Origin of the sequence: Hymenobacter guriensis, assembly GCF_015773195.1 — a bacterium.
Taxonomy (GTDB): Bacteria; Bacteroidota; Bacteroidia; order Cytophagales; family Hymenobacteraceae; genus Hymenobacter; species Hymenobacter guriensis.
In genome coordinates this window covers 114,402-172,072 of the sequence record NZ_JADWYK010000005.1, presented here as the reverse complement: position 1 = coordinate 172,072, position 57,671 = coordinate 114,402, and the positions used below count along the sequence as shown (strand labels likewise).

Genomic DNA, 57,671 nt, shown 5'->3' with positions numbered 1-57,671 from the left:
AATAACCGAATGAAACTACGACTGGGCATGATTGGCGGGGGGCAGGGCGCGTTCATCGGGGCGGTGCACCGCATGGCCGCAGCGATGGATGGCCTGTATGAGCTCACCGCCGGTGCCTTCAGCAGCAACCCCGACACTTCCCGGGCTACCGGGCAGGAGCTGGGGCTGGCTCCGGACCGTGTGTACGGCTCCTACCAGGAGCTGATTGCTCAGGAAGCCCAGCGGCCAGCCAATGAGCGGGTGCAGGTCATCAGCATCGTCACGCCGAATCACCTGCACTTTGCGCCGGCCAAGCTGGCCTTGGAAAGCGGGTTCGACGTGGTGCTGGACAAGCCGATGACGTTTTCTCTGGCGGAGGCTAAGGAGTTACGGTCGGTGGTTGCAGCCACCGGCCGCCGGCTCTGCCTCACGCACACCTACACGGGCTACCCCATGCTCAAGGAGGCCCGCCAGCTGGTGGCTTCCGGGGAGTTGGGCACCATCCGCAAAGTGTACGTGGAGTACCCCCAGGGCTGGCTAAGCAACTTCGAGGAGGGCGGCAGCAACAAGCAGGCTGCCTGGCGCACCGACCCCGCCCGCAGCGGCGTAGCCGGCTCCATGGGCGACATCGGCACGCACGCCTTTAACCTGCTAGAATACGTAAGCGGCCTGCAGACGACTCAGCTCTGCGCCGACATCAATACCGTAGTGCCTGGTCGCCAGCTGGATGATGACGGCGCCGTGCTCCTCCGCTTGACCGGTGGGGCCAGCGGCGTATTGGTAGCTACCCAAGTGGCGGCGGGTGAGGAAAACAACGTGCGCCTGCGCATCTACGGGGAAAAAGGCGGCCTCGACTGGCAGCAGGCCGACGCCAACACGCTGCTGGTGAAGTGGCTGGGCCGGCCCACCGAAATCCGGCGCACGGGCGCGGGCTACCTTAGTGCCGCCGCCCGCCACAACAGCCGCATTCCGGCCGGCCACCCTGAGGGCTACCTCGAAGCCTTTGCCAACCTCTACCGCAACTTCGCCCTGACCCTACTGGCCGAACAAACCGGCCAGCCCGCCCCACCCGAAGCCCAGGATTATCCGGGTATTGAGGATGGGGTGCGGGGCATGGCCTTCATTGAAAACGTCATTGCCTCGGGCCGCTCCGCGCAGAAGTGGACGGATTTCCCGGCTATTGAGAGCTTAGAGCAAAGACCTTAGAGTTCAGACTCAGTTCTATCGAAAAAACCTACGCTCTAAGTTCTCTGCTCTAAGCTCTCAAAATGAAAACCATCAAAGGACCCGGCATTTTTCTGGCCCAGTTCATCGGCGACCAGGCCCCGTTTAACAGCCTCGCTAATATTTGTGAGTGGGCCGCCGGTCTGGGCTACAAAGGCCTGCAGCTGCCCACGCTGGACAGCCGCTTTATCGACCTGAAGCTGGCGGCCGAAAGCCAGACCTACGCCGACGAGTTGCGCGGCACGGTGCAGGCGGCCGGCCTGGAAATCACCGAGCTATCCACTCACCTGCAGGGCCAGCTGGTGGCGGTAAATCCTGTGTACGACCAGCTGTTCGACGGTTTCGCGCCCGAGACGGTGCGCGGCAACCCCGCCGCCCGGCAGCAGTGGGCCGTGCAGCAGCTCAAGTACGCCGCGCAGGCTTCGCAGCGGCTGGGGCTTACGGCCCACGCCACCTTCAGCGGGGCGCTGCTCTGGCCTTACATGTACCCCTGGCCCCAGCGCCCGGCCGGCCTCGTGGAAACGGGCTTTACGGAGCTGGCCCGCCGCTGGCGGCCTATTCTGGACGTGTTTGACGAGTGCGGCGTGGATGTGTGCTACGAAATTCATGCTGGCGAGGACCTGCACGACGGCGTGAGCTACGAACAGTTTCTGGCGAAAGTAGACCACCACCCGCGCGCCTGCCTGCTCTACGACCCCTCCCACTTCGTGCTGCAGTGCCTGGATTACCTGGAGTACATCGACATCTACCACGAGCGAATCCGGGCCTTCCACGTGAAGGATGCGGAGTTCAACCCCACCGGCCGCCAGGGCGTGTACGGAGGCTACCAGGGCTGGGCCGACCGCGCTGGCCGCTTCCGCTCCCTCGGCGACGGGCAGGTGGATTTCAACGCCATTTTCAGCAAGCTCACTCAGTACGACTATCCCGGCTGGGCCGTGCTGGAGTGGGAATGCGCCCTCAAGCACCCCGAAGACGGAGCCCGCGAAGGCGCCCCCTTCATCCAAAACCACATCATCCGCGTCACCGACAAGGTATTCGACGACTTTGCCGCCTCCGGCATCGACGCAGCCCGCAACAGCAGCCTGCTCGGCCTCTAACCTCACCGAACTATCCATGAAAAACGCGTTCCTGCTCTTAACGCTCTGCGCCGCCCTGGCCTCCTGCAGCTCCGAATCCGATAAACCCGCCGCCAAGGAATCCTACACATTGGCCGATGAAACCGTGCCGGCCCAGGACAGCACCACCGGCGCCAACATCAGCGCCGTGGCCCGCCAACCCCAGGTAGACACCAACGCCACCAAAATTGGGACGGCGCCTACGGGTGGTGCCGTGGCCGGCGGGGCCAAGCTCATCCAGTCGGCCGACTGCGCCAGCTGCCACCGCGAAGCCGAGAAGCTGCTGGGTCCGGCCTACAAAGATGTGGCCGCGAAATACCCCGCTACGGAGGCCAACGTGAGCATGCTGGCCAAGAAAATCATAACCGGCGGCAGCGGCAACTGGGGTGATGTTGCCATGACGCCCCACTCCGGCCTTTCCCAGAAAGACGCCGAGGAAATGACCCGCTACATCCTCAGCCTGAAGTAAAAAAATGTGTCATTCCGAGCAGAGCGAGGAATCTGGTTGAAGCCGTTGATACGGATTACTCCAGATTCCTCGCTTTGCTCGGAATGACAAACACTACCCCACTCCCAACCTCCAATTCCCACTTGCTCATGACTTCTACAATCCGGGTAAAACTGTCCCTCATGATGTTCCTGGAGTTCTTCATCTGGGGCGCGTGGTTTGTCACGCTGGGCACGTATTTGCTGCGCAACCTGGGGGCCTCGGGCACGCAGGTGGGCGTGGCCTTTTTGACGCAGTCCATCGGGGCTATTGTGGCGCCGTTCATCGTGGGGCTCATTGCCGACCGGTTTTTCTCGGCTCAAAAGATTCTGGGTGTGCTGCACCTGGCTGGAGCAGTGCTGCTGTGGCGCGCCTCCCAGGCCCCAGATTTCAGCAGCTTCTACCCCAATATCCTTACCTACATGATCTTGTATATGCCCACACTGGCCCTGGTGAACTCCATTGCTTTCCGGCAGATGCAGAACCCGCAGAAGGAGTTTGCCCCTATCCGGGTGCTGGGCACGCTGGGCTGGATTGTGGCCGGCCTCACCATCGGCTGGCTGAACTGGGAGCAGAGCAACAGCCTTCAGTCTACCTTCCTGATGGCCGCCGGGGCCTCAGCCCTGCTGGGCGTGTTCAGCTTTACGCTGCCGGCTACCCCGCCGGTGAAGAAAGGCCAGTCCAGTTCCGTGGGCAGCTTGCTGGGGCTCGACGCCATTGGCATGCTGAAAAACCGCTCCTACCTCACATTTTTCCTAGCCTCCATTGCCATCTGCATTCCGCTGGCCTTCTACTACGGCTTCACCAACCCCTTCCTGAACGAGGTGGGCATGAAAGCCGCCGCCGGGGTGCAAAGCCTGGGGCAGGTGTCGGAGCTGCTGTTTATGCTGGCTATCCCGCTGTTCTTCAGCAAGCTGGGCGTAAAGAAGATGTTGGCTATTGGCATGGCGGCCTGGGTGCTGCGCTACGTGTGCTTCGCCTACGGCAACGGGGAAAGCGGCTACTGGCTGCTGATTGCGGGCATCGTGCTGCACGGCATCTGCTACGATTTCTTCTTCGTGACGGGTCAGATTTACACCGACAACCTGGCCGGTGAGCAGTTTAAAAGCTCGGCTCAGGGCTTCATTACGCTGGCTACCTACGGCGTAGGCATGCTGATCGGCACGCTGCTCTCGGGCCGCATCTTCGACAGCTACCAGCTCTCGGCCGGCACGCACGACTGGCGCATGATCTGGCTGATTCCGGCCGGTATTGCTGGGGCCGTGCTGGTGCTGTTCCTGCTCCTGTTCAAGGAGCGCAACGCCGCTCCCGCTTCTACGGAAGCAGCCGGCGTTAATGCCACTGCCCGCTTGGCCAACGCCAGCTAGGTATGGCTGCCACCTGGAACCGTCGCGCGGCCCTCAAAGGTCTGCTCACTAGCACTGCCGCCGTAGGCACCCTCGGCTTGGCCGGGGCTGCCGCGCCGGCTGAGAAACTAACCACCATGCCCGCCGCTCTGAAAGGAAACATCCGCCATGCGGTGTGCCGCTGGTGCTTCGCCGATTTGCCTCTGGAGCAGCTCTGCGCCGCCGCCAAGGAAATGGGAATCCGGGCTATTGATCTGGTTGGGCCTCAGGACTGGCCCACGCTGAAAAAATATGGGCTGGACTCGTCCATGTGCAACGGGGCAGAAATCAACCTCACCGACGGCTTCAACGACTCGCAGTTTCACGCCCGCCTGCAAAAGCAGTACGCCGACATGATTCCGCAGGTAGCCAAAGCCGGCTACCGCAACCTGATCTGCTTTAGCGGCAGCCGCCGGGGCAAGACCGATGAGCAGGGCTGGGCAAACTGCGTGACCGGCCTGAAGCCGCTGCTGAAATTGGCCGAGCAGCACAACGTGGTGCTGGTGATGGAGCTGCTCAACAGCAAAATCGACCACCCGGACTATCAGTGCGACCGAACCGCCTGGGGCGTGGAGCTGGCCAAGCGGCTGGGCTCCGAGCACTTCAAGCTGCTCTACGACATCTACCACATGCAGATTGATGAAGGCGACGTTATCCGCACCCTCACGCAGTATCACCCCTACATTGCCCACTACCACACCGCCGGCGTGCCCGGCCGCCACGAGCTCAACGATGCCCAGGAGCTGAACTACCCCGCCATCATGCGCGCCATCCGCGCCACCGGTTTCAAAGGCTACGTGGCCCAGGAGTTCATTCCCCAGCAGCCCGACAAGCTGGCCTCCCTGCGCCAGGCCATCCAGCTCTGCGACGTTTAAAATTGTCCTAACGACTGCAAGGTGCCAAAAGGACTTTTGTCATTCCGAACGAAGAGAGGAATCTGGGTTGTTTGCTGAAGACCAATCCAGATTCCTCTCTTCGTTCGGAATGACAGCAAAAACGACATTTCGTGCCCATCTTAGCCGTTGAATATACTGCCAACTCCAATGAAGTTTCCTTTCCTGACTGCTGCTCTCCTTGGCTTATCCATGACGGTCCACGCCCAGCAAGCCGGCAAGCCGGAAGACACCGAAGTGTGGAAGCCCGTCCCGAAAACCGTACGCGGCAAGCTGAAAACCACCCCACCCCCAGCCGGTGCCATTGTGCTGTTCGATGGCAAAAGCCTGAGTGAGTGGGTGTCGGCGGATGACCGCACCCAGCCCGCGCAGTGGACTGTAGCTGATGGGGTGCTGACCGTGGACAAGTCGAAAGGCAACATCGAAACCCAGCGCACCTTCGGCAGCTACCGCCTGCACCTGGAGTGGCGCGTGCCGGCCGGCATTACCGGCGAAGGACAAGTGCGCGGCAACAGCGGCGTGTTTCTGGCTTCCCTGGGCAAAGGCGACCTAGGCTACGAGCTGCAGATTCTCGACCCCTACCAGAACCCGACGTACGTGAATGGCATGGCCGGCAGCATCTACAAGCAGCGCACTCCGCTGGCCAACCCCGGCCGCAAGCCCGGCGAGTGGCAGTCGTACGACGTACTCTGGTTGGCCCCCACCTTTAAGCCCGATGGCACCGTACTCACGCCGGCCCGCGTGACGGTAAAGTTCAACGGCGTAGCAGTACAGAAAAATGTGGCTCTGGCTGGCCCTACGCGCTACATCGGTCCGCCCCAGTACGAGGCCCACGGCGCTGCACCCATCAAGCTCCAATCCCACGGCGACCCGAGCGCGCCCATCTCCTTCCGTAACATCTGGGTGCAGGAGCTGAAATAGTAGCTACTGCGCGCTACTAGCCTGGGCCATACGACGGGCCAAGTCTTCGATATCGGCGCGGCGGACCAGCACCTGGAGCCACTCCGGCGGAATAGCCGCTTCGCCGTAGTACAGCCCGGCCAGGCCGCCCGTCACGGCGCCGGTCGTGTCGGTATCGTCGCCGAGGTTGACGGCAGCCAGCACGGTTTCGGCGTACGTATCGTAGCGAAGCAGGCACCAAAGTGCGGCTTCCAGGGTGTGCAGCACATAGCCGGAGCTGTTGATTGCCAGCACGTTTATATCCGGTAAGCGGCCGCTGAGGATGCGCTCAAACTGGTCGGCCTCTTTGGCCGGAATGTTCAGCGCCAGCAGTTGAGCCGGGGCCTCCTGGCACAACAATTTGTACGCGGCGGCCGGGGCCAGACCAGCCAGCAGATGCCGTGCCATTTCCAGGTACAGCCAGCAGGCCACGAAGGAGCGGACATGACCGTGCGTCACGGCGGAGGCTTCCGAAATCAGCTGGAACCTATCAGTAAGCGAAGCCGCCGGCTGGTAAAACGCCAGGGGCAGAATGCGCATCAACGCGCCGTTGCCATTGCTCCATTCGTCGGTAGGCCCCGCCAGAATCAGATTATTATCAGCTTTCAGGCGCTGGATAGCCTCCCGGGTGGTAATGCCGATATCGAATACGGAGCCGTGCGGCGTCCACAGGTTTTTGTAGTACCAGCGGCAGCAGTTTTCCGCCAGCTTGCCCACGGTGTAGCCATCGGCAATGGCTTCCGCCAGACAAAACGTGAGCGAGGCATCGTCAGACCAGGTGCCCGCGGGCTGGTTGTGCGTGCCGTAGGCGCGCATGACTACCACGGGGTCCTGGCGGCGGGCGGCCCGGCTCTGGAATTCCACGGGCACGCCCAGGGCGTCGCCCACGGCCAGGCCCAGCAGCGCCGCGCGGATTTGGTTTTCGAGGGTTGGAAGATCAGCCATTTTCAGGAAAGATAAAGCAGCTTGTAAAGATGGGCGTTTCTATTCTAGGCTAATAGAACGTCATTCCGAGCGCAGCCGAGGAATCTTGCGTGCTGACGTTGGAATGCCAAGCATACATCAGCACGCAAGACTCCTCGGCTGCGCTCGGAATGACGTTCCATGTATTATTTAGTAGTGGAAGTCTTATCTTAATCAATCTGCGTCTGCTTACTGGCGGAGCGGCCGAAGCGGGTGGGGAAATACATCAGCTCAGCTTTGGCTGGGTTGAGGGTGTAGCGGCCCCGGTAGCGCGGCTGCAGGGCAATGCGGAAGGTGTGGCGGCCCACCGGCAGCACGTCGATGAAGATGCCCACCTGGTTGCGCAGGTACTCCCGGTGGACTTCGAAGGAGTTGCCAGTAGTTTTCTCCCCGTAGGAGCAACCCGCCGGAATGGGCACTTCCAGCAGCACGTAGCGGGCCTCGGCCGGCACGTCTACCGTCACTTCCAGCTCGGTGGGCTGACCGGCTTTCAACCGGATGCGGCTTCCCTCCTGCCCGGCCAGGCGCGTGCGCACCGTGAAGGGCGTAGCCACTGTCGCCGGAACCGGGTTCCAAAACGTCTGGTAAGCCGTGGCATACACCGGCAGCCCGCCCTGCTTGCGGAGCGTGAGCGGGCCGGTGGCGGGCACCGTGGTTTCAAACGGAAACTGCCCGACTTCCTGCGTGAGGCTGCCGCTGAGCTGAGCCCGGGCCAGCAAACCGCCGCTGGCCGGCACCACCAGCTCGGGGCCGATGGTAGCTAGAATATGGGCGGCCTCGTAGGTGCTGGCCCAGTGGCCCCCAAAGCTGCGCTGCTGCAGCAGATAGGTGCGGATGCGCAGCAGCTCCTGCTCCTGCCCGCCCCGGGCCCGCAGCAAGCGGTAAGCCAGCAGCGTATTGCCCAGGCGGTCGGGCAGCAGGTGGCGGTAGAAGGTGCCTGGGCGCAGAGTATCGGCAAAAAACACCCCGCCCAGCTCGGAGCGGAGGCGGTACCGGCGCAGGGTATCGAGCTGGAAGGGCATGCCCAGCTGCTGCCGCAGGTTGTTGAGAGCCAGGTATCGGTCGAGGGGCTGGCGGCCGTGCTGCTCCCGCTCCAGGCGCTGCACCAGGGCCGGAAAATCGGGCTGGGCGCCGAGGCTGTGCAGCAGCTGGAGCAGCCGGATCCGGTCGTCGGAGGAGCGAAAAAAGGCACCGGGGGCCGATTCGCGCAGGTTTTGGCGGACGGCGGCATCGGCGAAGGCCTCGTCGAGCTGGGTGAGCAGGTAGCGGCGGAGCGGGTCTTTGTCGAGGGCAACTTTGTAGCCCTGCTTTTCGGCCTGCTGCAACGCTTCCATCACGTGCAGGGTAGCCCAGGGGCTGACGGGAGAAGTCGGCCAGGTACCCCATAACCCCTCGGGCTGGTGGCGCCCCCGCAGCAGGTGCCGGATCAGCTGCTGCACGTCGCGCCCACCCCGGAAGGATTGCTCCAGCCCTTCGCGTAGGCGCTGCTCCAGCAGCAACGCCTGCAGCTTGGAGGCCGCCTGCTCGTTGCAGAGGTAGCCGTAGCCTAGCACGTGGCGGATTTCCTCGAACACCACCGGCAGCGGGCTGCTTTCCAGGCGCACCGTCACGGGTCCCAGCTCGGGGCGCGCGGGGAAGGTGAGCGTGGTATCGGCGGCGGTGAGCACGGCAAAAGAGCCCACCCGCTCGCGGGTGCCCACGGGCAGCACCGGCAGCTGGCGCAGCTCCCCGTCCTGGTAGCCGTTGGGCTGGGCCAGACTGAAGCGCACGGCCACGGAATCGGCATCGAGGGGCGCCGTGAAGGTGAGCGTGTCGAGCACGGCCGTGGTCACGCGGTGCTGCTGGGTGCGCACCGGCCCCGCCCCCACCTGGAAGCTGGTGGTCACCTGGGCGGTATCGGGCAGGTAGTTGAGGGTTTTACCGATAACCTGGGGCCGGTCGCCCTGGAGCAGGAAGCGCGGGGCCGCCAGCTCGCCCATCAGGGCCTTGAAGGAGCGCAGGCGCTGGGTGAACGTACCGGTGCGGGCGTGGTCATCGGAAGCCAGCACGAAGGTGTCCCAGCCGGTGATGTCGTCGGGGATGATGACCTGGGTGCGGGCTTCCCCGCGGGCGTCGGTGACGAGAGTGGGGCGCCACCAGCCCACGTCGGAAAAGCGGCGGCGCAAAGCCAGGCGCGGGTCGCGCGTGCCGGACACGGGCAGACCGTCGGGGCCCAGCGCGGGGCCGTCCTTCATACCCGCCGCCGGCCGGCCGTTCAGGCCATTTTTGGTGGTGATGATAAGCACGCCGTTGGCGGCCCGGGAGCCATACATGGCCACCGCCGACTCCCCCTTTAGGACACTCATCTTGGCAATATCCTCCGGCTCCAGATCATCCAGCTTTCCAGTGTAGGGCAGCCCATCCACAATGATCAGGGCTTGATTTTCTCCCGCTACGCTACGGGTACCACGTAGCGTAATTCGGGTGCCACCACCAGGCACACTCTCAACGGTCAGGCCCGAGGCTTTACCCGATACAACAGACTGCATCTGTACACTAGCTACCGCACCCGTCAACGTCTGTCTATTTTCTACTCCATAGGCTACTACTACAGCTTCGCTGAGCAGTTTGGTGTCCACGTTCAGAGGTACCTGCATATCCTGACTATCCACCCGGCGCTCAACCGACACATACCCAATGCTGGAAAAACTCAGGATGCCCCCGTTTGGCGGTACGGCCAGGGCAAAGCTACCGTCCGCATTCGTGTTTGCGCCGTGGGTGGTTCCTTTGAGCAGCACCGTGACGCCGGGTAGGCCCTCCCCCGTCCGGCGGTCGGTTACCTGCCCGCGCACGATCTGCCAGTCGGGCTGAGGCTTCACTGGGATGGTAGTCACCACTTGCCGCCGCGCACTCGCCGAATCGAGCACACCGGGTTTCGCCGGGGCGGGCAGATTGCGCCGGATTTCCTCTCCCAGCATGCGCAACAAACGCTGGCGGGCCGGGCCGGCAGTTAGCTTATCCAGGGAATCGAGCTGCACGTAAGTGGTGCCGTTGGCTTGTACCAGCACCTCGGCGTTGGGCGCCAGCACCGTACTATCCGCCAGCAGTAAGGCCAGGCGGTAGCGGCCGGGAGCCAGGGCGTGGAGCGGGGTAGGCAGCTGCCGGTGCAGGCGTCGGAATTGAGGCTTGGCGGGCTGGGTAAGCAAGGTATAGAGCACCCGCGGGGAGTAGTATTGGCGCGTTGCACTGGCTGGCAGGCGCACTTCCAGGCGGCCCTGGCCAGCGGGGGTGCTGGTGGGCACGGGCAGTAGCGGCTCGGGCTGCGGGCCCTGGTAGAAAGACGTTGCGGGCCGGGGCCGCAGGTCGGCTTCGGTGTACGCAAAGTCGGCGAAGGGCAGCCGCGGAAACCGGATGGCCTCACGCAAGTCCGGCAGCCGGTCCTCCGAGACGGTGCGCATCTTCAGCAAATCCCGGGTGAAGGTGTAGCGGTAGCCCGGCTCATGCAGGAACTTGCGCCACAGGCCATCGGAGCGGCGCAGCAGCACCGAGTCAGGCCGGAAGGGGCCGCCCACGTGCAGCAGCTCGCTCTGGTTATACTGGTAGTGATAGGGCCGGTTGGGCTGATAGGGCCGGCCGGCGCCCAATACCTGCAGGCGGCGGCCCTGGCGCAGCAGCACCTGCTCTTGGTAGCTGGTGCGGTCGATGAGCACCAGAAAGCGCGCCAGCTCCTCCCGCTCCGCTTCCGACAAGGGGCCAGGGGTTTCTACCGTCAGCTCCCGGCAGGGGTGGTTGGGGTCGAGGCTGAGAATGAGTTTGTGCAGGGGACGCAGGTACACTTCCCGCAGGCTGATGCGCTGGGTGGGCGTGCGCACGGTGATGATATGGTAGCCGCTGTCGGCCACCAGGGCAAACGGCTCGTCGCCGTTCACGGCCGCCACGTACACCGGGTGCCCGTCCACGTACACGGCCACGGTGGGCTGCACCCGTCCCGAGTCCACCACGAACGGCGCCACCTGGGTGATGCCGCCCGGGGCCGGCTGGTACTCATGGAACGTGCCGTACGCGGGGTACAGAAACTGGTAGAAGCGCAGGGAATCGAGGCCGAGGCGCTGGCGCCAGGCCCCCCAGGGCAAGGGCCGGCGGGTAGGCTCATCGGCCTGGTTTTCGAACCGGGCACCCAGGGCAAACCGCCGGCGGGCCACCCGACCTACCACCGTCGGCTCGAAATCGGGCAGTCTGGGGGCCGAGGCTGCCTCAAACTTGCTGGTGTAGGCGTAGGCCGTGAGGTCGGCGCCGGGTACGGGGCGGCCGGCGCCGTCGCGCACGGTGTAGCGCAAGCTCACTTTCTGCCCGGGATATACCACTTCGGGCTGGTCGGCTTCGATGGAGAGCTGATGCTGGGGCAAAGCCACGTTATACTCGGCCGTGCGCAGCTCCCCACCCCAGAAGTAATGCAGCGACACGTACCAGACCTGCGGTGTGGGCGCAGCCAGGTGCAGATTCAGTGTGGAAGTGTACTCCCGCCGCACGAGGTCGTTGGCGCGGTAGAGGTAGTACCAGAACAGCAGGCGGCGCGGGTTGTCCACGGTCAGGTGCAGGGAGTCGGCAGTGCGGTCGGAGCGCAGCACCAGGTCGGCGTTGTCTTCGTCCAGGTTCAGCTGGGTCTTGCGGCCATCCGCCGTCGTCAGTTGGTAGCCTGTAGCGCGGGCATCTACGGGCCAGGCTAGGGGCAGCTGCACCGTTTCGGTCGTGGAAACCAGGCCCTTTTCCGGGTCGCGACGGGTGGTTTCGAGGCGGGCCGGGCCGGGGGCACCGCCGGGAAAGCGGGCAATTACCGAATCCTGGCGCAGCAGTAGTTGCAGCTCCCCCCGCTCCAGGGCATACTCCACCTGAGTGGTTTGGGTGCGGCGCTCCTGGTCGGCATTTCGGAACTCGGCGTGCACCTGGTAGCGGAGGTTGGCGGCGGGCAGGGCAGTCGGCGGCAGGTTGAGGCGGGTTTCGCCGGCGGCATCCAGGGGCTGGGCGCGAGTCCAGAGCGTATCGGGTACAAACACCCGCCGGCCGGGGAAGCGGCCCACAGACAGGGGCGTCACGCTCAGGCGCACGCGGGCGTCGAGCAGGTTCAGCTCGTTGGCATCCTGCCCGCGCAGGTACAGGGCCTGCGGGGAGCCGGCCCGGTGGGTCGCTTCGGCCGGGCGCAGGGTGTAGCGGGTGTTTTTGAGCTCGTAGTCTTCCAGCCGAAACGAGGTTTCCGCCAGGGTCTCGCCGTTTTCCCCCGGCTGCTGCAGCCGCAGGCGCACGTACTGGTCGGCGCGCAGCTGCAGGGTATCGAGCCGCGCCAGCTCAAACTCGTAGGTGCCGGGGCGCACGGGCTGGAGCAAAGCCAAACGGCGCGGGGTGCGGTCCTGGTCGGCCTGCAGATACAGCTCCAGGGGGCGACGATAAGGCCGACCCGCGCGGTGCAGGATGCGGGCCTTCAGGCGCAGGGTGTCGGCCGTGGGGCGGTAGCGGGGTTTGCTCAGCACCAGGTAGGCCCGCCACTTTTCGCCCCGCCGCTCCGTGCGCCGGTCCTGGCGCTCCTCGCGCACCTCGGAGTTGAAGATGGAGCGCAGCAGCCCAATGGGCCCAGTGCTCACCTCAGACGCGTAGTGCAGCTCCCGAAACAGCTTTTGCGCGGGCCGCGTCAGCAGCCCCAGCGGAACCCCGAACACCACCCGCTGGTAAGCCCCGCGCCAGCTCAGGCGGCCGCGCCCGGCGGGCCGGTACGGCAGCTGCTGTTCCAGCACGTGAAAGGTGGTGCGCCCGCCCTGCGTCACGGCCAGCAGCCCCGAACGGCTGGTGCGGCCAGCCAGGCGGTAGGTTTGGGTGGACGCGTCGAAGGGCACGAGCCGGCCCCGGGGCAAGGTCAGGCGGGCATCGGGCAGCAGCTGACCCAGGCTGTCCTGCACCACTACACTCAAATCCTGCTGGTTGGTGATGACGGTGAGCTGGCGGCCGGTGCGGGCGTGCAGCCAGTACACCAGCTCGGGGCCTTCGGTATGCGCTACCAGGTAATAGCCGGCCGGCAGGGCCGCCACCCGGGCCCGGCTCAAGCTGTCGGGCTGGCTAGTGGGAAAGGAGTCGACGGGCTGAGCGAAGTAGGCGTCCTGCACGGCGGTCAGGCCGTGCTCGTAGAGGTGGCGCGTCTGGGCGTCGGTCAGGCGGAAAACCTTGGTCAGGTAGCTCTGCTGGCGGGCCGTGGCCAGCCGCTGCTGGGCAACGCTGCCAATGGGCAATAGCAGGACCAGCCCCAGGATAAACCGGCGTAACGATGAAAGCATAACGGTGGGATAGAAGTACGAATAGCTGATGCCATCAGCCGGTACATTCCACACGCGCACTTTTTTTCGTACCTGCCACAAAGGCCTTTTTTTCGTCTAAAAAGACAGATTTTCAGTTGCTTGCCCACCTGGAAAAGAATACAAAACTCCTTTCTTGAATACCATTCCACCAGGGTAAGCACAATTTCTGGCCTGGTCCTTGGGTTATGGGAGGCAAGCATGTTTCACTCTTTCACTTCTCTCCCATGTTCCGGATCCTGCTGTTAGTTTGCGCGCTGCTGTTCGTGAGTGGTGCTTCCCAGTCGGTTGAGGCGGCCCGCCCCAGCGCTTATGCCAAGGCCAAGATGAAAGGCCGCATCTTCACCCACCGGCCCGTGTACAAGACCTACAAAGGCCGCAAGAAAGCCAAGAAGCCCGGCTTCTTCCAGCTGCGCCGCAAGGCCAAAGCCCCCGCGCACACCACGCGCCGCTCTACCCGCTACACCACGCACTAATCGGCCGCCTGCGCCCGTTGCATTTTCCGGTTCCGGCCGCTCTGCCTTCGGGTGGGGCGGCCGGTCCTGCTTTCCGGGAACTATGGCCGCGCGTACCAGGCTCGGCGCGTGCGCACCAGCAGCTGCTCGGCGGCGGCCTTGTCGGGCGCTTCGGGCAGGGCGGAGGCCGTAAAAGCTTCTTCTACCCGCGCTACCAGCGCTTCGGCTTCCGTTACCAGCTCTTCGTAGCTGAACTCGCCCCGGCGGATCTGCAGCAGAAACGCCCGGTCGGGGCGGCGGACGTGGAGTTGGCCTTCTCTGGCAATTTCCTCGGCCATGCGCAGGAGCCGGAACACGTGCAGCATGTTCTTGGCGTCGTAGTTTTTGCCGTGCTGCACGGTGTTCTGGAACCGCTCGGGGTTGCGCTTCTGCTCCCACTCCTGGTACTCGCGGTACACCCGGCAGTAGGTGCTGTAGCCGTTGCGGTTAAAGCTCAGGTACGCCACCGGCTCCTCCCCTTTTGGCACGGCCGAGAGCAGTACGTCCTGGGAGGTTTCCGGGTCGCGCACCAGCCCCCGGTAGCCATGGCGGTGGTCCGGCGTATCATCCACAAATACCGCGTATAAATCGTTGAGGTGATTTACGTTGGCCAGCCCGCATTGCGCGGCCTCGTACCCCCTGCGAGCCAGCCAGGTAGCTACCGGCTGGGCTCCCGCGCCCACCGTCACGTAGCAGAAATCCAGCACCGACTTGCGCTGGGGCGGCTCGGGGTGGTTGATTTTCTTGTTCAGGCCCCGAGCCTTCCGGATCTGGGCCACGGCGTACTCGGCGAAGCTCTGCCGGCACAGCTTCGAAAGGAAATCCTCGGCCCGAAACGCGGCAAATAGCGGATGCCGGTACACTACGCAATCTTCGGGCGTGCCCAGCAGTTCCAGCACCGTGGGGTTGCTTTTGAGCAGCAGCTCTACGAAGCGGCGCAGCTCATAAAACACCTCGTCGTTGGTGTCGTTGGCTACCTGCGGCACGTAGTCGAGGCCGTAAAACTCGGTTTCAGGCAGGATAAACACGCCTTTCAGGTCGGTATCGGAGGTGGGCAAATCGGTGCCGTAGGCGCGGCTGCCGCTGATAGCCTCGAAGAGAATCAGGCCGCGCCGGCGCAGGTCGTAAATGGTCATAATGAATCGACTTGAGTCATTTTGCTATTAACCGTCATGCTGAGCGAAGTCGAAGCATCTCTACTGCTTCGTCTGAATACCAGTGCAACGAAGCGGTAGAGATGCTTCGACTTCGCTCAGCATGACGGTCTTATTTGAGCATCTGCTTACCTGACAATGTCAGGCAACCACTCCCGGAACAGCGCAGTCAACTCCGGCGTGGGGTCGGCGTGTCGCGCTACGGGCAGCGTTTCGCGGGCAGCTACGGCGGCTACGTATTCGGCTTGCAGGAACTCTACCAGCGCGGCCGGGCGCGGCACGGTGGTTTTCTCGTCGGCGGTGGCTTTGCGGGCGAGCAGCTCATCTACGCTCCCATTCAGTTCCGGTGGCAGCAGGCTGCGCAACGTACTAAACTCCATCGGCGGCATCTCGGCGGGGCGCTGCTGAATCCAGCGTGCCGCCAACGTGGAGCGCAGGGCGTAGAACAGTCGTTTCAGGCGCACTTCCTCCCCGGTTAGGTCGTCTGTTACACCGCGCCGCATCAGGCCCAGGTAATGATGGAGGCCGGCGCGCGGGTTCCAGCAGGCAGGCAGCAGCGGCTGCAGCGCCGCCCGAAACCCGGGAGCTTCCTGGTACACCACCGGCGACTGGAGCCACTCGAAAAGGGCCGCGTTGGCCCCGCGCAGCAGTTTCAGCGTTTTGCGCAGTTCCCAGCCGGCCAGGTCCAGCTCCTCATCCACGGGAAAGTTGAGCGTGTCGGGGCCGTCGTCGAGGGTCAGGTACCAGTCGGCCGGGTGGGCGTAAATAAAGCGTACGTCGTAGTCGGAATCGGGCGAGGGAAAGCCCCAGGCCCGGCTGCCCGACTCGCAGGCGTAGAGGATGCGGATGTTGTGCCGGGCTTCGAGCTGGGTGAGGGCGGTTTGGATGCGGGCGTACACGGGCAGAATGGGTGGTGAAAGGCGTAATAGGGCTTTACACGTGCAAGGTAAAGGGCCAGCCCCCTGTTCCGGTGCGTGTTGCTCCCTCATTCTGCCCTGTATATTTGGCCGCCGCCCACTATGCCGGCAGTAACTCCTTATGCTGTGAACTACCGCTTCCTTTTCTGGCTGCTGCCTGCCCTGCTCGGTGCCTGCACCCCCGATACCCCTTCTACCCAGCAGCCCACCCAGCCTTCCAGGCCCGTTGGCGCAGCGGCGGCGCCGGCCCAGGCAGCGGCTGATTCGCTGGCTACTTTTCACTGGGACACGGAAATGTGCACCTTCACTGGGCGCTACGATATCCGCCAGTACACCGCACAGCAGCTCACCGATACCTACGACCTGCTCCGGGGCGGGCAGCTCACCACCTCGGCGTCGGTCTTCAAGCCCGCCGATATTGCGAAGCTAAGCGTGGATACCCTGGAAGCGGAGTACGCCAACGTGCTGGCGCATATCAGGAAGTTGCAGCCCGTGCCGGGCGCTACGTGGCGGGAGCTGAAGCGCCTCAAGCTCCAGGAGCTCAACGACGAATACCGCGCCATCAAACTCACCATCCTAGGGTATAGCAACCCCAGCCTGCTGGCAAACTCCACGTACCCGGCCGCGTGCAAAACCTACATCAGGGGCCTGGCCGCGGGTAACGATAGTAGCATCATGGCCAGCTGGCAGCAGCTGGTGCGGGAGCAGCAAAAGAATAACAGCGTGCCGGAAAGTTTGCAGGCGCGGTTTGAACAGGAATCCGCCGCGCCCAACTGGCACGAATACGCCCAAGTTGAGCTGATTAACTTCGGCTGGTGGAACTGCGTGAATGAAACCATCCGACGACTGGAGCCAACCGAGAAATGGCAGCAGCAGTACGAAAAGCTGTTCACCAACGTGCAATCGGAGTGTGAGGACGTTGATTAACCCGGCTTTTTCCTACTGAACGTCATGCTGAGCATGTGGCGAATAAAGCCCGTGTGCGCAGCCGCAGTCGAAGCATCTTGGTAGTGTGGTAAACACTGGCGAAGCGGTAAAGATGCTTCGACTGCGCTCAGCAGGAAGTTCTATCTGACAACGAACAACCAATAACTAAAAAGCCGCTTCGGCTTGGCGACATAAGGCAGTACCTTCCCTTCCGACTTCTGTTACCTTGCTTGCCTGAACTAATGCTCTGCTTTTATGGTGCTTTCTCGCCTGCTGCCTGCCAGCCTTCTGCTCGGCATGGTTTTGACCAACTGCCAGACCCGGCCTGCCACCACGGCGGCCTCCGCTCCTGCCGCGACGGCCGAAACTACCGCCGCGCCCGTGGCAGCAGCCCCCGCCGAAGCCATCAGCGCGGCCAGCATCAGCAAGTATCTGCAGGCGGTTTCCTCGGATGAAATGCTGGGGCGTAAGCCCTTTACGGAGGGCGAGACGCGCAGCACCCAGTACCTGGCCGACGAGTTCAAGCGCCTCGGCCTGCAGCCCGGCATACGCACAGTACACTTGGACTACAGAGGCGTGACTACCTCCTACTTCCAGCCGGTGCCGCTGGTGGAAATTACAGGCACGCCCTCCGCTACTCTACAAATCAAAGGCAAAGGCCAGCCGCTGCGTTTCGAGTACAAGACCGATTTTGTGGCCTTCACTCAGCGCGAACAACCAGAAGTGAAGGTCACCAACTCTCCGCTGGTGTTTGCCGGCTACGGCGTGGTGGCCCCCGAGTACGGCTGGAACGACTACGCTGGCCTCGATGTGAAAGGCAAAACCGTGGTGGTGCTGGTGAATGACCCCGGCAACGCCAGCCAGGACTCCACCCTGTTCAAAGGCCGGGCCATGACGTACTACGGGCGCTGGACCTACAAATACGAGGAAGCCGCCCGCCACAGGGCCGCCGGCGTGCTCATTGTGCACGACACCAAGCCGGCCGCTTACCCCTGGAGCGTGGTGTTGAGCGGGGCCATCAGCCCTAAGCTGCGCGCCCAAACCGAGAACAAAGGCGCCGATAAGTGCGTCCTAGAAGGCTGGCTGACCTTGGAGGCGGCCAAAAAGCTGTTCCAAGCTGCCGGCCAGAACTATGAGCAGCTCTACGCCGCCGCTAACACCCGCGGCTTCCGGCCCCGCCTCCTGGGCGGCCTTACCATCACGGGCAGCATCCAGAACAAGCTGCTCCGTAAGACTTCGCGCAATGTACTGGCCGTGCTGCCCGGCACTACCCGCCCCAACGAATACATCATCTACTCGGCCCACTGGGACCATTTTGGCGTGGGCAAAGCCATTGCCGGCGACTCCATCTACAACGGGGCCGTGGACGATGGTACCGGTTTGGCTTCCCTGCTCAGCATTGCCGAGGCCTTCCAGCAAGCCAAGGAGAAGCCCGAGCGCAGCATCGTGTTTCTGGCCGTGACGTCCGAGGAGCAGGGTTTGCTAGGCTCGGCGTACTACGCTCAGCACCCGGCCTTCCCGCTCCACAAAACCGTGGCCGACCTGAACATGGACATGCTCTGGCCTTACGGCCCGATGAAGGACCTCACCGTCATCGGCTACGGGCAGTCGGAGCTGGAGGACTACGCGCGGGCGGCGGCTAAGGAGCAGGACCGCTACCTGCTGCCCGACCAGACGCCTGAAACCGGCATGTTCTACCGCTCGGACCACTTCAGCTTCGCCCACGTGGGCGTGCCCTCGCTCTACGCCAGCGGCGGTTTCGAGAGCCGCACCGGCGGCAAGCCGGCCATTGCCCAGCAGCGCCAGAACTACACCACCAACATGTACCACAAGCCCGCCGACCAGTTCGACCCTAGCTGGGACCTGACCGGCATTGCCCAGGACGCCCAGCTCTACTTCCGCGTAGGCCAGCGCCTGGCCGCCGAAACCACGTTTCCAAAGTGGCGCGCCGGCTCGGAGTTTAAAGAAGCGCGGGAGAAGAGCATGGGCGGGAAGTAGAGAGTGTCATGCTGAGCTTGTCGAAGCATCTCTACCGCTTCGTCCGCATCATCCAACGAAGCGGTAGAGATGCTTCGACAAGCTCAGCATGACAAAAGCCTAAAAACATAACTCCTTTCTACAAGAAACTACAACCGCGGGTCCACAGCTTCGCTTTCCAGAGCCAGCACGCCGAACACGCACTGGTGAACCTCTCGTAGCGGGGCGCCGGCCACGAACCGTTCCAGGCCTTCCACCCCGAGGGTGAACTCGCGCAGGGCGAGGTTGCGCTTGGCTTTCACGTTCCGCTCGCGCAGGCGCTCCAGGTTGCCAGGCAGCAGGTAGTCGGGGCCGTAGATGATGCGCAGGTACTCCCGCCCCCGGCACTTGAGGGCGGGCTGCACCAGGGTTTTCTGTCCGCTGGGGATGAAGTCGTAGGGCTTTACTACCATGCCTTCGCCCCCGGCTGCGGTGAGGTCCAGCCACCACTGGGTAGCGGCTTCCACGTCGGTAATGTCCTGGAGGTGCACCACGCGGTAGGGCGTGGCACGGAGCAGGCCTTCGTCCTGGAGGCAGAGGGCGCGCAGGGTTTCCATGTGCCAGGCGTGGTCCTTGTCGAAGTAGGTGCGGCCCTCGGTGGCGAGCAGGTGGAACGGAGCCAGGCGCAGATCAGCGAGGCTGTCCACGGGCCAGCAGTAGCGGCGGTAGGCTTCGGCGTAGTGCTGGGCGGCGCTTTGGCGGGCGGTGGTGCGGGCCAGCAGGGCCTCCACCCCATCGAGGCCGCGGGCAGTGGCCTGGGTTAGCACGGCCGCCGCTTCGGGCAGCGCGGCATTGGCAGCCGCGGCTACGGCGGCGTACTGGTTCTTGATCAGCTCCTGGGCCTTGGCCGACCACGGCAGCAGCTCGGCATCGAGGCAGAGCCAGTCGGTGCTGAACCGCTCCCAGAAGCTGCTGGCCGTGAGGGCATCCTGCAGACGGGCAAGGAAGGCGGCTTCCAGCGCGGGGTCGTTGAAGAAGTTGCGGCCGGTGCGGGTGTACACCTTGCCCGGCCCCTCGCCTACCACTCCGAAGCGGCGGCGCGCGGCGTCCTCTTCCCGGGCCAAAACCACCACTACGCGGCTGCCCATGTGCTTTTCTTCGCATACCACCCGCTCCAGACCCTGGCGGCGGAAGTAGTCGAAGGCTTCGGCGGGGTGCTCCAGCATGTTGGGCAGCGCCGAGGTTTCCGACGGGCTCATGGTGGGCGGCAGATACAGCAGCCACTTCGGGTTGAGGGCAAACCGGCTCATCACCTCCAGCGCCGCCACCGCGTTTTCCTCCCGAATGGTCACGGACGGCAGCAGCCGCGTTTTGATGATCTGCTTGCCGGTCACGTCCTGGATGTCGAGTAGGTCGTCGTGGGCTTGCTGGGCGGAGAGCTGGTTGTTGGGTTCTGTTTTTTCGTTGCTGGCTTCGGCCAGGCGGCGCAGGTAGGCGAGCGGGCGCACCGGCTCACAGTACACCTGCCGGGCGGGCACCGAAACCAGCTCCCGCTCAGGGTAGCGCAGGGCAGTGAGGCGGCCGCCGAACACGCAGCCAGTGTCAATGTCGATGGTGTTGTTGAGCCATTCGGCGTCGGGCACGGGCGTGTGGCCGTACACCACCATGGCCCGGCCGCGGTACTCTGAGGCCCAGTTGTAGCGCACCGGCAGCCCAAACTCGTCGATTTCGCCGGTGGTTTCGCCGAACAGCGCAAACGCCCGCACGGCCCCCGAGCCGCGGCCCTGCATTTCCTCCCGCATGCCCGCGTGGGCCACCACCAGCTTGCCCCCATCGAGCACGTAGTGGCTCACCAGCCCGTCCAGAAACTGCCGCACCTGCGACTTAAACGTGTCAGATTCCAGGGCCAGCTGGGCTACCGTTTCGGCAAAGCCGTGCTTTTCGTTGACCTGCTTGCCGTTGAGGTAGCGCAGGAGCTTGATGTCGTGGTTGCCGGGCACGCACAGCGCCTGACCGCCCTGCACCATGCTCATTACCAGACGCAACACTTGCGGGGAAGCCGGGCCCCGGTCCACCAAATCACCCAAAAACAGCGCGCGGCGGCCGGTTGGAGACGTCACGCGCACGCCTAAATCCCGCGCATCCTGCGTTGTCTCTTCCTCCACCGTATAGCCCATCTCCGTAAGCAGCTGCACCAATTCCTGGTAGCAGCCGTGCACGTCGCCGATGATGTCGAAGGGGCCGGCGTCCTGCTTGCGGTTGCTGTAGAGCGGGTCGCGTACAATGGTCTGCACCGCGTCGATTTCCTCGGCCCCGCGCAAGTGGAAGATGTGGCGGAAGCCTTCCTGCTTGAGCGTTTTGAGGCTTCGGCGCAGCTGCTGGCGCTGCTGGGGTATCACGTGGCGGCCCAGGTGCTGGCGCTCGGTGCGCTGGCGGTTCCGGTCCTCAGCCAGGCGGTCGGGTACGTCGAGGATGATGGCCGTGGGCAGCACGTGGTAGTCGCGGGCCAGCTGCACGAGGGTTTTGCGGGCCTCGGGCTGCACGTTGGTGGCGTCTATTACCGTGAGCAGGCCGCGCTTGAGGCGCAACCCCACCAGGTAGTGGAGCAAGGCAAAGGCCTCGGGCGTGGCCGACTGGTCGTTTTCATCATCGGCCACCAGCGCCCGGCACTGGTCCGACGATACAATTTCGGTGGCTTTGAACAGCCGACGCGCAAAGGTGGATTTGCCCGCCCCGGAAGTACCGATGAGCAGGACGAGGGAAAGTTCGGGGAGCTTGAGCGTATCTTGGGGCATTATAACAACGAGTAATTTCGCCGAATGATAAAGCTTTACCTGGATATCGACGGTGTTTTATTAACGACGAAACATACGCAGGCTACGCCTGAAGTTGATGCCTTCGTTGATTTCGTAACCTCGCACTTTGAGTGTTATTGGCTTACAACTCATTGCAAAGGCAACAGTGCACCGGCACTTCGATACCTCTCAGGCTTTCTACAATCGGCAACGGTAGCGAAACTCAGGAATGCCGTTCAGCCAACAAACTGGGATACGTTGAAAACAGAGGCTATTGATATGACTTCCGATTTTTACTGGCTCGATGATCAACCTTTTCAGGCGGAAATAGCCTGCCTGCAAGCTAGAGGCGTCGCTAACCGGCTGATTATTGTGAATCTGAACCACTCCAATGAACTAAGCGCACTTCAAACTACCCTGCAGCAGCTACTCCAAACTAAGTTGCTTTAGTTTTAAAGAAATAGCCTACCAGTTTTTCTAGCGCACTCACTGCACTGCCCTGGCTCCCCTTATCCTAGAGTGAGAGTTTATGCCAGCTTCATCATTTTCTACCCCAGCAAAGCCCCTTACGCCGCCACTGCTTCGCCTGCGTGCATAATGTGGGCGCGGTGCTGCTGGCCCCAGGCGTGCAGAGCTTCGATGACGGGGAACAGCGTGCGGCCGTAGGCCGCCAGGGTGTACGTCACGGCCACGGGCGCCGCGTCGGCCTGCACGTGGCGAGAAATCAGGCCGTTTATTTCCAGGTCCTTGAGCTCCTTGCTGAGCATTTTGGCCGTGATGCCCGCCACCTCGCGCTGGAGCTGCTTGAAGCGTTGCGGGCCGCCGCTTAACCCCACGATGATGGGGAGCTTCCACTTGCCACCAAGCAGATCGAGGGAGTCGCGCACGGAGCGCATGGCGCCGGTGCATGTGGTGTGGGAGGGCGCGGAGGCAGGAAATGACATGGAGCAAAGGTCGTTAGAAATCAGGTGAGTACCCCGAAGCATACCGGTATCCTTTGGGAAACCGCTATCCGGAACATACCACCAAGCCAGCACCTTTGCCCTGGCAGGCCGCCACCGACGGCCGCTTGCTCGTCACTCATTTCAAGGTATACTCACATGGCATTCAACAAGAAATACCTCCTGCCCGGCCTGCTCACGGCCGTTCCCGCCCTGCTGATTACGGCCAGCGGCATCATGAAACTTATCGGTGGGCCGGAAATCCAGAAAGCCATGGCCGAAACCGGCGTGGCCGAGTACGTCAAGATGCTGGGGCTGATGGAGCTGGTGTTTACGGCCCTGTTCCTCTACCCCCGCACCATGAAGCTGGGGTTGCTGCTGCTCACCAGCTACTTTGCCGGCGCCATAGCCACCGACCTCTCTCACGGCCGCAGTGTGGTTACTCCCGCCGTTATCCTGGCCCTGGTCTGGATTGCCGCCTTCGTCCGCGACCGGTCGGCGTTTCTGCCACCCACCCGGCCGCTGGCGTAGCTTTATTAGCCGTCCCCTACTTGCCGCCCGTCACGCGGAACTCCACCCGGCGGTTGAGGCGGCGGGTGGTTTCCTGGTCGTTGGCGGCGCGGGGCTCGGCACCGCCCAGTCCTATGCCGGTGATACGCGCCGCCGCCACGCCGTGGCTTACCAGGTAGGCCTTCACCACCTCTACCCGCTGCTCGCTCAGGAGCACATTTTTCTGCGGGTCGCCCACGTTGTCGGTGTGCCCGCGCAGTTCGATGGTGAGCGTGGGCGTAGCCGTCAGCAAGGCCAGCAGCCGGTCAAGATCGGGGCCGGACGAGGGCAGCAGCACGGCCTTCCCCTGCTCAAACTGCACCTTATCCAGGCGCAGCACGGAGCCCAGGGCCAGCGGCTGCAGCAGCACGTCGCGCACGTGCGGCCCCGGCGCCAGGGTGTAGGTGGTATCCAAGGCCAGGTAGCCGGGCAGCTGCACCCGCGCCCGGTAGCGCTGGCCGGGCCTACCCACGCCGGCAAAAAAGCCTTGCATTGAGGCAGTGAGGGTGGTGTCGGTGGCCGGGCCGGTGAGGTGCAGGCGGGCCTGGGGCAAGGGCCGGAAGGTAGTGGCATCGAGCACCCGCCCGCGCCAGCCGGCCGTGGCCGGTGGGGCCGGCGCCGCCCGGATGCGGCCCGCTTCCCGCAGCACGTTGCAGCCGGCCAGGTCGGTGTACACGCCCCGCCTTACCTTGGTGGCCTTGCGTTTTTCGAAGTCTACCAGGTACAGGGCTTTGGGTCCGGCCAGGTAGAACACGCGGTTGCCCTCGGCATCGAGCTGCAGCACCACGTCGCTGTAGCCGCCTTTGTTAGGCAGGCCGTCTACCGGCAGCAGGTCGGCCCAGGGCCGGCTGGTGGGCAGGTCCACGGCCAGCAGGGTGCCGTTGGTGCTGTACACCTGGTAGAGCGTATTGTTTTCGTCGAGGCAGAAGTTGGCGTGCGTGCCGGCTCCGGCAAAGCCAATGGTCGGGTAGTACCGGGCCTGACGCACGGGGTCGGCATTCCACACCGTCGTCACGGTGTTTGCAGTAGGGCTGACTTTCACCAGCTTGCCGGCATCAGAAGTAATGAAGTACAGGTCGCCGCGCGCGTCGGTGGCGGCCGAAATCCACACGTTGTCGCCGCCCTGGGCCGGCAGCCGCCAGGGAGTGTAGCGGCCCTGGCGGGTGGCGGGGTCGTAGCGGTACACGTACTCGGGGGCGTCGGTGGGCGCCTTGGTCACGGAGTACAGGCAATTGTCGAACCCTTTGGCCAGGGCATACGACTGAAACGGCAGCACCCGGCTGTGCACCACGGGCGGCTGGGTAGGGTCTTCCACCGAAAATTCGTGAATCGTGCGGCAGTCGTCTTCCCAGAGGTCGTCCTGCACGCGCAGGGCCGCAATACCGTACATTTTGTCGTCGCAGCCCTGGTCGGTGTAGCGGCGGCTGGGCAGCCCCTTGCCGGTGAGGGCAAACGAATTCACCAGCTGCCGGCCTTCGGCCAGGCGGCGGGCATCGGCGGCGCTGGCCACCTGACACTCCAACCGGTATTCGTAGCCGTTGCGCCAGAGGCGCCGCCCCAGCACGTGGGTTCGCCCGGCCGCAGCGGCTTTATAGGTGTACTCGTAACGCACTTCCTGGTAGAAGCCGGCATCGGCCTGGTCGAGGCTGAGGATGCGCACCTGCGGCAAGCGGCGCAGCGTTGCCCACAGCGAGTCCGGCTCCCCGGTTTTCAGCAAATCGAGGTCCTTACGGCTGGCGGGCACCGCGCTGATGGCCAGCTGCACCCAGGCCGGAGCGTGGCGCCGGGTTTCGCCAGTATAAAAGGTGATATGGCCCCAGGCGGCTTCCTCCTGCACCCACCAGCCCGGCGGGTACAGGAGTTGGTAGCCGGCACGGGCATCGGAGAACTGCTGCCCCCCTACCTGAGCGGAAAGCGGCAGCCAACCAAGTGCCAGCACCAACGTCAGTAAAACCTTTAAATACACTACGGGGCGGGAATGAGTTATCCTTCAAAATTAGCGAAGGTTGCGGCATAATCCCGCATAACCTACCCAGTCCGCTATAGTCAATTAGCGTTGTTGAAAAATCTTTCAGCACATCCTGCTCAGCAGGACATACTACCGAGCTCCACGAAATATGTCGTTCCTGATTGTTTCTCTGTCCTCTCCTTACTGCTCGAACACGGCCAGCTGCGAGGGGGCGCCTACTTCGGGGGCTTCGGGGCCCAGGGACTCGATGCGCACCCGGTAGCCGTGGCGCGCGGCCACGCCTGCGGCCCAGGCAGCAAACTGCGCCCTGGTCCATTCAAAGCGGTGGTCGTGGTGGCGAAACTCCCCGGCGGCCAGGGCTTCGTAGCGCTGGTTGTAGTCGGCGTTGGGGGTGGTGACAAGCACGGCACCCGGACGGGCGCGGGCAAATACCACCTGCTCGAAGGCCGCCAGCCGGCTTTCATCCAGGTGCTCGATAACTTCTACCACGGCCGCCGCATCGTAGCCGGCCAGGCGGGCATCGTGGTAGAGCAAGGAGCCCTGGGTGAGGGTGAGCCGCTCGCGCTGGCGTGGGGGCATTTCGGCCACGTGCAGCCGCTGCTGCGCCCGCTCCAGCTCCCGCCACGATACATCCAGGGCCAGGATGTGCTCGATAGTGCCGTTTTTCAGCAGGCGGCGCACCAGCTTGCCTTCCCCGCACCCCAGATCCAGCACCCGCTTGGCCCCCAGTCGCCGGATTTCCTCGGCCACGCGGTCCAGGCGCAGGTCGTGAAGGTTTTGCTTGACTGGTACTTCCCCGTTTGCCGGCGCGCTGGCCTCGGCTACTACTTCGGGGGACTCAGAAGCTCCGGCCAGAGTTCCCACGGCATCCGCCGGGAAGTCGGCAAGGGTAGTTTCCGGAGTTTCCTCATCGAGTGAATCATCGGCCAGCAGGCGTTCCAGCGTGGGGTTCACGAACTCGGCGAAACGCAGGTAGCGGCGCGTGATAAACTCCCGCTCGGGGTGTCGCGGCAGCCACTCGCCCCCGCGCCGCAACAGCTTATCGGCTTCTTCCCGGCTGATCCAGTAGTGCTTGTCGCCCCGGTCGAGCACCGGAATGAGTACGTAGAGGTGGCTCAGCAGGTCGCGCACGCGCAGGGCCGGGTGACGCAGACGCAGCGTGAAGTAGCGGCTGTTGCCCCAGGCCGGCTGGGTGGGGTCGAGCAGGTGCGCCTCGGTTTCCACTTCGTAGCCCAGCGGAACAAACAGGCGACGCAGCTGCTCGGCACTGGCAGCGGGCATCACGGCCACGGTGGCTTCGAGGGGCAGCAGCACCTCGGGCAGCTCAGGGCGGTCCTTGCAGGTACCGTTCATAGCCGTGTTGAAGGCCTTCACCAGGGCCGCGCTCAGAAACGAGGAAGCCACGTAGGGCCGGTCGTTCACGTACTGCTCCAGGGCAAAACCTTCGCCGGCCGGTCCCCGGTGGCTGCGCACCAGCGCCACGGGGTCGATGTCGAGCAGCAGGGCGGCGGTGCAGCGCTCCGGGGTGGCTTCGGGGTAAAAGATGTGCGCCTGCCCGCCGGTAATTTCCAGGCTCTGGAGGCGCGCCGGATTCTTATGCAGGAGGTAGCCCAGGTCGGTAGCGGGCTGATGCGTGGTGGTAATGGTAAGCAGCATAAGGGATAAGCCAGCGAATAGAACACGGCCCCGCCCTACCCGGGCAGGCCGGGGCAAGTTACCTATTTCCGCCGTTTACGAAGGGGTGAAAAGTCCTTTGGGATTCCTACACTCCCTCCCCCGCCAGCAGCCGTCCGTACCAGTGTCCGGAATCCTTGATGGTGCGCTGCTGGGTTTCGTAATCGACGTAAACCAGCCCAAAGCGCGGATTGTAGCCCTCGGCCCACTCAAAGTTGTCGGTAAACGACCACACGAAGTAGCCATCCACCGGCACACCTTCCTGCCTGGCGCGCAGCACCTGCCCGATGCAGGCGCGCAGAAACGCCTGCCGGGCGGGGTCGGGCACGCGGCCATCCGGGGTGAGCGTGTCGGGGAAAGCAGCGCCGTTTTCGGTGACGACCAGGCGCGGAGCATTGGGGTAAGCGGCCACTTTCTTGAGCAGGTGGTAGATGCTTTCGGGGTAGACCTCCCAGCCCATGCTGGTGATGGGCACTCCCCGGCGGCGGGCACTTACCAGTCGGGCCCATACCAGCGGCATGTAGGGCGCAAACCCTATCACCTCACGGGTGTAGTTCTGCACGCCCAGGAAGTCGAAGTTGAAGGGCAGCAGCTTGTCGTCGCCGGGGCGGTGGTAGCGCTCCAGGCGGCGCAGCACAGGCAAATCGGCCACGGGGTAGCCCAGGCCCAGGGCCGGCTCGATGAACATCCGGTTGAAGGCCGCATCGGCGCGGCGGGCAGCGGCTTCGTCGCGGGGCAGGCCGGGGCGCCAGGGCTGCACGTGGGAGCCCGAGAAGCTGGTCCCAATTTTTGCCTCTGCGGGCAGCATGGCCCGCAAAGCCCGGCCACCCTCGGCCTGGGCTAGGGCCGCGTGGTGGGTGGCAGCCAAGAATGCGGCCAAGCTGCGACGCCCGGGAGCGTGAATGCCCAGCAGATGCCCTACCCCCACAAAGGCCAGCGGCTCGTTCAGCACTATCCAGTGCCGCACCCGGTCGCCGAGGCGGCGGGCCATCAGTTGGGCGTAATCAGTAAACCAGCCGACCACGTCGCGGTGTGCCCAGCCGCCCTGGCGCTGCAGAGCGGCCGGCAAATCCCAATGGTAGAGCGTCACCCACGGCTCGATGCCCCTTTCCAGGCAGCCATCCACCAGCCGGTCGTAGAAATCGAGGCCCGCGGGGTTAGCGGCCCCTCGCCCCTGCGGCAGCACCCGCGACCAGGCCACCGAAAACCGGAAGTTGGGAATGTGCAACCCACGCATCAAGTCCAGGTCCTCGGGCCAGCGGTGGTAGAAGTCGGTGGCTACGTCGGCGGTAGCCCCGCCCTTGATGCGCCCGCGGCGGCGTACAAACTCGTCCCAGATGCTGGGTCCTTTGCCCTCCGCCTGCCAGGCACCCTCCGTCTGGTAAGCCGCCGCTGAAGTGCCCCAGTGAAAGTCGGCTCCAAAGTCGGCGCGGGAAAAGGCAGCGGGCGAGGTCGGCGGGAAAAACGCCGCGGGCAGATCGGACATAAAAAGGACGCGGTTGGCTGATGGCAGATACTTGCCAGCTTCGCTCATACGGCAGTTACCAATGCATAGTCATCTGCTATTAATGACGCTTACGGCCCAGCTGCTCCATCAATAGGCGGTCGATGATGCGGCCGGTTTCGTCGGGGTAGTCGACCGGGATGGGCCGGCCAAAGCGGAGCCACTCCTCTACCCCGGTCAGGTGCTTGTCCTTGAGGCTTTTCACCACGGGCACGCCCAAATGAGCCAGGGAGGCGGCGTTGCAGGCTTGCTCGTATTGGTTTTTCATGGGCACCACCAGCAGCTTCTTGCCCAGGTACAGGGCCTCGGCGGGCGTCTCAAACCCGGCCCCGCAGAACACCCCGGCGCTGCGGGCCAGGCTGTCGGTGAAGGCGGCCCCGCTTACCGGCCGTACCCGCACGTTGCCGTGCCGGGACTCCTGCTGGCTGTGCTTGCTGAACACTTCCCACGGCGTATCGCGGCTGATGTAGCGCAGGCGGCTCACCAGGGTTGCTTCGTCGTAAGCGGGCAGGTATACGGTATAGTGGCCGTCGTTCTGGGGCTTCAGCTCGCGCACCTGCCGGCGGATAACGGGCGTAAAGGTGTGCTCGTCGTAGCGCTCAAAGTGGAAGCCGTAATGGGCCGTGGAGGGCGCGTAGTGGCGCAGCACGGCGTGGCCCACCGGGTCGGGGCGGCGCGGGCGGGGCGCCTGCGGGCCCAGCACGGCGCTCTGGTGGCTGAGGGCCACGCAGGGCACCTGCCGCAGCCGGCAGGCCCACGCCGAAACCGGCTCGAAGTCGTTTATCACCAGATCGTAGTCCTTCACCGGCAGCTCCCGGGTTTCGCGCAGCAAAGCCGGGGCGTTCAGCTGGGCAAAGGTTTTGCTGAAGCTGATGCCCCCGCTTTTGCCGAAGATAAAGCCCATGCCGTGGCAGCGGTAGCGCACCGGATAGGGCAGCTGAATATCGGAGGGCGGGCCGCTGATGAGCACGTCGAGGTGGGAGGCGCGCTCCTGCAGCAGGGGCACAATATCGAGGGAACGAGCCAGGTGGCCGTTGCCGGTGCCCTGGATAGCATACAGAATACGTGGCATCAGAAAACGAAACGGTGGGCCGAAAGCAGGCCGATACGCAGCCCCGGGCTTTTCGGCGGTAGCAAGCCCGACCGGCAAGATGCGGCAAATTTTCTATTCCTGCGCAGGCGCCGGGCGTAGGCTTAGCTCGGCCAGCAAGCCCTGCAGCAGAGCGGCCGGGGCGGCATCGGCGGCCCGGTCGGTATCGTCCGCCTCGTCTGCATTGGGGTCGGGGGCCGGCAGCTGCATGCGCGGGTCGTCGGCGTAGCGGTACAGGTGCCAGCCTTCGGCCGCGGTGTACTCCAGAGCGGTGAGGTTTTCTACCCAGTCGCCGGAGTTCAGGTACTGGACCGGGCCATGGGCCGTAGTCAGCGTTTTGATGTCGGGGCAGTGAATGTGGCCGCAGGCCACGAACTGGTAGCCCCGCTCCCCGGCAATGTCGGCGGCAGTCTGCTCGAAGTCTCCTACCAGGCGCACCGCGCTTTTTACCCGGTCTTTCACCGCCTTCGACAAGGCCACGCGGGGCCGGCCCAGCTTCTGCAGCCCAAAGTTGACGAGGCGGTTGAGCAGAATCAGCAAGTCGTAGCCGTGGCCGCCCAGGCGGGCCAGCCAGCGGGCGTGGCGCATGGTCACGTCGAATACGTCGCCGTGGAAAAACCAGGCCCGGCCGTGGGGCAGCTCCAGCACCAGCTTGTTGTCAATGGTAAGTGCCCCAAGGCGGGTACCGGCAAATTTGCGCAGTAGTTCGTCGTGGTTGCCGGTGAGGTAGTAGATACGGGTACCCTTGGCGGCCATCCCGGCCAGGTGACGCACCACCCGCATGTGGGCGGCCGGCCAGTAGCTTTTGCTGAACTGCCATATGTCCACGATGTCGCCGTTGAGCACCAGGGTTTTGGGCCGGATGCTTTTCAGGTACCGCAGCAGCTCCGTGGCGTGGCAGCCATAGGTGCCCAGATGCACGTCCGAAATAACGACTACCTCCACGCGCCGACGACGCACCTTCGTTTTCATAGGCAGACTTTCGCTGTGACACACAAGCTATGTGCAAAGCAACACCACGCACATTCAGAAGAAGTTACGCAGCCATTATCTCTGCTTTATGCTTGCGTGAACCGGCGCGGCCATAGTGCGGGTGTGCAGGAGCTTTCTTACCTTTGTCCAGTAAATAAGACTTTCCAACTACGTTTTGTCTAATTATTTCTTGCATGAAACAGTTTTTCCTTCTGCTGGCTCTGTTCTCTACCCTGGCTGCCTCGGCCCAGGTGAAAACGGAGCGTAAAAAGTACCTCCGTCCGAAAAAAGACGAGGAGTGCCAGTACGTGCAGAACGTAACCAAGAACACCGACGAAGACGCCGAAGTATCGGCCAGCGTGACGCGCCTGGCGTACCGCCCCTACGCCGAGCTACTGCTGGAATTGAACGAGCAGCGCAAGTACACCACCTGGGCCGACTCGGCCTACCAGCGCCGCTTCAATAACCTGCCCGCCGGCGGGGTGCTGGTCGTAACGATGCTGCGCCGCGGCTCCACCAATGCCAACCCTTCTTACCTCAGTCTGGTAGTGAAGGATAAGGACGAAAAGGAGCTGCTCAACATTCCGTCTCTACCCAACGGCGACGGCCGCTTCTGGAACCGCGACCTGTACAAAAGCCAGCGCACTATTCCATTTGTTAAAACACCCGAACCCCAGGCTTTGCGCGTGGTTATCAACGATGCTAAGCTGAAAGAAGACTTCGAGTATATCGTCAATACGCAGTAGTCCTCATATATTACCCAAATGAAAAGGCCTGTTTTCGCGCGAAAACAGGCCTTTTCATTTATATACAAATGAATAATATCGGTTATTTCCGGCGCAGCTGAGCCCACTGCACGGCGGCAAACGTCTTGGCATCCAGAAAGCGCTGGGCCAGCATTTCCTCCCAGGTCAGCGGCACTACGTCCAGCTTTTCGCCCTCACTCGCCAGCCCCCCACCGGCGCCCGACTGGTGGCTGACTTCGGCGTAGAATACGCTCATCAGCTCGGCGCTGGTGCCGGGCGAGGCGTAGAATTCGGCCAGGGGCTCCAGGCGGTCCACGTCGTAGCCCAGCTCTTCCTGCAGCTCCCGCCGGATGGCCGTCTCGGCGCTTTCGCCGGGGTCGAGCATGCCGGCCGGAATTTCCAGTATCTCCTGCTCGGGTCCGATGCGGTACTGGCGCACGAACAGGTAGCGCTGCTGCGCGGTGTCCAGCACCAGGGCCGCCACCGACCGGCCCGGCTCGAACCGCTCCCGCTTGAGCTGGTCGTCGCCGTCCTGCAGGGAAAGCAGGCGAAGCTTGAAATGGCCGTCGTACACGAGTTTCTGGTCGGTTATCTGCATAGCTGGAAGGAAGGTTAAGAGCCGCTGACGAGGCTCAGGTGACGTTCGGTATACTTGGGTACGCGGCCCGGTGTTTGCCCGGCCGACCTGTTTGCCGCAAATATGCGACCTTTGCTAATTCATTGCGGCCGGCCCTTACATATTGCGACCAGGCCATTTTTTTCTGTTTGATGTCTTTCGACGAACTTAATTTAATTGATCCTATCCTGCAGGCCTTGCAGGAAGAAGGCTACACTACCCCCACGCCCATCCAGCAGCAAGCCATTCCGCACGTCCTCGACGGGAAAGATCTGCTGGGCGTGGCCCAGACCGGCACCGGCAAAACGGCCGCCTTCACGGTACCCATTCTGCAGGTGCTGCACCAAACGGCCCTCGTGGAGCGCCACTCCCAGTCGCGCATCCGCTGCCTGGTGCTCACCCCTACCCGCGAGCTGGCTATTCAGATCGGGGAAAGCTTCGCGGCTTATGGCCGCCACCTCAAGCTGCGCCACACCGTTATCTTCGGGGGCGTGGGCCAGACGCCCCAGACTTCGGCCCTAAAGCGCGGCGTGGAAGTGGTTATTGCTACCCCCGGCCGCCTGCTCGACCTCATGAACCAGGGCTTCGTGGATTTACGCCACATTGAAGTGTTTGTGCTGGATGAGGCCGACCGCATGCTGGACATGGGCTTTATCCATGATATCCGCCGTATTCTGCCCAAGCTGCCGGCCCGCCGCCAGACTTTGTTTTTCTCGGCTACCATGCCGCCCCAGATTCAGGAGCTGGCTAACACCATCCTGCGCCCTAACCCAGTGAAGGTGGCCGTTACGCCCGTATCGAGCACCGCAGATACCGTGACGCAGGCCGTGTATCTGGTAGATAAAGAGGACAAGCCGGCGTTGCTGGAGCACGTACTCGGCGACAAGCAGATCCGGCGGGTGCTGGTGTTTACGCGCACCAAGCACGGCGCCGACCGGGTGGTGAAAACCCTGGCTAAGGCCAATATCCCGGCCGAAGCCATCCACGGCAACAAGTCGCAGAACCACCGGCAGCGGGCCCTCAGCAACTTCAAAGCCGGCACTACCCGCGTGCTGGTAGCTACGGATATTGCCGCCCGCGGCATCGATGTGGATGAGCTGACCCACGTTATCAACTACGAAGTACCCAACGAGCCCGAAACCTACGTGCACCGCATTGGGCGCACGGGCCGGGCCGGAGCCCTGGGCACGGCCCTCACCTTCGTGGAAGATGAGGAGCGTGCGTACCTGCAGGACATTCAGAAGCTGATCCGGCGCCAGCTGGACGTGATAGACGACCACCCCTACCAAACCAAGGACGTGGCCCCTGTGCTGCTGCATGGCGGCGCGCCTATCAAGCGCCCCAAAGGTCCCGCCGGCCGCGCCCCACGCCCCGACCGGGGCCGGCCGGAAGGTACTTCTGCCCGCCCGCCCCGCGACAACAGCCGCGCCCCCCGGGAAAACTCGGGCCCGCGGCGGCCGGCCGCTGGTAGCAGCCCCGCCGCCGCGGGTGGCTCCGGCAGCAACGAAGGTGCCCGGCGGCGCTTCCGGGGCGGCAACAGCCGCGGCGGCTCCTCCAGCCGCTAATCCGGGGCCATTACGGCTATCCTGACACGCAAAAGCTTCCCGCTGGTATAACTGGTGGGAGGCTTTTGCCTTGTGGCAGAAACAAAAACGGCCGGTTACGCCTTTAATAGAAGCAGTTGTCCGTTGCTGATAGCCCCTGACAACCAGCACCGGACAACATTCAACTCATTTACTTGAGCTATGGCAAAGAGCACATTGGCCGTACTGGAGGCCCTGCGCACTACTGCGCATCGTTTACAGACCGAAGCGCCTTACCAGTGGGGCCACATGGGCAGTTGCAACTGCGGGCACCTCGCCCAGACGATTACGCACCTGACCAAGGCGGAAATCCACGCCCGTGCCCTGCAGCGCTATGGCGATTGGGAGCAGCAACTCATCGACTACTGCCCTACCAGCGGCCGGCCCTTCGATGAAACTATCGACGAAATGCTGGCCCTGGGCTTCACCCGCGCCGACCTCACTCACCTGGAGCGCCTGTCCGACCCCGTCATCCGGGCTGCAATTCCTTTCGAGCGCCGCAATGCCCTGCGCCACAACCAGCGCGACGATGTGGTGCTGTACCTGCGTACCTGGGCGGCACTGCTGGAAACTGAGTGGGCAGCCGCGCAGTCCCTGCCCGCTCTGCTGACCGAACCCCTGCCGGTAGCTATTGCAATGCACTAAAGCAGAAAGCAGGCTGCGTATCTACTCTCTGCAGCCTCATGCGAAAGCCCCGTCGGAACTAATCCGGCGGGGCTTTCGGCTGTATGTAGCAGGCAGCTGGGGCTCACCCAGCCAGGGGCTATTTAGTAGTTGACGTTGCTGCGCTGAGCTTCGCGGTACATTTCGGTGCGGTGCTTGCGCTTATAGGCGGCATCCGCATTGGGGTCCTTCTCCGCATCGGGAGCCTGTTCACAGGACGACAGAAACAAGGAAGCGCCGACGGCGGACAAGAGGAGCAGACGGAAATTTTTCATGCGCCAAAGGTAAGCACCGCCCGGCTTTTCGCCAAGCCTTTCCCAATAGCCTCAGTTGGGAAGTTGTTCTGGTTCCGCTGCCTTCCATAAGGTATGAGAGACAGTTTGCAATTCAACATTTGTAAACGCCGACTCAGACCCAACGATAATCAGCCGCACCTGCCGCGTCAGCACCGTGATTATTTACTTTTGAAATCAAGGAATTATGTTTTACTAGCCGACTGCCTAACCGCCAGCGGGAGGCCAATCTAATTAGCTTTCTGCATTTGCAGTTTTCCTGATCAAGCTCACTGTCAAAAAGCTTAGCAGGCCTCACACGTAACCCGTGTCATAAATCATTCGCAGCCAGATTGTATCTATATTACTCTTCTGAATTGCTATTCTAAAGCAAAAAATATCAACCATCACGTTATTAACATATACATAATTACCTGATCAACAGTAATATAATTTTCATTTTAAGCTCTCTTAGCTAACTGCAGTAACATTAATACCAAGTGGTACTATCCCCGTGTTGCACACCCTAAAACCTGCAGGAAAATTGGAACAGTTAACTTCAGATAGTCCCTCTTCTGGAAGGCATGTAACTGCTACTGACAAATTGCACTGGCTGAGTATATCCTGTAAAAACCAAACCAGCTATTCATCCGAAAGCTTCATGCCTGCTACTCTGGCTGGTAGGCCGAGAAGGTGCCGTCCTGGTAGAAGATAACTATACGTCTGATGGCCTTATCCGGTTCAGCCAGAGCAGCTAAGGGCATATTGGCTAACTGCGCGTTGGTGCCAGCCGTTTCGCTGACTTCTGCGACGGGTGCGGTGGGCGCTATCAGGCTTGGCACAGCTCCAGCGAGAGTTGCGACGGATGGCGCGGCAGCTGGTTCGAGGGCCGGCGTGGGGGCTGGCGGGAGAGAAGTTGGCTCCGACGAAGGAGCCGGGGTAACAGGGGCAGCTACCACCTCAGGAGCAGGCAACTCCGCGAGGCGTGGGCGAGACACTGGTTTTTTGACCAGTTTTTCGGCGACTGTAGGCCTTTCGGCTTCTTCGCCGGTCCACATTGGCCCGATACCAGACAGCAGCCAGGGCATGGCTAAATCGGGGAAAGCCGCTATGACCTTCTGGATGACTTCCAGGCTCGGCTTGTTACGGCCACTAAGAATATGACTGACAATCGGGCGGCCTACCCCAATCAGGTCGGCAAACTGCGTGGGCGTAAGCTGCCGGGCGGCCAGTAAGGTCCGAATACGCTCTACCATATATCAACTGAAAGTAATGATTACAAATGTACGACCATTACCCAAGCATCTACACTCCTTCCAAGGCTGAAGTGACTCAGGCAACTCTTGTTTACATATGTATTACAAATGAAAACTCTGATTACAATTGTAATACATATGTAAACAACACTTCCCTCCTATTCTTTCTGCCCACTTATGATAAGGGTAGCCGTTATATCAACTGGTGCTGACTATACTCTCTTATCATGCAAAAGGCCGACCTCAGTAAATGAGGTCGGCCTGGCATGTTCTAGTGAAGTTCGGACGCCGGAAGAGGGTGCGCCGAAACTTGGAAGGCTAATCGAAATACTCGCGTGCTAAGGCTTTGTCGTGGCCGTAGATGTCGTCGCGGAAGTGGACTTTGCCGGCGTCATCCACCCAGCTGGTAAAGTACACGAGGTATACGGGTAGCTTCTCGGGCAGGGCAACGTACTGTTCCTTGCGCTGGGATATTACGTCCAGAATCTTGGCTTCATCGTAGCCGCTCTTGTTGCGCAGTAGATATTCGGCCAGCTTGATGGGCTCCTCTACCCGTACGCAGCCGTGCGAAAAGCCGCGCTTGGTTTGGTTGAATAACTCGTCGTGGGGGGTGTCGTGCAGGTACACGTCGTTGGAGTTGGGGAAGATAAACTTCACGTCGCCGAGGTCATTTTTAGGGCCCGGGCGGCGGCGCAGGGTATACTTCCATGTCTTCTCCGTGAGGTTTGCCCAGTCGATGGATGTAGGATCTACGGGGGTGGCTTTGGCGCCGGAGCCTTTCACTACCTCCATATCCAGGCGGTTCAGCGTGCCCACCGGGTCGTTGCTCAGCCCACGGCGCATCTCCTTATCAATGATGCTGTAGGGCACATTCCAGTAAGGCGCCAGCACCACAAACTCCACCTTGTCGCTGAACACCGGGGTAGCGTTTAGGGCCTTTCCCACAATAACACGCATGTCGAAAACCTCCTTGTTGTCTTCGATGACGTGCAGCTTGTAATCGGGGATATTCACCATAAGGTAGCTCGGCTCAAAGCGCTTCGGTATCCAGCGCCACCGTTCCATATTCACGGTGATTTGCTCGATGCGACTTTGCAGCGGCACGTTCAGCTGACGCAAGGTTTCGCCCCCCACTACCCCGTCAGCCTTCAGGCCATTCAGCTCCTGAAATTCCTTTACGGCCCCTACCAGCTCATCATCATACTTTGGAGCAGGAGCTGCGCCGGGAGCCGTGCCGTTGCCACTGGTGTTGTTCACGGCTACTGCCTTAGGAGCCGCCGCGGGCTCGTTGAGCAGGCGCTGCCGGAGCAGCGCTACCGTGGGCGAGGCGTCACCGGGCTTGAGCTTGGTGGTAGCGGGCAGCTGGGGCCAGCCGCCGTTGCGCTGCAGCTCGCGGTAGTCGGCCAGGGCTTTTTTCAGTCGGTCGTACTCGGGGTGCAGGGGCTCAAACTCATAGTATGGATACGTACTTTCACGCTCCTTGAGGATGGTCATGAGCGCCTTGTGCAACTTGATTTTGTTGCGCTTAACGTTCCAGTCGATACTTTTTACCTCGCGCGGGTTCACGGTGCCGCGGTAAAAGTCCGAAGCCCAGTTGAAATACGTGCCCGACAGCGCGACGTCAATCTGCTTTTCCAGCGCGTTGCGCTTGGTTGTGTCCATCTGGGCTGCTTCCAACTCGGCAAACAGCTTATCGAAGTCCTTGATTTTGTAGTCTTTCGGATTGAGCCCCTCGTCGCCGGCCTTGTTGATGACGTTGAGCATGGTTTTGGCCTGGGGCACCAGCTCGTGGCCCCGGAACCAGCCCAGGCGGAAGTCCCGCTCCCGGTAGAATTTCTTGCCCCATTCCAGCTGGTCCTTGAACGCGGGTTCGGCCAGCATCTGGCGCACTACATACACACTATCGAGCTTGGGCTGGGGGCCGCCGGGCTTGCCGAGGGCGCCGGGCAGGGCTGCCTTCACCTTATTCTGCTGATCCTGGCTGCAGGAGGCAGCCGAGGCCAGCAGCGTCAGGCAAAGAAGCCAGCTGAGCAGGGTGGAAAAAAATATAGAAGCAATCGGTGGTTTCATGAAGAAGGGCGGTGAAGAGCCGTCAGGCTGGTAACTGGAAAACACCCGGCACTGGTTCAGTTTGTCAGCCCTGAACTGTTGAGCCGGCTGCGCGTTCTACTCTAAACGCCATCCGAGGGTTACCGGCCCGCTTATCGCAGGCCCCGACACCGATGCGCAAGGTACACGTTTTAGCTGTTTTGGCCATTAGCAAAATGGCGGCGGGCTGGAAGGCTGTTTTGCTATATTTGCCCGCGTTGCTTTTGCCCCGCTCCCGCTGCTTTCCTTCACCTTCCCTATGACTGGTCCTACCGCTGCTACTCCGCTCGTTTCTGACCCGCACAGCTATGCCCGGCCCGCCGGGGTGCGCGTCCGGCACCTTACCCTCGACCTGACCGTGGACTTTGCCAGCCGCACGCTGGCCGGTCAGGCTACCTGGGAGCTGGAGCGGAGTAGCGAGGCAGTTGCCGAGCTCTGGCTTGATTCCCGCGACCTGCACATTGATGCCGTGACCCTGGATACCCCCGACGGCCCCGCTACTACCTGGGAGCTAGCCCCCGCCGATGCCATCCTGGGCCAGGCCCTGCGCGTGCAGCTGGCACCCGGCACCCAAAGCATCAGCGTGCGGTACCGCACTTCACCCGGCGCGGCGGCCCTGCAGTGGCTGACGCCGGAGCAGACGGCCGGCACGCAGCCGTTTCTCTTCACCCAGTCGCAGGCTATCCTGGCCCGCACCTGGCTGCCCTGCCAGGACTCGCCGGGGGTGCGCTTCACCTACGAGGCCACCGTGCGCGTACCCCCCAGCCTGCTGGCCTTGATGAGTGCCGAGAATCCGCATACGCGCAACGCCCTGGGCGAATATCATTTTCAAATGACGCAGCCCATTCCGGCTTACCTGATGGCGCTGGCCGTGGGCGACCTGGCTTTTGCTCCGCTCAGTGGCCGCACCGGCGTGTACGCCGAGCCGGCAACGCTGCCCTCCGCCGCCGGCGAGTTCCAGGATCTGGAGCCAATGGTAGCCACCGCCGAGGAACTGTATGGGCCCTACCGCTGGGAGCGGTACGACTTGCTGGTGCTGCCGCCCTCCTTTCCGTTTGGGGGCATGGAAAATCCGCGTTTAACATTTGTAACGCCTACCATCCTGGCCGGTGACCGAAGCCTGACCAGCCTGGTAGCTCACGAGCTGGCTCATTCCTGGAGCGGCAACCTCGTGACCAACGCCACCTGGAACGACTTCTGGCTGAACGAGGGCTTCACGGTGTACTTCGAGCGGCGCATTATGGAAAAGCTCTATGGCCGCCCCTACGCCGACATGCTGCAGGTACTGGGCAACACGGCCCTGCACCATACCCTGGCCGAGTTGGGCGAAACCTCTCCCGATACGCACCTGCGCCTGCACTTGGCCGGCCGCGACCCGGATGAGGGCCTCAATGAAATTGCCTACGAAAAAGGCGACTACCTTCTGCTCACCCTCGAACACTTGGTGGGCCGCCCCCGCCTCGATGTCTTTATTAAGGAGTACTTCACCCGCCACAGCTTCCAGTCGATGGACACCAGCTCCTTCCTGACTTACCTGCGCCGGGAGCTGCTCGACTTGGAGCCCGGCCTCGAAGGCCAGTTGCAGCTCATGGCCTGGATAGATCAGCCCGGCATCCCGGCCGTGGCAACGCCGGTGGAGTCTGAGCGGTTTGCGGCGGTGGAAGCGGCGCGGCGGGCCTGGCAGCAGGGCGCCCCGGCGGCCAGCCTGGTCACTGCGGACTGGAGCAGCCACGAGTGGGTACATTTCCTGCAGGGCCTTCCCCCGAAAATGACGCCTGCGCAAGTGGCCGACCTGGACGCGGCGTTTGGGTTTACGGCATCCGGCAATTCCGAAATCCTGGCGGCGTGGTTTCCGCACGCGCTGGCTGCCGGCTATGCCCCCGCCAACGCTGCCCTCGAAAAATTTCTTCTCCGGGTAGGACGGCGCAAGTTTCTGGTGCCGCTCTACAAGGCGCTGCTGGCCACGCCCGATGGCCGCCACCGGGCCCAGACCGTATATGCACAGGCCCGGCCCAACTACCACTCCGTAGCTACCGGCACCCTCGATGCCCTGGTAGGGCTGCCGGCGTAGCCCGCCCCGAGGTGGCGCGAACCTTGCTAGCACGCCGCTGGTTTCTTTCCATCGATTCTGACATTTGATAGTACCGCAGTTGAAAACACTTAAACCTCTCGGCAAGCTGATTGCCATCGGTGGCAACGAAGACAAAGGCACCTACTCCAGCGCCCGCGTGCGCAAAAAATATTACCTCAACTTTTTCGAGCTGGGCATCCTCAAGCGCGTCGTGACGGAATCCGGCAAAACGGACCCGCGCATTGAAGTGGTGACCACGGCATCTATGATTCCGGAGGAAGTGGGCGAAATCTACCGTTCGTCCTTTGCTATGCTCAACTGCCGCAACGTGGGCGTGATGGACATTCGCACGCCCGAAGACGCCCGGCAGCCCGAGTACCTGGAGCGCCTGCAGGCCTGCGACCTGATTATGTTCAGCGGCGGCAACCAGTCGCGGCTCAAGGAAATGTTCGGGGAAAGCGAGTTTCTCGACCGCCTCACCACCCGCTACCAGTCCGAGCCCAACTTCGTAATGGCCGGCACCAGCGCCGGCGCCATGGCCATGTCGCACAACATGATCCGGGGTGGCAGCGTGCCCGACGCCCTGCTGAAGGGAGCCGTGAAGATGGGACACGGCCTGAGCTTGCTCAGCAACGTGGTGATTGATACGCACTTTGTGAAGCGCGGCCGGTTTGGGCGCCTGATTGAGGCCGTGAGTCTGCACCCCAAGCTTATTGGCATTGGCTTGGGCGAGGACACCGGCATTCTCATCACCGACGGCAACGTCATCGAAACCATCGGCTCGAATCTGGTGATTATCATGGATGGCCACAGCATTCAGCACAACAACGCGCCGGCCGCCAAAAAAGGCACTACCCTTTCGGTAGAGAATATGACAATGCACGTGCTGGCCAAAGGCAACGTGTATAATATGCAGCAGCGCCAGTTCTACGTAGACCGCGCCACCCACGACGCGGCCGTAACCGCCGCCACGGAAATCAGTGCTTCCCCGGCGGCTACCCCGCCCCCGGCGCTATCTTAGTCAGCTTGTGGCTCCACAAAAAATGCGGGCTTTCCGGTCGGAAGCCCGCATTTTTTGTACGCGTCGTTTTGCACACCTATATATAAGGAGTAGCTAGTCGCGGTAAATGCCCACATACAGGGGCGCGGCGGCGGTGCGGCTGGCGCGGTACATGCCCTCCGAGTTAAAGGGCAGCGCCACGTTGCCGGCCGCATCTACGGCCACCAGGCCGCCTTCCCCACCGATGGGCGCCAGCTTGTCGTGCACGACCACGCGGCAGGCTTCGGCCAGACTCAGGCCCCGGTACTCCATCAGGCAGCTGATGTCGTGGGCCACCATGGCGCGCAGAAAAAACTCCCCGTGGCCAGTGCAGCTGATGGCGCAGGTACGGTCGTCGGCGAAGGTGCCCGCGCCGATGATGGGTGAGTCGCCGATGCGGGAGTAGCGCTTGTTGGTCATGCCGCCAGTGCTGGTAGCGGCGGCCAGATGGCCCTGCGCGTCGCGTGCTACCGCGCCCACGGTGCCCATTTTCTTTTTGGGGTCTTCGCTCACGAAAGCTGCCGGCTCGGCCAGCGGGGCCGGAGCCGCGGGCGTTTCGCCGGGAACGGTGGCGTTGGGCAGGGCCTGGCTGTGGTCGAGGCGCATGCGACCTTCGCGCAGCGCCTCCTGCAGCTGGTCGTAGCGGTGCTGAGTGAAAAAGTATTCTTCGGGCTGGGTAGCCAATCCATGCTCCCGGGCCAGTTCGTCGGCGCCGGGGTAAGCCAGCAGCACGTGGTCGGTTTTCTCCATCACCAAGCGAGCGGCCCGGATGGGGTTCTGGACGGTGCGCACGCCGGCCACGGCCCCGGCAGCCCGGTTGCGGCCATCCATGAGGGCGGCATCCATTTCGTGGTGGCCTTCATGAGTGAAGACGGCACCCCGCCCCGCATTAAACAAGGGGCAGTCTTCGAGGCTGCGTACAGCCAACTCTACGGCATCGAGGGCAGAGCCACCCCGCGCCAGCACGGCGTAGCCGATTTCCGTGGCCTCGCGCAGGGCCTGCTGGTAGGCCTGCTCTTTTTCCGGCGTCATGAGGGCGGGCGAGATGGTGCCGGCGCCGCCATGCAGGGCCAGGGCAATAGGTGAAGTCATCGGCAGGGAAAGTCTTCGGAGATAAGAGAAAACACAAAGCTAAGAAAGGCAGCCGACTGCCGGCCGAAAGGCAGTCGGCGCTAGCCTAACCGCGTTTTTTTTCGTAGGTTTGACCTACTGTTTCACGCCCCAAACTATTCTCTCCTATGGCTTACGATGCTACCGGCCGCCTGCACGAAATCTTCGACGAACAGCAGGTGAGCGAGAAATTCCGCAAGCGCGAGTTCGTGCTGGAAGTTGTAGATGGCCAGTACCCTGAGCATATCAAGTTCCAACTGGTACAGGATAAAACTGCCCTCATCGACCAATACCGCGTCGGCGACGAGGTGAAGGTAACCTTCAACCTGCGCGGCCGCGGCTTCAATAAGAACGGCCAGATGCTGTACTTCACCAACCTGGAAGCCTGGAAAATTGACGCAGCCGCTGGCGGCGCCGCAGCCCCCCAGGGTGGTGGCAGCTACCAGCAAGCCGCCCCTCGTCCGGCTGCTGCCAATCAGAACCCCAGCCTGCGGGCCCAGCCCTCGGCGCCCATTGCTTCGGACGACGACAACGACCTGCCTTTCTAAGCAACAGCTTCGGAATCAACCCAAGAAAAAATGCCGCCCTGCCTGGGGCGGCATTTTTGTTTACGGCTCCGCCAAACCACAACACCCGGCAGCAGTTTACCCGTTTAAGTCCGTAGCGGCCCAGTGCGGCTGCCTCTCCCCTTTTAGTTTTTTGTTCTGATGGCGGCCCCTGCCCCCGATTTTTCCATGCGCGGTAAAACCGTGCTGCTTACCGGCGCCACCGGCGGACTGGGTTCGGCCACGGCCCGGGAGCTGGCCCGCCGGGGCGCCCACCTGCTGCTTGTGGGTCGCAACCCGCAGAAGCTGGCCACCACCCTGGCCGAAGTGCAGCAGGCCGGAGCTGCCGCGGGCGCCAGTGCCGAGGTATTAGTAGCCGACTTGTCGTTGCTGAGTGACGTGCGGCAGCTGGCCGAGGAAGTGACGCGCCACCACGCGCACCTGGATGTGCTCATCAACAATGCCGGCATCATGGGCGGGAAGCACACCATCACGGCGGAAGGGCACGAGCTGAGCTGGGCAACCAACCACCTAGCGCCTTTCGTGCTTACCAACCACTTGCTGCCGCTCCTGCTGGCCGCGCCCCAGGGGCGTATCATCAACGTGGCTTCGGAGGCGCACTGGCTGGGGCAGATCGAAGCCTCGCAGGAAGTGCGCAACGCCCGCAGCCGCTACAGCGGCATCACGGCTTACTGCGACTCCAAGCTGGCCAACATTCTGTTCACCAACGAGCTGGCGCATCGCCTCGACCTGACCAACATTACGGCCAACTGCCTGCACCCGGGCCTGGTAGATACGGGCCTAATGCATCCGGGCGCGCCCCGGCTGATGCGCACATTGTGGTGGATGGCTAAGCCTTTGCTGGTGTCGCCGGAGCACGGGGCCCGCACCACGGTATACCTAGCCACGTCTCCGGAAGTAGCTCGCGTAAGTGGGCAGTACTTTAAAAACAGCCGCCCCGGCCGCTTTGCCGAGCGCGCCGGCAACCGCGCCGAAGCCTTCCGCCTCTGGCGCATTTCGGCGGAGGAAACCGGGGTAGCGGGCTGAATGACTATCTAGCGTAATCATCATTCTGGATAGGGCGAAGAAGCGTAGGGCTGCCGTGAGGGGCCTTGGTTATGGGTGAGGATGAACTATAGTTACCCGCCGGCTCGTCAGTTACTCAGCCTGAAACTCTTTAGCCATTCAACAAGACAACCACCCAGCCATTTATCCCAATGACAGAGTTGCAGGAACTGATCCGGCAGGGCGAGGGCGAGCGGCTGGAATTCAAGAAGCGCACCACCCACCCCACCCGCATTGCCCGCACGCTGGCCTCGCTGGCCAACACGCACGGCGGCCGGGTGCTGGTAGGCGTGGATGATGACGGCCGCATCGTGGGCGTGCGCGACGCGGAAGAGGAAATGTATCAGCTGCGCGAAGCAGCCGAGCACTACATCGACCCACCGCTGGAACTGCGCTTCCGGGAGGTGGAGGAAGACGGACGCGTAGTAGTGTTGGTGACGGTGCCCGAAAGCCCGGACAAGCCGCACCGGGCCCAGGTGGCCGAGGGCGACTGGCGGGCCTACGTGCGCGTGCGCGACGAGAGCGTGCAAACCAGCCAGCTCACCGAAAAAGCCCTGGAACGCCAGGAGCCCGCCGCGCCCCGGCTGGAACGGCTACCACTCAACCGGGAAGAGCTGGCCGTGCTGGACTACCTGCGCCAGCACCCGCGCATCACGCTGCCCCAGTACATGAAGCTGCTGAATCTGGGCAAGCGCCGCGCCTTCCGCACCCTCATTAAGCTCACGCTGCACGGCTACATCAAGCACCACGACAAGGAAAAAGAGGTGTACTATACGCTGTGAGGGAACGGTTATATTTTAGCAGCCAACCACCATTTCATCGTAGACAGTTTTTCTCTTTCTACCTGGTTTAAGGCACTTTCCTCAAGCGCTTGGAACGCAGCGTTAAGTTCAGAACTATCGAAAGCGGAAATAAGCCAAAAAGGCAATTGCTCGATACTCTTATTCCAGTTATTTAGGCACCTTTTGACAATGGAATAAGCCGATTGGATTGTGGCCGGGTTGCGTGCCGAAAGTATATTGCCAGCTATTTCCTGTTGGATAAAGGACAATTCTGTATTACTGCTTAATTCGAAAACCTGAATAACACCTTCAACTACTATTTCATTTGGGACTGGTTGTAAAACGAAAAGCAATTGTCTTTCCCGTAGATTACCTGAAGTCGAGTAGAGCGTTGCAGAAATACTTATTTCGTCCTTTAACTCTTTTGGTGTAGCTGGTATTTTCATTAGAACTCGCATAAAAAAAGCCGCCCGAATACCTTTCGATACTCGGGCGGCTGTGGTGCTACTCCTGCTTGCGGGCGCGGGCGGCTTTTTTCTCGTCCTTGGCGGCTTTTTTCTCTTTTTCCGTCTTGGTCGACTCTTTCTTTTTCTCTTTGCGGGCGTCTTGGGCTTTGGCCATAGTAGTAGGAAGTAAAAGGAAGGTGTACGTCGGAGTTAACGCGCCTTTCGGTGCCGGTGTTGTGTTGGAGGCGGTTTTGCTAAGCCAGCAGCGGCAGGTACCGCTCCTGCAGAACGCCCAGGTGGTGGGCTTCGTGGCCGGCCAAAATATACGCCATTGCCCGCACAGTTACCGGGTTGTTGCTGGCCGTGCCGCGCCGCTCGAAGTCCTGGGGCCGCAACGAGTCCAGCAAGCTCAGCGTGGCAGCGCGCACCGCGTCGTATTCAGCCAGGATGCCGGTTAGCGGCCGGTCGTCGGCGCCGGAGGCGGGCACGTAGTCGTTCTGCTCGAAGCCGGGCAGGGCCGTAGTGTCGCCGCGGGCAATGCGCAGGGCGCGGTAGGCGAAGATGCGCTCCGTATCGATCATGTGGACGAGGCTTTCCTTGATGCTCCACTTGCCGGGCGCGTAGCGCAGGAGGCCCTGCTCGTCGGTGAGCGAGGCCAGCAGCTGGCGCAGGTGGATGGGCTGCTCGCGCAGCTGGCGGAAGGGGTCCTCTACCAGGCGCACGTAGGTATGGTAGTACGGCGCGTATTCGTCGGCGCCGGGGCGGGCAAGTGGTGTGCTCATGGAGCGAAAGTACAGGAAAGCCGTAATTTTCGGGTGTCTTCCTCGCCTCTAAATTTCCCGCTTCGCTTTGGCCCTACGCACAACGAAACGCTGGCTCAGCCTTGGCTTTGGGTTGCTGGCGGGTTGGTTTCTGCTCCATACCACCATTATCACGGCTGATGGTCTGTTTGACACCAGCCGGCCGGCCGACTGTATAGTGGTGCTGGGTAACACCGTCAACACCGACGGCTCCTTATCATCCCGCCTGAAAGCCCGCCTTGATAAAGCCCTGGCATTATATAGAGCAGGAAGTAGCGCCACTATTTTCGTGAGCGGCGGCCTGGGCAAATAAGGGCATTGGGAAGGCACCGTCATGCAGCAATACCTCGTGCGCCAGGGGGTGCCGGCGGCCGCCATTATAGTCGACAACCAGGGCAACAACACGCTGGCTACGGCCCGCAACTTTGCTCAGCTGGCCCGGCAGCGCCGGTTTCGGTCGGCGCTGGTGGTGTCGCAGTTTTTCCACCTTTCCCGCACCAAGCTCATGCTGCGGCGACAAGGTATACCCGTCGTATACGCGGCCCACGCCGACTACTACGAGTGGCGCGACGGATATGCTCTGCTACGGGAATTTCTGGCCTATTACGCCTACCTGCTGGGCTAAGCGCCTTTTTACCGACAACACGAGCCGAGCGGGGAGCGTACACCGGGCTCATCCCTAACTCCCGGCGCATATGGCTTCCATGCTCGACAAAGGCTTTTCCATTTCCAAAAACGCGCTGTTCAGCGTATTCCTCAACCGTGCCGGCAAGCTGCTGGGCCGCCCCTTCAAGGTGGTGCTGGTGCTGAACGAAGTAGCCAACAAGCTGGCCAGCAAAGACAGCGGCAACAACAAGTTCCGCCAGCTTTTCGACGTGGCCCGCACCGTGGTGCGCCTCGTGCGCAACTACGTGAGCGGCGACTACCGGCAAATTGACACCGGCACCATCGTGTCGGCGCTGGGCGTGCTGCTGTATACCCTTTCTCCCGTAGATCTGGTGCCGGACTTTATTCCGGTGGTAGGCTTTCTGGATGATCTGGCCTTGCTGAGCTGGTTCGTGGAGAAGTTTCAGGGCGAAATCACCCGCTTCCGGGAGTGGGAGAAAACCCACGCGGCCGAGGAAACCGACGATATCCCGGCCGCTTCCCGCACCCCCAAAGCCTCCAACACCAACGATCAGAACGGCCCCGCCGTGGCCGAGCTGGGGCATTCGTAAGCTGGTTTTTGGTTGTTCGTTTTTGATATCGGGATAGATGCCACTTAAAACGAACATCTAAAAACGAACAACCAAAAACCAAAAACGCCCGGCCGATAATGGTCGGGCGTTTTGCGTTGAATGACCTGCGAGACACGGCGCCTTCCTCGGCGAAACCCTGCGAGAAACGCCATTTGCCAGCAGCCATCTGCGTATTTTTGCATCCTGTTTTCCACCCACTCCCCTTTTCACGTCCCAATGCTTCTTCGTAACCGGCTGGCTTTGCTGGCCCTCACCCTTCTAACGTCCTTTTCCGGTGCCCGCGCCGACGAGGGCATGTGGCTGCCGCTGCTGCTCAAGCAGCTCAACGAGGCTGACATGCAGAAAAAAGGCCTCAAGCTCACGGCCGAGCAGATTTATTCCGTCAACCAGGGCAGTTTGAAAGATGCCGTGGTGCAGTTTGGCGGGGGCTGTACCGGCGAAATCATCAGCGCCGAGGGCCTGCTGCTCACCAACCACCACTGCGGCTACGGTCAGATTCAGAGCCATTCGTCGGTGGAGAAAGACTACCTCACCAACGGCTACTGGGCCATGACGCGGGAGCAGGAGCTGCCCAACCCCGGCCTCACGGCCACCTTTATTGTGCGCATGGAAGACGTGACGGCGCAGGTGCTCACGGGCGTGCCCAGCACCGGCATTCTGGAAGCCCAGCGTGAGCTGCTGGTGCAGCAGAACATGCAGCGCGTAAGCCAGGCCGCCGTGCAGGGCACGCACTACCAAAGCTTTGTGCGGCCTATGTTCAACGGCAACGAGTACTACCTGTTCATCACGGAAGTATTCCAGGACGTGCGGCTGGTGGGTGCTCCGCCGAGCAGCATCGGCAAGTTTGGCGGCGACACCGACAACTGGGCCTGGCCCCGCCACACCGGCGACTTCAGCCTCTTCCGCATCTACGCCGGCCCCGACAACAAGCCCGCGCCGTACTCGCCGCAGAACAAACCCTTCAAGCCCCGCCACCACCTGCCCATTTCCCTGGCGGGCGTGCAGCCCGGCGACTTTACGCTATTATTCGGCTTTCCGGGCCGCACCAATGAGTACCTCACCAGCTGGGGCGTGGATGAAACCTACTCCGTGTCGAACCCGGCCAAAATAAAGGTGCGCGACGCCAAGCTGAAGGTGCTGGCCGCCGATATGCAGTCGTCCGATAAAGTGCGCATCCAGTACGCGGCCAAATACGCCAGCCTGGCCAACTACTGGAAAAAGTGGATAGGTGAAAACCGGGGCCTGCGCAAGCTCGATGCCGTGCGCGTAAAGCAGCAGCAGGAGCAGCAGTTTCAGCAGTGGGCCGAAGGGGGCGACGCGGCCCGTAAGGCGGCCTTTGCGGGCCTGCTGCCTGAGCTGCAAAAAAACTACGCTACCGGCCGCGACTATACCCTGGCCCGCGACTACGTGACGGAAGCCGCCCTGGGCGTGGAGCTGCTCAGCTATGCCAACTCCCTGCTGCCGCTGCTGGACCTCATCGACAAGAAGGCCCCCGCGGCCGAGGTGACAGCCGCCGTGGACAAGGCCCGGAAAGGCACCACCGGCTTTTTCCGCAACTACAGCGCCCCCACCGACCAGAAAGTAGCCGCCGCCCTGCTCCCGCTTTATGCCGAGGGCACTCCCCAAAACCTACTGCCGCCCGCCGTGCAAACCCTGCGCCAGCAGCACACCACCTCCGCTAGTTGGGCCGGGTATGTTGCCCAGCTCTACGGGAAGTCGCGCCTGACTTCGGAGGCCGGGGCCCAGGCCGTGCTGGCCGAAGTAGCCCAGGGCAAAGCCGACGCCCTGCGCCAGGATCCGGCCGTGCAGCTGGCCGCGGCTATCATCACCACTTACCGCCAGCAGGTGCTGCCCACCTATACTAAGGCCACGGAAAGCATTGCCCTGCTTCAGCGCACCTACGTGGCGGGCCTGCGCCTGCAGCAGCCCCAGCGCAAGTTCTACCCCGATGCCAACTCCACCCTGCGCGTGGCCTACGGGCAAGTAGCCGGCTACCAGCCCGCCGACGGCACCCGCTACGAGTTCTACACCACCCTCGACGGCATCATGGAAAAAGCCGACCCCACCAACCCCGAGTTTGAGGTACCGGCCCGCCTGGCGGAGCTCTACCGCACTAAGGATTTCGGCCCCTACGCCTACAAGGGCACCGTGCCCGTAGCCTTCATTGCCACCAACCACACCACCGGCGGCAACAGCGGCTCACCCGTCATCAATGGCCGAGGGGAGCTGATTGGCACCAACTTCGACCGCAACTGGGAGGGCACCATGTCCGACATCATGTACGACCCCGACCGGGTGCGCAACATCACCCTCGACGTGCGCTACATGCTGTTCGTGGTGGATAAATTTGCCGGCGCCAGCCACTTGGTCAAGGAAATGATGCTGGTTGGCAGCTCCGCCGAACCCTCTCGCTCCGCCTCTGAAGGCAGAGTGAAGAAGGTGAAAATAAAGCAGAAGAAAGCCGGCGCAACGCTGTAAGCCTGCCTATGGCGGTAGGGCCCGGACCAGCAGCGCGAACTTTGTAGTTCGCACTGCTGGTCCGGGCCCTACCGCTGTTTGACTGTCGGTTTGCTTCCATTCTCTGGAGTTTTTCAAAAAACGGAAGCAAAGCTTACGGCACATTTGCTTCCGTTTATTTTCGTTTCTCCAGAAACGAAAGCAATTTCAGCCCTATGAGAAACGCTAGTGCTTTGGCAAGACGCACCAGTCTGGTGCCGCGCCTGCGGGTGTGGTTTGGCCTGAGTCAGGCGGCGCTGGGGTATTGCCTGGGGCTTAGCCGGGAGATGGTGTCGCAGGTGGAGCGGGGTATGCGCCGCCTGCCCCTGAGCGCAGCCCTGCCGCAGGCGGCCCTTACCTCGGCCCTCCACAACACCCCGGCGGAACCAGCGCCGGAAGCCCTGGACCCCAAGCTGCTGCTGCGCCGCCAGCGCCTGTGCCGGCACCGGGCCGGGCAGTTGGCCTACGAGCAGTTGCAGCTCACGGAGCGCGTGGCCTGGGCCCGGCGCAGGCTGGCCGCCCTGCCCATTCTCACGGCGGCCGTGGGGCCGGCGCCCTGGCTGAGCCTTTTCGAAGCCGATGCCCGCGCCGAGCTACTGCGCAGCGGCAGCCCGGCGCAGGCACTGCTGAGGGTGCGGCAAGCCACCCTGGAGTTTGAAGCTGCCGAAATAGAAAAGCTGCTAACCACCGCGCCTTCGTAACCAGATGGCTGGGCACCCGCCCCGGCTGCCGGCACCTGCCAGGATTCAACTAAAAAGGGGAACCCCTAGCGGAGTTCCCCTTTCTTGCCATATGCGGCCGGTTAGTTGTTCACGATTTTCTGGGTGAAGCTGTTGCCGCCGGCCTTTACTTTCAGCAACAGCAGCCCTTTCGGCAGATTGGGCAGTACCAACTGCAGGCGCTTATCTCCCCGATAGGAGTAAGAAGTCGTCTGTCCGCTGGTGCTTACTACTTCTACCGTCACCTCGGGGTAATAGGCATCCAGCTCCAGCGTCAGCCGGCCGCCCTGGGTAGGATTGGGGTAAATGGACACGCCCAACGCAGGTTTGGTGGCAGCGGTGATGGTGCGGGCGCCGGCGCAGGGGCCGACAAGCTGCCAGGCACAGTACTGGCAGCTCTGCGTGAGCGGGTCCTCGTTCTGGGTCCACCACTTAGCCTGGTAGACGTTGCCCGAGCGGCTGGCCTGCATGCCCACCGTGTACACGCCCGTGGCCGTCCACGCTGCCACGCTGCAAGTGCCCGTGCTGCCCGTTACCGTCACGCTCACGGCCGCAGACGTCGTCACGGCTCCCGCGTTGTCCGTAGCCTTGGCCGTGATAGAGTAGCTGCCCGCTGCTACGCCCGTCCAGCTGTAGCTGTAGGGGGCACTCGTGTCCGTGCCCAGCAGCGTGGTGCCGTTGTAGAACTCCACTTTGCTGACCGTGCCATTGGCATCGGCCGCGTTGGCGGTAATGGTGATGCTGGCTGGGGCCGTGAAGCTGGCGCCATTGCTGGGCGAGGTCAGGCTAACCGTGGGCGGCGTGTTGGTGGTTGTCACGGCCGTGAAGGAGAGCCAGTTCACGTTCGTGCCCGTGGAAGCGGAGGCGTACAAACGCAACGTTTGGGCGCCGGCCGGCAGGGTTACGTTCGTGCTCAGGGTCTGCCAGTTCTGCCAGCCGCCCGTGTTGCCCACGTTCACGCTTCCGAGCACCGTGCCGGCGCTGTTGCGCAGCTGCAAGGTAGCCCCGCCGTTGGCCGAGGCTACGCGAAGGTCCAGCTTGTAGGTGCCGGCCGTGGCCACATTCACATAGTAGTCGAGCCAGTCGCCGGTTTCGTACCAGTCCACGTTCTGGCCCCCACCCGTGTCGGTGGTCGTTTCCTTGTCGGTGCCCTGCTGGGCCGTGTAGGCTTCGGCTTCGATCTTACCCGGAATGGCTTTGGCCACCGGCGTGCTGCCCGTCACCGTCACGCCCACGGCCCCGGAGGTCGTCACGGCCCCCTGGTTGTCCGTGGCCTTCGCCGTAAGGCTGTAGGTGCCGGCAGCTACCCCCGTCCAGGCGTAGGAATACGGTGCACTCGTATCCGTACCCAGCAGCGTGGTGCCGTTGTAGAAAGCCACGGAGCTGACCGTGCCGTTGGCATCGGCCGCGTTGGCGTTAATGGTGATGCTGGCTGGGGCCGTGAACGTCGCGCCATTGCTGGGCGAGGTCAGGCTAACCGTGGGCGGCGTGTTCGTGGTATTACCCAGGGTGCTGAAGAAGTTGTAGGCGTTGGTGGCGAACGGGTAGTTCTGGGTTTTGTCCCAGTTCACGGACCACGTCATGATGCCCCGCAGGTTGGGATACGTGGTATTGAGCACGTACTGGCCGCCGTAGCTGATGCCTTTCACCAGGTAGTTCAGCGCTTTGGTGACGTCGGCCGGCGTTACGTACCCACCGGCGGGGGCGGCCCCGTTGCCGGTAGCCGGCAGGCCAAAGGCCACCTGATCCTGCCGCAGGGCGGGGAAAAAGTTGGCCGAGTTGCGGGCCACCGGGAAGCCCTTGAGCAGCATATCCGTCATGGACACGATGAAGTCGGCCGTGCCCTGCCCATAGATTTTGTCGTCCAGCGCGTTCTGGGAGCCGGTGTTGTAATACTGCACGTGCACGAACGTGAGGAGGTCACGCAGCCCGTACAGAATGGGCAGGTAGCCCCCGAACGCCGTGCCGTAGTTGCCGTAGCCGCCCTGCACGTACTGCACTTCCGGAGCCGAGGTCAGCCAGAAGTCCTTGCCCTGCCCGCGATAAAACGTGGTCAGCTCCCGGGCCGCTACCACCAGGTTATTGATTTTGGGCGTGGTGGAGCTTTTGAAGTTGGTGTCGCCGGAGTTGAGAATCACCGAGGTGCCTTCCAGGTCAATGTCAAACCCATCGAAGCCATACTCCGTGATGATGGCTTTCATCGACGTTACGAACTTGTCCTTGTCGGCGGTGGTGTTCAGCTCAACGGGGGCATCGGCCCCACCAATGGAAATCTGCACGCGACGGCCCTGGCTCTGCAGGGTGCGCATGTCGGCAATGAACTCCGCTTTGGTTTGCATGACCGGGGCGAAGGTCATGGTCATGTCGCCGTAGGCCACGGGCACGGCAAAGGAGATGTTGATGACGTTGTAGCGCGAATCCACGTCGCGCAGGCGGATGTAGGGGGCCGTGGCGTTGTTCCAGTTGTGGAAATAGCCCACGATTACCCGGCTCTGGGCCAGGGACACGAAGCTAAGGCACATCAGGCCGCACAGGGAAGCCAGGAAAAAGCCCCAGGCACGGGCGCGCCGGGTCATGAGCCGCCGGGACGGAGGGAGTTTGGTTGTGTTCATAACGGTTGTGGAAAGTGGTGGAAGAAAAAATGGGGGAGTTCCGACGGAACTCCCCCACGCGTGACTACTGCTTGCTGAGCCGCTTGGTGAACGTCCGGCCATCGGCCTGCACCTGCAGCAGGAATACCCCATTGGGCAGGCTGGGCAGGCGGAGCGTAATGGTGCGGGCGTGCTCGAAAGTAGTGCGGTGGCTGCGGCGACCCGTCAGGTCCAGCAGCACCAGCTCCACGTGCTCATAGGTGGCGCCCAGCTCTACCGTCAATAGCTCCCCGCTCACCACCGGGTTTGGATACACTTTCACTGCCTCGTCCGACTTGGCAGTTGCCGTGGCGGTGATAGTGCGGGCGCTGGTGCAGGGACCTATCAGCTTCCACGCGCAGTCCGTGCAGCTAGCCGTCAGCGGGTCCTCCCCTTGCGTCCACCACTTGGCCTGGTAGACGTTGCCCGAGCGGCTGGCCTGCATGCCCACCGTGTACACGCCCGTGGCCGTCCACGCTGCCACGCTGCAAGTGCCCGTGCTGCCCGTTACCGTCACGCTCACGGCCGCAGACGTCGTCACGGCTCCCGCGTTGTCCGTAGCCTTGGCCGTGATAGAGTAGCTGCCGGCCGCTACGCCCGTCCAGCTGTAGCTGTAGGGGGCACTCGTGTCCGTGCCCAGCAAGGTCGTGCCCCGGTAGAACTCCACTTTGCTCACCGTACCATTGGCATCGGCTGCGTTGGCGGTAATGGTGATGCTGGCTGGGGCCGTGAAGCTGGCGCCATTGCTGGGCGAGGTCAGGCTAACCGTGGGCGGCGTGTTGGTGGTCGTCACGGCCGTGAAGCTCAGCCAGTTCACGTTCGTGCCCGTGGAAGCGGAGGCGTACAAACGCAACGTTTGGGCGCCGGCCGGCAGGGTTACGTTCGTGCTCAGCGTCTGCCAGCTCTGCCAGCCGCCCGTGTTGCCCACGTTCACGCTTCCGAGCACCGTGCCGGCGCTGTTGCGCAGCTGCAAGGTAGCCCCGCCGTTGGCCGAGGCTACACGGAAGCCCACAGTGTATTGCCCGGCCGAAGCCACGTTCACCGCGTAATCGAGCCAGTCGCCCGTCTCGTACCAGGCTACGTTGATGCCTCCCCCCGTGTCGGTGGTGGTTTCGGTCTGGATGCCCAGCATAGCCGAGTAGCTTTCCGCCTGAATGGTACCGGGAATGGTCTGGCCAACGGGAGCGGCCGTTACCGTCACACTAACGGCCGAAGACGTGGTTACCGCCCCGGCGTTATCGGTGGCGCGGGCCGTGATGGAGTAGGTGCCCGCGGCTACGCCGGTCCAGGCGTACGAATATGGCGAAGAGTTGTCCGTGCCCAGCAAGGTAGCGCCGTTGTAGAAGGCTACCGAGCTCACGGTACCATTGGCATCGGCGGCATTGGCGCTAATCGTGATGGAAGCCGGAGCCGTGAAGCTAGCCCCGTTAGCCGGGGAAGTCAGGCTCACGGTCGGCGGGGTGTTGGTCGTTACGGCGGTAAACGACAGCCAGTTCACGTTCGTGCCCGTGGAGGCGGAGGCAAACAGGCGCAGGGTCTGCACCCCGGCCGGTAAGGTCACCGTGGCATTAATAGTTTGCCAGCTCTGCCAGCCGCCGGTGTTGCCTACGTTCACCGAGCCCAGCACCGTGCCCGCGCTGTTGCGCAGCTGCAAGGTGGCCCCGCCGTTGGCTGAGGCCACGCGGAAGCCCACAGTGTACTGCCCGGCCGAAGCCACGTTGACCGAATAGTCAAGCCAGTCATTGGTTTCAAACCAGTCCACGTTCTGACCGCCACCCGTGTCGGTCGTGGTTTCTTTGTCGGTGCCTTGCTGAGCTGTGAAGCTCTCGGCCTGAATGGTGCCCGGAATAGCCTGCGCGGTAGGCGCGGCAGTCACCGTCACGCTCACGGCGGCGGAAGTCGTCACGGCGTTGGCATTGTCGGTAGCTTTGGCGGTAATCGAATACGTGCCGGCTCCTACCCCTGTCCAGGTGAAAGCATACGGCGAAGAAGTATCAGTACCCAGCAGCGTGGTACCCTGGTAGAAATCAACCTTGCTTACCGTGCCGTTGGCATCGGCGGCATTGGCATTGATGGTAATGCTGGCCGGGGCCGTGACGGTCGCGCCGTTGGCCGGCGAGGTCAGGCTAACCGTCGGTGGCGTGTTCGTGGTGGTACCGGTGGCAAATACCTCGTTTAGCTTGTTTACCAGCGGAGCCTTGGTGCTGGCGCTGTACACGAGCTTGCCGCCGTAGGTAACCGGATTCACGGCCAGGTCCAGCCAGTCGCCGCTGGCCGTCCATACGATGACGCCAGCCAACTGCTGGTCCTTCACGTACTGGGCCTTCAGGCCCACCGAACGCTCATTGTCGTAGCTCAGAAAGTACGTGCCGTTGGTTTTGTAGGGCACTTTGGCATTGTCGTCCCAATACTCCGTCCAGCTGGCGGTTTGGGCCACAATGGCCTGGTAGTTGGGTGTGCCGTCCCACACATCTTTGGGCCAGTTGGCGAAATCGGCGCTGGTCATGACCGCGCCATCGGGGCTCACGGTTTCGGCGCGCTTCACAGTGGGCGCATTTAGGGCAGCCGGACCGTTGGTTACCACGCCGCGGCCGTAGAAAGCCACGCCCAGGTTCACCTTGCTCAGGGGAATACCGGCCGCTTTGATTCCTTGGGTAGTGGCGTCGAGGGAGAAGCTGGCGTACTCCGCGTTGGGGTAGTCATACAGCGGCGAGTTGTGCCCGGCCTTGTTCGACCAGCCGCCGTTGTAGTCATAGGTCATGAAGTTGAAGTAGTCCATCGAGCGGCTCAGGCGCGCCCAGTCGAACTGCACAAACTTGGATGGCACGGCCGTGAAAGCCGACGTAATGAGCTTATTGGGCCCTATTGCCGCCCGAATATCCTCCACCAGCACGGCAAAGTTGGGGTAGTCCTGGGGCTGGCCGGTGAAGTTCATGCCGGCCTGCCCGGGATATTCCCAGTCCAGATCGATGCCGTCGAATCCCAGGGCAATCAGCTTCTGGCAGTCACTCACGAAGCGGGCCCGCTTGGTGGGGTCGGCGGCCATTTCGCCGAAGTGCTTGCCCATGCTCCAGCCCCCGATGGAGGCCATCACCTTCACGCCCTGCTGGTGGGCCAGGTCGATGAGGCCGAGCTTGCCGTTCTGCTTGTGAATGGCCAGCGGAAAGGCCCCGGTAGCGCCGGTGTTCACGTTCGACCAGCCCCCGGTAGCGTTGCGGTAGCCCAGGGAATAGGCGTAGCTGCCATCAGAAATGTACTGGATGATGTCCAGCTCGCCCTGCAGCAGGTATAAATCCCAGCTGCTGTAGGTGTCGGTGTTGACGAGCGGAGCGGGCTGCTGCACGGAGCCAGGCTGCGCAATGTTGGGGTTGCGGTAGTCGCCGCTATGAATGGAGCCATCCACGGCCACCCCGAAAAAGGAGAAATTCAGAATCGTGTACTGGGAGTAGTCCACGTTCAGCTGGTTGAGGCTGCCCTTGGGCACGAGGCCGGGCAAATCCTTCCAGGGCCCCCACTGCGTGAGGTAGCCGATTATCTGCTTGTTGTGGTCGGTGCGCTTCTTGAGCACCGGGGGGCTCACCTGGGCCGGACTGAGGCCGGGCAGCAGCACCAGCACCAGGGCCAGCAGCGCCAGCAGGCGCTTTTTCTTGTCGCGGGCAGCTAAAAGGCGGCGCCGGGCTTCTGCGCACAGAAGCGAGGAAAGGTGTTTCATAGCTGTGAATTGGTTAATGGTGGAACCAAAAAGTTCAGCAGCAGTGAAGGCAGGCGGCGGGAATTCCCCTTTGCTGTCACACTGAGCAATTACGCGTGAGTGCCCGGTTGCGGGAGGGCAGCAGAATGCCGGAATACCGCACGGGCGGCATCGGGGAAGGGCAACCGGGAAAGATGCAAAGGGGGTGCAGGGCGGCTTTGGGAGCCGTTGGCTAACAGCGGGTAACGGTTAGCCCTGGGGTGAAGCGGTTGTGGAAAAGGCGGACGGAGAAATCGGCAGAATACGGCAGCTAACGAGCCACCAGTTACTTGATCAGCAGTTCGGCGGGCGGGCTTTTGCGCCCGTTGGTGGTGATGGTGACGGCCCGCACCAGCAGGCGTTTGTTTAGGGGCACGGCCACGGGTTTGGTGTAAAGCTTGGTGGTTTCGTCGGGCAGGTGGCCGTCGAGGGTGTAGCGGATCTGGGCGCCGGGCACCAGGGTACGAAGCGTGAGCAGGGCTTTGTCGCCCTGCTTTACTACACTGGCGCTGTCGAGACCCAGGGGCTCAGGCACACGGTAGTTGACCTTCTTGGCGTCGAGGCGGGCAAACTGCTGGCCCATGCGGGGCAGGAAGTCGGCGTAGCTTTTGCGGGCGGCGGGCAGCCAGGCTACCTCTGAAACGGCCAGCAGGCGCGGAAACAGCATGTACTCGGCGGCGGCCGGCGTAGTAATGTACTCGGTCCACATATTGGCCTGGGGCCCCAGCACGTGCTTCTGCTGATCGGGCGTGAGTTCCTTAGGCAACGGGTTATAGTTGTAAATGACGTCGAGCGGGATGTAGCCCCCAATCATCAGCGGCTCGTAGGGGCTGTGGGGCTGCGGGCTCTGTCCGTAGTTGATGTATAAATGAGTGGTGGGCGACATGACCACGTCGTGGCCCATTTTGGCGGCTTCAATACCGCCTTTTTCGCCCCGCCAGCTCATGACGGTGGCGCTGGGCGCGATGCCGCCTTCCAGGATTTCGTCCCAGCCGATGAGCTTCTTACCCTTGCTGGCCAGGAACTTCTCGATGCGGCGGTTAAACCAGCCCTGCACCTTTTCTACGTCCGTAATGCCCTCCTTCTTCATGATTGCCTGCACGGCGGCGCTTTCTTTCCAGCGGTTTTTGGGGGCTTCGTCGCCGCCGATGTGCACGTAGGGGCCGGGGAACAGCGTCACTACTTCCGCCAGCACGTCCTCGAAAAAGCGAAACGTGGGCTCCGTGGGGCACACGATATCCTCGTTCACGCCCCACATCGTCCAAGTTTCGTAGGGGCCGGGCTTGCAGGCCAGCTCGGGGTATGCTGCCAGGATGGCCACCGAATGGCCCGGCATCTCAATTTCCGGCACGATAGTGACGTAGCGCTTCTGGGCGTAAGCCACCACATCCCGAACCTGGTCCTGAGTGTAGAAGCCGCCGTAGGGCGTGGCGTCGTACTTGAAGTCGGCCGGGGTTTTGAACAGCTGCTGGGCGCCGATGATGGTTTCCTTGCGGAAGGCGCTTACCTGGGTGAGCTTGGGGTATTTCTTG

Annotated in this window: 44 protein-coding genes and 1 pseudogene (1 of these 45 only partly in view); 24 read left to right on the top strand and 21 right to left on the bottom strand. The window is 62.4% G+C overall.

Features of this window, described 5'->3' with window-relative positions; genetic code table 11:
- The first annotated feature begins 9 nt into the window (after nt 1-9).
- The 6 genes from I5L79_RS10455 (at nt 10) to I5L79_RS10430 (ending at nt 6,004) form a co-directional block, all read left to right on the top strand.
- Nucleotides 10-1,185, top strand: coding sequence for a Gfo/Idh/MocA family protein (locus tag I5L79_RS10455; RefSeq protein WP_196954996.1), 1,176 nt, complete (start codon nt 10-12; stop codon nt 1,183-1,185).
- 62 nt (nt 1,186-1,247) lie between these two features.
- The gene (locus I5L79_RS10450) at nt 1,248-2,300 is read left to right on the top strand and encodes a sugar phosphate isomerase/epimerase family protein (protein WP_196954995.1); all 1,053 of its coding nucleotides are present in this window, start codon (nt 1,248-1,250) and stop codon (nt 2,298-2,300) included.
- A 16-nt stretch (nt 2,301-2,316) separates the two neighbouring features.
- Nucleotides 2,317-2,787, top strand: coding sequence for a c-type cytochrome (locus I5L79_RS10445; protein WP_196954994.1), 471 nt, complete (start codon nt 2,317-2,319; stop codon nt 2,785-2,787).
- Nucleotides 2,788-2,915: 128 nt separating this feature from the next.
- Nucleotides 2,916-4,172 (top strand): nucleoside permease, encoded by a 1,257-nt coding sequence (locus I5L79_RS10440; protein ID WP_196954993.1) that lies wholly within the window; start codon nt 2,916-2,918, stop codon nt 4,170-4,172.
- Nucleotides 4,173-4,174: 2 nt separating this feature from the next.
- Nucleotides 4,175-5,065 carry a hydroxypyruvate isomerase family protein gene (locus I5L79_RS10435; RefSeq protein ID WP_196954992.1) on the top strand — a complete coding sequence of 297 codons (891 nt, stop codon included), beginning with the start codon at nt 4,175-4,177 and terminating at the stop codon, nt 5,063-5,065.
- 168 nt (nt 5,066-5,233) lie between these two features.
- Entirely contained in the window at nt 5,234-6,004 is a 771-nt protein-coding gene (locus tag I5L79_RS10430) for a 3-keto-disaccharide hydrolase (protein ID WP_196954991.1), read from the top strand.
- Nucleotides 6,005-6,007: 3 nt separating this feature from the next.
- Here I5L79_RS10430 and I5L79_RS10425 read toward each other — a convergent pair whose 3' ends face one another.
- Both I5L79_RS10425 and I5L79_RS10420 read right to left on the bottom strand, forming a co-directional pair.
- The gene (locus I5L79_RS10425; protein WP_196954990.1) at nt 6,008-6,967 is read right to left on the bottom strand and encodes an ADP-ribosylglycohydrolase family protein; all 960 of its coding nucleotides are present in this window, start codon (nt 6,965-6,967) and stop codon (nt 6,008-6,010) included.
- 188 nt (nt 6,968-7,155) lie between these two features.
- Nucleotides 7,156-13,284: a carboxypeptidase-like regulatory domain-containing protein gene (locus I5L79_RS10420; RefSeq protein WP_196954989.1), complete on the bottom strand. Its 6,129-nt coding sequence runs from the start codon at nt 13,282-13,284 to the stop codon at nt 7,156-7,158.
- Nucleotides 13,285-13,529: 245 nt separating this feature from the next.
- Between I5L79_RS10420 and I5L79_RS10415 the strand changes: the two genes are divergently transcribed.
- Nucleotides 13,530-13,778 carry a hypothetical protein gene (locus I5L79_RS10415; RefSeq protein WP_196954988.1) on the top strand — a complete coding sequence of 83 codons (249 nt, stop codon included), beginning with the start codon at nt 13,530-13,532 and terminating at the stop codon, nt 13,776-13,778.
- Nucleotides 13,779-13,858: 80 nt separating this feature from the next.
- On the opposite strand, the gene I5L79_RS10410 is transcribed toward I5L79_RS10415, so the two are convergent.
- Both I5L79_RS10410 and I5L79_RS10405 read right to left on the bottom strand, forming a co-directional pair.
- Entirely contained in the window at nt 13,859-14,932 is a 1,074-nt protein-coding gene (locus I5L79_RS10410; protein ID WP_196954987.1) for a nucleotidyltransferase domain-containing protein, read from the bottom strand.
- A 146-nt stretch (nt 14,933-15,078) separates the two neighbouring features.
- Nucleotides 15,079-15,849, bottom strand: a complete 771-nt coding sequence (locus I5L79_RS10405) for a nucleotidyltransferase domain-containing protein (protein ID WP_196954986.1) — start codon at nt 15,847-15,849, stop codon at nt 15,079-15,081.
- Nucleotides 15,850-15,993: 144 nt separating this feature from the next.
- Here I5L79_RS10405 and I5L79_RS10400 point away from each other — a divergent pair, with 144 nt between their 5' ends.
- Together I5L79_RS10400 and I5L79_RS10395 are read left to right on the top strand one after the other, a co-directional pair.
- Complete coding sequence (locus tag I5L79_RS10400; RefSeq protein ID WP_196954985.1) at nt 15,994-16,794, top strand: hypothetical protein; 801 nt, start codon at nt 15,994-15,996, stop codon at nt 16,792-16,794.
- 255 nt (nt 16,795-17,049) lie between these two features.
- Nucleotides 17,050-18,792: a M28 family metallopeptidase gene (locus tag I5L79_RS10395; RefSeq protein ID WP_196954984.1), complete on the top strand. Its 1,743-nt coding sequence runs from the start codon at nt 17,050-17,052 to the stop codon at nt 18,790-18,792.
- A gap of 128 nt (nt 18,793-18,920) precedes the next feature.
- Here the strand turns inward: I5L79_RS10395 and I5L79_RS10390 are convergent, their stop codons facing one another.
- Nucleotides 18,921-21,545: a polynucleotide kinase-phosphatase gene (locus I5L79_RS10390; RefSeq protein ID WP_196954983.1), complete on the bottom strand. Its 2,625-nt coding sequence runs from the start codon at nt 21,543-21,545 to the stop codon at nt 18,921-18,923.
- Nucleotides 21,546-21,569: 24 nt separating this feature from the next.
- Between I5L79_RS10390 and I5L79_RS10385 the strand changes: the two genes are divergently transcribed.
- Entirely contained in the window at nt 21,570-21,995 is a 426-nt protein-coding gene (locus I5L79_RS10385) for a hypothetical protein (protein ID WP_196954982.1), read from the top strand.
- Nucleotides 21,996-22,111: 116 nt separating this feature from the next.
- On the opposite strand, the gene I5L79_RS10380 is transcribed toward I5L79_RS10385, so the two are convergent.
- Nucleotides 22,112-22,489, bottom strand: a complete 378-nt coding sequence (locus I5L79_RS10380; RefSeq protein ID WP_196954981.1) for a winged helix-turn-helix transcriptional regulator — start codon at nt 22,487-22,489, stop codon at nt 22,112-22,114.
- Between the two features lie 156 nt (nt 22,490-22,645).
- On the opposite strand from I5L79_RS10380, the gene I5L79_RS10375 reads away from it, so the two are divergent.
- On the top strand, nt 22,646-23,017 hold the full coding sequence (locus tag I5L79_RS10375) for a DoxX family protein (RefSeq protein WP_196954980.1): 372 nt from the start codon (nt 22,646-22,648) through the stop codon (nt 23,015-23,017).
- 16 nt (nt 23,018-23,033) lie between these two features.
- Here the strand turns inward: I5L79_RS10375 and I5L79_RS23650 are convergent, their stop codons facing one another.
- From I5L79_RS23650 to I5L79_RS10350, 5 genes are all read right to left on the bottom strand, one after another.
- Complete coding sequence (locus tag I5L79_RS23650; protein WP_196954979.1) at nt 23,034-25,001, bottom strand: OmpA family protein; 1,968 nt, start codon at nt 24,999-25,001, stop codon at nt 23,034-23,036.
- 183 nt (nt 25,002-25,184) lie between these two features.
- Nucleotides 25,185-26,660 (bottom strand): 3' terminal RNA ribose 2'-O-methyltransferase Hen1, encoded by a 1,476-nt coding sequence (locus tag I5L79_RS10365; protein ID WP_196954978.1) that lies wholly within the window; start codon nt 26,658-26,660, stop codon nt 25,185-25,187.
- Between the two features lie 106 nt (nt 26,661-26,766).
- Nucleotides 26,767-28,164 carry a GH1 family beta-glucosidase gene (locus I5L79_RS10360; RefSeq protein WP_231403033.1) on the bottom strand — a complete coding sequence of 466 codons (1,398 nt, stop codon included), beginning with the start codon at nt 28,162-28,164 and terminating at the stop codon, nt 26,767-26,769.
- 79 nt (nt 28,165-28,243) lie between these two features.
- Nucleotides 28,244-29,254 carry a glycosyltransferase family protein gene (locus tag I5L79_RS10355; protein ID WP_196954976.1) on the bottom strand — a complete coding sequence of 337 codons (1,011 nt, stop codon included), beginning with the start codon at nt 29,252-29,254 and terminating at the stop codon, nt 28,244-28,246.
- Between the two features lie 93 nt (nt 29,255-29,347).
- Complete coding sequence (locus I5L79_RS10350) at nt 29,348-30,244, bottom strand: UDP-2,3-diacylglucosamine diphosphatase (RefSeq protein WP_196954975.1); 897 nt, start codon at nt 30,242-30,244, stop codon at nt 29,348-29,350.
- A 194-nt stretch (nt 30,245-30,438) separates the two neighbouring features.
- Between I5L79_RS10350 and I5L79_RS10345 the strand changes: the two genes are divergently transcribed.
- A complete protein-coding gene (locus I5L79_RS10345; protein WP_196954974.1) occupies nt 30,439-30,990 on the top strand; it encodes a hypothetical protein in 552 nt (183 codons plus the stop codon).
- 82 nt (nt 30,991-31,072) lie between these two features.
- Here the strand turns inward: I5L79_RS10345 and I5L79_RS10340 are convergent, their stop codons facing one another.
- The gene (locus tag I5L79_RS10340; protein ID WP_196954973.1) at nt 31,073-31,588 is read right to left on the bottom strand and encodes an NUDIX hydrolase; all 516 of its coding nucleotides are present in this window, start codon (nt 31,586-31,588) and stop codon (nt 31,073-31,075) included.
- Nucleotides 31,589-31,758: 170 nt separating this feature from the next.
- On the opposite strand from I5L79_RS10340, the gene I5L79_RS10335 reads away from it, so the two are divergent.
- Nucleotides 31,759-33,171, top strand: coding sequence for a DEAD/DEAH box helicase (locus I5L79_RS10335; protein WP_196954972.1), 1,413 nt, complete (start codon nt 31,759-31,761; stop codon nt 33,169-33,171).
- Nucleotides 33,172-33,351: 180 nt separating this feature from the next.
- Complete coding sequence (locus I5L79_RS10330; protein WP_196954971.1) at nt 33,352-33,834, top strand: hypothetical protein; 483 nt, start codon at nt 33,352-33,354, stop codon at nt 33,832-33,834.
- Between the two features lie 122 nt (nt 33,835-33,956).
- Here the strand turns inward: I5L79_RS10330 and I5L79_RS10325 are convergent, their stop codons facing one another.
- The 3 genes from I5L79_RS10325 to I5L79_RS10315 all read right to left on the bottom strand — a co-directional run bounded on the left by I5L79_RS10325 (nt 33,957) and on the right by I5L79_RS10315 (nt 37,450).
- Nucleotides 33,957-34,127 (bottom strand): hypothetical protein, encoded by a 171-nt coding sequence (locus tag I5L79_RS10325; protein ID WP_196954970.1) that lies wholly within the window; start codon nt 34,125-34,127, stop codon nt 33,957-33,959.
- A 665-nt stretch (nt 34,128-34,792) separates the two neighbouring features.
- Complete coding sequence (locus tag I5L79_RS10320) at nt 34,793-35,380, bottom strand: helix-turn-helix domain-containing protein (RefSeq protein ID WP_196954969.1); 588 nt, start codon at nt 35,378-35,380, stop codon at nt 34,793-34,795.
- A gap of 318 nt (nt 35,381-35,698) precedes the next feature.
- Nucleotides 35,699-37,450, bottom strand: a complete 1,752-nt coding sequence (locus tag I5L79_RS10315) for a L,D-transpeptidase family protein (protein ID WP_196954968.1) — start codon at nt 37,448-37,450, stop codon at nt 35,699-35,701.
- 277 nt (nt 37,451-37,727) lie between these two features.
- On the opposite strand from I5L79_RS10315, the gene I5L79_RS10310 reads away from it, so the two are divergent.
- Together I5L79_RS10310 and I5L79_RS10305 are read left to right on the top strand one after the other, a co-directional pair.
- On the top strand, nt 37,728-39,539 hold the full coding sequence (locus I5L79_RS10310; RefSeq protein WP_196954967.1) for a M1 family metallopeptidase: 1,812 nt from the start codon (nt 37,728-37,730) through the stop codon (nt 39,537-39,539).
- 79 nt (nt 39,540-39,618) lie between these two features.
- The gene (locus I5L79_RS10305) at nt 39,619-40,560 is read left to right on the top strand and encodes a cyanophycinase (protein ID WP_196954966.1); all 942 of its coding nucleotides are present in this window, start codon (nt 39,619-39,621) and stop codon (nt 40,558-40,560) included.
- Between the two features lie 93 nt (nt 40,561-40,653).
- Here the strand turns inward: I5L79_RS10305 and I5L79_RS10300 are convergent, their stop codons facing one another.
- The gene (locus I5L79_RS10300; protein WP_196954965.1) at nt 40,654-41,670 is read right to left on the bottom strand and encodes an isoaspartyl peptidase/L-asparaginase family protein; all 1,017 of its coding nucleotides are present in this window, start codon (nt 41,668-41,670) and stop codon (nt 40,654-40,656) included.
- A 146-nt stretch (nt 41,671-41,816) separates the two neighbouring features.
- On the opposite strand from I5L79_RS10300, the gene I5L79_RS10295 reads away from it, so the two are divergent.
- The 3 genes from I5L79_RS10295 (at nt 41,817) to I5L79_RS10285 (ending at nt 44,080) form a co-directional block, all read left to right on the top strand.
- Nucleotides 41,817-42,236, top strand: a complete 420-nt coding sequence (locus I5L79_RS10295) for a DUF3127 domain-containing protein (RefSeq protein WP_196954964.1) — start codon at nt 41,817-41,819, stop codon at nt 42,234-42,236.
- 159 nt (nt 42,237-42,395) lie between these two features.
- Entirely contained in the window at nt 42,396-43,280 is an 885-nt protein-coding gene (locus I5L79_RS10290; protein ID WP_196954963.1) for an SDR family NAD(P)-dependent oxidoreductase, read from the top strand.
- A gap of 170 nt (nt 43,281-43,450) precedes the next feature.
- Nucleotides 43,451-44,080 (top strand): AlbA family DNA-binding domain-containing protein, encoded by a 630-nt coding sequence (locus I5L79_RS10285; protein WP_196954962.1) that lies wholly within the window; start codon nt 43,451-43,453, stop codon nt 44,078-44,080.
- A gap of 8 nt (nt 44,081-44,088) precedes the next feature.
- On the opposite strand, the gene I5L79_RS10280 is transcribed toward I5L79_RS10285, so the two are convergent.
- Together I5L79_RS10280 and I5L79_RS10275 are read right to left on the bottom strand one after the other, a co-directional pair.
- Complete coding sequence (locus I5L79_RS10280) at nt 44,089-44,526, bottom strand: hypothetical protein (RefSeq protein WP_196954961.1); 438 nt, start codon at nt 44,524-44,526, stop codon at nt 44,089-44,091.
- Nucleotides 44,527-44,780: 254 nt separating this feature from the next.
- Nucleotides 44,781-45,308, bottom strand: coding sequence for a DinB family protein (locus tag I5L79_RS10275; protein WP_196954960.1), 528 nt, complete (start codon nt 45,306-45,308; stop codon nt 44,781-44,783).
- Nucleotides 45,309-45,375: 67 nt separating this feature from the next.
- Here I5L79_RS10275 and I5L79_RS23880 point away from each other — a divergent pair, with 67 nt between their 5' ends.
- The 5 genes and pseudogenes from I5L79_RS23880 to I5L79_RS10250 all read left to right on the top strand — a co-directional run bounded on the left by I5L79_RS23880 (nt 45,376) and on the right by I5L79_RS10250 (nt 49,761).
- A complete protein-coding gene (locus I5L79_RS23880; protein WP_196954959.1) occupies nt 45,376-45,639 on the top strand; it encodes a YdcF family protein in 264 nt (87 codons plus the stop codon).
- Between the two features lie 21 nt (nt 45,640-45,660).
- Nucleotides 45,661-45,951 carry a YdcF family protein gene (locus tag I5L79_RS23290; RefSeq protein WP_196954958.1) on the top strand — a complete coding sequence of 97 codons (291 nt, stop codon included), beginning with the start codon at nt 45,661-45,663 and terminating at the stop codon, nt 45,949-45,951.
- Between the two features lie 325 nt (nt 45,952-46,276).
- Nucleotides 46,277-46,375 (top strand): annotated as a pseudogene (locus tag I5L79_RS23760) (YkvA family protein); the annotation flags it as partial.
- A gap of 405 nt (nt 46,376-46,780) precedes the next feature.
- The gene (locus I5L79_RS10255; protein WP_196954956.1) at nt 46,781-49,042 is read left to right on the top strand and encodes a S46 family peptidase; all 2,262 of its coding nucleotides are present in this window, start codon (nt 46,781-46,783) and stop codon (nt 49,040-49,042) included.
- A gap of 194 nt (nt 49,043-49,236) precedes the next feature.
- Nucleotides 49,237-49,761, top strand: coding sequence for a helix-turn-helix domain-containing protein (locus tag I5L79_RS10250; RefSeq protein ID WP_196954955.1), 525 nt, complete (start codon nt 49,237-49,239; stop codon nt 49,759-49,761).
- A 101-nt stretch (nt 49,762-49,862) separates the two neighbouring features.
- Here I5L79_RS10250 and I5L79_RS10245 read toward each other — a convergent pair whose 3' ends face one another.
- The 3 genes from I5L79_RS10245 to I5L79_RS10235 all read right to left on the bottom strand — a co-directional run.
- Entirely contained in the window at nt 49,863-52,391 is a 2,529-nt protein-coding gene (locus I5L79_RS10245; RefSeq protein WP_196954954.1) for an Ig-like domain-containing protein, read from the bottom strand.
- A gap of 64 nt (nt 52,392-52,455) precedes the next feature.
- Nucleotides 52,456-56,121 carry a glycosyl hydrolase family 18 protein gene (locus I5L79_RS10240; protein WP_196954953.1) on the bottom strand — a complete coding sequence of 1,222 codons (3,666 nt, stop codon included), beginning with the start codon at nt 56,119-56,121 and terminating at the stop codon, nt 52,456-52,458.
- Nucleotides 56,122-56,425: 304 nt separating this feature from the next.
- Nucleotides 56,426-57,671, bottom strand: partial view of a beta-N-acetylhexosaminidase gene (locus I5L79_RS10235; RefSeq protein ID WP_196954952.1) — the 3' portion only. 626 nt of this gene lie beyond the right edge of the window; only the last 1,246 of its 1,872 coding nucleotides appear in the window; its start codon lies off the right edge, out of view; its stop codon occupies nt 56,426-56,428.

Excerpts from the sequence above, each read along its gene's own strand:
- I5L79_RS10375 (WP_196954980.1), top strand. The coding sequence starts at position 22,646 with ATGGCATTCAACAAGAAATACCTCCTGCCCGGCCTGCTCACGGCCGTT.
- I5L79_RS10330 (WP_196954971.1), top strand. The coding sequence starts at position 33,352 with ATGGCAAAGAGCACATTGGCCGTACTGGAGGCCCTGCGCACTACTGCG.
- I5L79_RS10325 (WP_196954970.1), bottom strand. The coding sequence starts at position 34,127 with ATGAAAAATTTCCGTCTGCTCCTCTTGTCCGCCGTCGGCGCTTCCTTG.
- I5L79_RS10315 (WP_196954968.1), bottom strand. The coding sequence starts at position 37,450 with ATGAAACCACCGATTGCTTCTATATTTTTTTCCACCCTGCTCAGCTGG.
- I5L79_RS10440 (WP_196954993.1), top strand. The coding sequence starts at position 2,916 with ATGACTTCTACAATCCGGGTAAAACTGTCCCTCATGATGTTCCTGGAG.
- I5L79_RS10410 (WP_196954987.1), bottom strand. The coding sequence starts at position 14,932 with ATGACCATTTACGACCTGCGCCGGCGCGGCCTGATTCTCTTCGAGGCT.
- I5L79_RS10435 (WP_196954992.1), top strand. The coding sequence starts at position 4,175 with ATGGCTGCCACCTGGAACCGTCGCGCGGCCCTCAAAGGTCTGCTCACT.
- I5L79_RS10450 (WP_196954995.1), top strand. The coding sequence starts at position 1,248 with ATGAAAACCATCAAAGGACCCGGCATTTTTCTGGCCCAGTTCATCGGC.
- I5L79_RS10415 (WP_196954988.1), top strand. The coding sequence starts at position 13,530 with ATGTTCCGGATCCTGCTGTTAGTTTGCGCGCTGCTGTTCGTGAGTGGT.
- I5L79_RS10310 (WP_196954967.1), top strand. The coding sequence starts at position 37,728 with ATGACTGGTCCTACCGCTGCTACTCCGCTCGTTTCTGACCCGCACAGC.
- I5L79_RS10425 (WP_196954990.1), bottom strand. The coding sequence starts at position 6,967 with ATGGCTGATCTTCCAACCCTCGAAAACCAAATCCGCGCGGCGCTGCTG.
- I5L79_RS10275 (WP_196954960.1), bottom strand. The coding sequence starts at position 45,308 with ATGAGCACACCACTTGCCCGCCCCGGCGCCGACGAATACGCGCCGTAC.
- I5L79_RS10255 (WP_196954956.1), top strand. The coding sequence starts at position 46,781 with ATGCTTCTTCGTAACCGGCTGGCTTTGCTGGCCCTCACCCTTCTAACG.
- I5L79_RS10355 (WP_196954976.1), bottom strand. The coding sequence starts at position 29,254 with ATGCCACGTATTCTGTATGCTATCCAGGGCACCGGCAACGGCCACCTG.
- I5L79_RS10345 (WP_196954974.1), top strand. The coding sequence starts at position 30,439 with ATGAAACAGTTTTTCCTTCTGCTGGCTCTGTTCTCTACCCTGGCTGCC.
- I5L79_RS10445 (WP_196954994.1), top strand. The coding sequence starts at position 2,317 with ATGAAAAACGCGTTCCTGCTCTTAACGCTCTGCGCCGCCCTGGCCTCC.
- I5L79_RS10340 (WP_196954973.1), bottom strand. The coding sequence starts at position 31,588 with ATGCAGATAACCGACCAGAAACTCGTGTACGACGGCCATTTCAAGCTT.
- I5L79_RS10295 (WP_196954964.1), top strand. The coding sequence starts at position 41,817 with ATGGCTTACGATGCTACCGGCCGCCTGCACGAAATCTTCGACGAACAG.
- I5L79_RS10395 (WP_196954984.1), top strand. The coding sequence starts at position 17,050 with ATGGTGCTTTCTCGCCTGCTGCCTGCCAGCCTTCTGCTCGGCATGGTT.
- I5L79_RS10455 (WP_196954996.1), top strand. The coding sequence starts at position 10 with ATGAAACTACGACTGGGCATGATTGGCGGGGGGCAGGGCGCGTTCATC.
- I5L79_RS10290 (WP_196954963.1), top strand. The coding sequence starts at position 42,396 with ATGGCGGCCCCTGCCCCCGATTTTTCCATGCGCGGTAAAACCGTGCTG.
- I5L79_RS10350 (WP_196954975.1), bottom strand. The coding sequence starts at position 30,244 with ATGAAAACGAAGGTGCGTCGTCGGCGCGTGGAGGTAGTCGTTATTTCG.
- I5L79_RS10390 (WP_196954983.1), bottom strand. The coding sequence starts at position 21,545 with ATGCCCCAAGATACGCTCAAGCTCCCCGAACTTTCCCTCGTCCTGCTC.
- I5L79_RS10240 (WP_196954953.1), bottom strand. The coding sequence starts at position 56,121 with ATGAAACACCTTTCCTCGCTTCTGTGCGCAGAAGCCCGGCGCCGCCTT.
- I5L79_RS10360 (WP_231403033.1), bottom strand. The coding sequence starts at position 28,164 with ATGTCCGATCTGCCCGCGGCGTTTTTCCCGCCGACCTCGCCCGCTGCC.
- I5L79_RS10430 (WP_196954991.1), top strand. The coding sequence starts at position 5,234 with ATGAAGTTTCCTTTCCTGACTGCTGCTCTCCTTGGCTTATCCATGACG.
- I5L79_RS10365 (WP_196954978.1), bottom strand. The coding sequence starts at position 26,660 with ATGCTGCTTACCATTACCACCACGCATCAGCCCGCTACCGACCTGGGC.
- I5L79_RS10385 (WP_196954982.1), top strand. The coding sequence starts at position 21,570 with ATGATAAAGCTTTACCTGGATATCGACGGTGTTTTATTAACGACGAAA.
- I5L79_RS10250 (WP_196954955.1), top strand. The coding sequence starts at position 49,237 with ATGAGAAACGCTAGTGCTTTGGCAAGACGCACCAGTCTGGTGCCGCGC.
- I5L79_RS10320 (WP_196954969.1), bottom strand. The coding sequence starts at position 35,380 with ATGGTAGAGCGTATTCGGACCTTACTGGCCGCCCGGCAGCTTACGCCC.
- I5L79_RS10380 (WP_196954981.1), bottom strand. The coding sequence starts at position 22,489 with ATGTCATTTCCTGCCTCCGCGCCCTCCCACACCACATGCACCGGCGCC.
- I5L79_RS10285 (WP_196954962.1), top strand. The coding sequence starts at position 43,451 with ATGACAGAGTTGCAGGAACTGATCCGGCAGGGCGAGGGCGAGCGGCTG.
- I5L79_RS10245 (WP_196954954.1), bottom strand. The coding sequence starts at position 52,391 with ATGAACACAACCAAACTCCCTCCGTCCCGGCGGCTCATGACCCGGCGC.
- I5L79_RS10420 (WP_196954989.1), bottom strand. The coding sequence starts at position 13,284 with ATGCTTTCATCGTTACGCCGGTTTATCCTGGGGCTGGTCCTGCTATTG.
- I5L79_RS10300 (WP_196954965.1), bottom strand. The coding sequence starts at position 41,670 with ATGACTTCACCTATTGCCCTGGCCCTGCATGGCGGCGCCGGCACCATC.
- I5L79_RS10335 (WP_196954972.1), top strand. The coding sequence starts at position 31,759 with ATGTCTTTCGACGAACTTAATTTAATTGATCCTATCCTGCAGGCCTTG.
- I5L79_RS23290 (WP_196954958.1), top strand. The coding sequence starts at position 45,661 with ATGCAGCAATACCTCGTGCGCCAGGGGGTGCCGGCGGCCGCCATTATA.
- I5L79_RS10280 (WP_196954961.1), bottom strand. The coding sequence starts at position 44,526 with ATGAAAATACCAGCTACACCAAAAGAGTTAAAGGACGAAATAAGTATT.